The 57,671-nt window shown below is 70.7% G+C and carries 43 protein-coding genes and 2 pseudogenes (2 of these 45 only partly in view); 17 read left to right on the top strand and 28 right to left on the bottom strand.

All coding sequences use genetic code 11. The features are described from left to right. Positions 1-727, top strand: the 3' portion of a protein-coding gene (locus tag ABTZ58_RS09475; protein WP_351352623.1) for a fatty acid desaturase family protein. Its footprint begins 404 nt before the window's first position; only the last 727 of its 1,131 coding nucleotides appear in the window; the start codon falls outside the window, past its left edge; it ends in the stop codon at positions 725-727. A 192-nt stretch (positions 728-919) separates the two neighbouring features. Here ABTZ58_RS09475 and ABTZ58_RS09470 read toward each other — a convergent pair whose 3' ends face one another. The 5 genes from ABTZ58_RS09470 to ABTZ58_RS09450 form a co-directional block, all read right to left on the bottom strand. Further along, on the bottom strand, positions 920-2,722 hold the full coding sequence (locus tag ABTZ58_RS09470; protein WP_351352620.1) for a carbamoyltransferase family protein: 1,803 nt from the start codon (positions 2,720-2,722) through the stop codon (positions 920-922). Then, positions 2,719-3,672, bottom strand: coding sequence for a TauD/TfdA family dioxygenase (locus ABTZ58_RS09465; RefSeq protein WP_351352617.1), 954 nt, complete (start codon positions 3,670-3,672; stop codon positions 2,719-2,721). The genes ABTZ58_RS09470 and ABTZ58_RS09465 overlap by 4 nt, the downstream gene beginning before the upstream one ends. Before the next feature lie 95 nt (positions 3,673-3,767). Then, positions 3,768-5,114 (bottom strand): KamA family radical SAM protein, encoded by a 1,347-nt coding sequence (locus ABTZ58_RS09460; protein WP_351352614.1) that lies wholly within the window; start codon positions 5,112-5,114, stop codon positions 3,768-3,770. After that, positions 5,111-10,912 (bottom strand): non-ribosomal peptide synthetase, encoded by a 5,802-nt coding sequence (locus ABTZ58_RS09455; RefSeq protein ID WP_351352611.1) that lies wholly within the window; start codon positions 10,910-10,912, stop codon positions 5,111-5,113. The genes ABTZ58_RS09460 and ABTZ58_RS09455 overlap by 4 nt, the downstream gene beginning before the upstream one ends. A 46-nt stretch (positions 10,913-10,958) precedes the next feature. Continuing rightward, positions 10,959-13,997 carry a non-ribosomal peptide synthetase gene (locus tag ABTZ58_RS09450; RefSeq protein ID WP_351352609.1) on the bottom strand — a complete coding sequence of 1,013 codons (3,039 nt, stop codon included), beginning with the start codon at positions 13,995-13,997 and terminating at the stop codon, positions 10,959-10,961. A gap of 273 nt (positions 13,998-14,270) precedes the next feature. On the opposite strand from ABTZ58_RS09450, the gene asnB reads away from it, so the two are divergent. The 7 genes from asnB to ABTZ58_RS09415 all read left to right on the top strand — a co-directional run bounded on the left by asnB (position 14,271) and on the right by ABTZ58_RS09415 (position 23,521). Then, the gene (gene asnB / locus ABTZ58_RS09445; protein WP_351352606.1) at positions 14,271-16,151 is read left to right on the top strand and encodes an asparagine synthase (glutamine-hydrolyzing); all 1,881 of its coding nucleotides are present in this window, start codon (positions 14,271-14,273) and stop codon (positions 16,149-16,151) included. A gap of 61 nt (positions 16,152-16,212) precedes the next feature. After that, positions 16,213-18,228, top strand: a complete 2,016-nt coding sequence (locus ABTZ58_RS09440; RefSeq protein WP_351352603.1) for a hypothetical protein — start codon at positions 16,213-16,215, stop codon at positions 18,226-18,228. Positions 18,229-18,258: 30 nt separating this feature from the next. Beyond that, positions 18,259-19,344: a MupA/Atu3671 family FMN-dependent luciferase-like monooxygenase gene (locus ABTZ58_RS09435; protein ID WP_351352600.1), complete on the top strand. Its 1,086-nt coding sequence runs from the start codon at positions 18,259-18,261 to the stop codon at positions 19,342-19,344. Continuing rightward, positions 19,334-20,593: an MFS transporter gene (locus ABTZ58_RS09430; RefSeq protein WP_351352598.1), complete on the top strand. Its 1,260-nt coding sequence runs from the start codon at positions 19,334-19,336 to the stop codon at positions 20,591-20,593. Before ABTZ58_RS09435 ends, ABTZ58_RS09430 begins: the two co-directional genes overlap by 11 nt. Then, positions 20,590-21,369, top strand: coding sequence for a cysteate racemase (gene cuyB / locus ABTZ58_RS09425; RefSeq protein WP_351352595.1), 780 nt, complete (start codon positions 20,590-20,592; stop codon positions 21,367-21,369). Before ABTZ58_RS09430 ends, cuyB begins: the two co-directional genes overlap by 4 nt. Continuing rightward, entirely contained in the window at positions 21,366-22,658 is a 1,293-nt protein-coding gene (locus ABTZ58_RS09420) for an ATP-grasp domain-containing protein (RefSeq protein WP_351352592.1), read from the top strand. The genes cuyB and ABTZ58_RS09420 overlap by 4 nt, the downstream gene beginning before the upstream one ends. Before the next feature lie 188 nt (positions 22,659-22,846). Beyond that, positions 22,847-23,521, top strand: a complete 675-nt coding sequence (locus ABTZ58_RS09415; RefSeq protein WP_502996035.1) for a lytic polysaccharide monooxygenase auxiliary activity family 9 protein — start codon at positions 22,847-22,849, stop codon at positions 23,519-23,521. Between the two features lie 215 nt (positions 23,522-23,736). On the opposite strand, the gene ABTZ58_RS09410 is transcribed toward ABTZ58_RS09415, so the two are convergent. The 5 genes and pseudogenes from ABTZ58_RS09410 to ABTZ58_RS40140 all read right to left on the bottom strand — a co-directional run. Beyond that, positions 23,737-24,942, bottom strand: coding sequence for a cytochrome P450 (locus tag ABTZ58_RS09410; RefSeq protein ID WP_351352586.1), 1,206 nt, complete (start codon positions 24,940-24,942; stop codon positions 23,737-23,739). Next, complete coding sequence (locus ABTZ58_RS09405) at positions 24,942-25,508, bottom strand: cupin domain-containing protein (protein WP_351352583.1); 567 nt, start codon at positions 25,506-25,508, stop codon at positions 24,942-24,944. The genes ABTZ58_RS09410 and ABTZ58_RS09405 overlap by 1 nt, the downstream gene beginning before the upstream one ends. Beyond that, on the bottom strand, positions 25,505-26,581 hold the full coding sequence (locus ABTZ58_RS09400; RefSeq protein ID WP_351352580.1) for a type III polyketide synthase: 1,077 nt from the start codon (positions 26,579-26,581) through the stop codon (positions 25,505-25,507). Before ABTZ58_RS09400 ends, ABTZ58_RS09405 begins: the two co-directional genes overlap by 4 nt. A gap of 367 nt (positions 26,582-26,948) precedes the next feature. After that, positions 26,949-27,509: a DM13 domain-containing protein gene (locus tag ABTZ58_RS09395; RefSeq protein WP_351352577.1), complete on the bottom strand. Its 561-nt coding sequence runs from the start codon at positions 27,507-27,509 to the stop codon at positions 26,949-26,951. A 181-nt stretch (positions 27,510-27,690) separates the two neighbouring features. Next, a pseudogene (locus tag ABTZ58_RS40140) lies at positions 27,691-27,817 on the bottom strand (IS30 family transposase); the annotation flags it as partial. A 266-nt stretch (positions 27,818-28,083) separates the two neighbouring features. Here ABTZ58_RS40140 and ABTZ58_RS09390 point away from each other — a divergent pair. Both ABTZ58_RS09390 and ulaA read left to right on the top strand, forming a co-directional pair. Then, positions 28,084-28,860, top strand: coding sequence for a PTS sugar transporter subunit IIAB (locus tag ABTZ58_RS09390; protein WP_351352574.1), 777 nt, complete (start codon positions 28,084-28,086; stop codon positions 28,858-28,860). A 20-nt stretch (positions 28,861-28,880) separates the two neighbouring features. After that, positions 28,881-30,461 carry a PTS ascorbate transporter subunit IIC gene (gene ulaA, locus ABTZ58_RS09385; protein WP_351352571.1) on the top strand — a complete coding sequence of 527 codons (1,581 nt, stop codon included), beginning with the start codon at positions 28,881-28,883 and terminating at the stop codon, positions 30,459-30,461. A gap of 163 nt (positions 30,462-30,624) precedes the next feature. On the opposite strand, the gene ABTZ58_RS09380 is transcribed toward ulaA, so the two are convergent. From ABTZ58_RS09380 to ABTZ58_RS09370, 3 genes are read right to left on the bottom strand one after another with little or no spacing between them, the layout of a single operon-like run. Beyond that, positions 30,625-31,053, bottom strand: a complete 429-nt coding sequence (locus tag ABTZ58_RS09380; protein ID WP_351352568.1) for a septal ring lytic transglycosylase RlpA family protein — start codon at positions 31,051-31,053, stop codon at positions 30,625-30,627. Positions 31,054-31,100: 47 nt separating this feature from the next. Further along, positions 31,101-31,970 (bottom strand): glycosyl hydrolase, encoded by an 870-nt coding sequence (locus tag ABTZ58_RS09375; RefSeq protein WP_351352565.1) that lies wholly within the window; start codon positions 31,968-31,970, stop codon positions 31,101-31,103. A 20-nt stretch (positions 31,971-31,990) separates the two neighbouring features. Next, positions 31,991-32,752: a thaumatin family protein gene (locus ABTZ58_RS09370; protein ID WP_351352562.1), complete on the bottom strand. Its 762-nt coding sequence runs from the start codon at positions 32,750-32,752 to the stop codon at positions 31,991-31,993. 226 nt (positions 32,753-32,978) lie between these two features. On the opposite strand from ABTZ58_RS09370, the gene ABTZ58_RS09365 reads away from it, so the two are divergent. Further along, a complete protein-coding gene (locus ABTZ58_RS09365; protein WP_351352559.1) occupies positions 32,979-33,467 on the top strand; it encodes a Rossmann-fold NAD(P)-binding domain-containing protein in 489 nt (162 codons plus the stop codon). 446 nt (positions 33,468-33,913) lie between these two features. Here the strand turns inward: ABTZ58_RS09365 and uppS are convergent, their stop codons facing one another. The 5 genes from uppS to ABTZ58_RS09340 form a co-directional block, all read right to left on the bottom strand. Further along, positions 33,914-35,806: a polyprenyl diphosphate synthase gene (uppS, locus tag ABTZ58_RS09360; protein ID WP_351352556.1), complete on the bottom strand. Its 1,893-nt coding sequence runs from the start codon at positions 35,804-35,806 to the stop codon at positions 33,914-33,916. 1 nt (position 35,807) lies between these two features. Continuing rightward, on the bottom strand, positions 35,808-36,212 hold the full coding sequence (locus ABTZ58_RS09355; RefSeq protein ID WP_351352553.1) for a DUF6114 domain-containing protein: 405 nt from the start codon (positions 36,210-36,212) through the stop codon (positions 35,808-35,810). Beyond that, on the bottom strand, positions 36,209-36,787 hold the full coding sequence (locus ABTZ58_RS09350) for a DUF6230 family protein (protein ID WP_351352550.1): 579 nt from the start codon (positions 36,785-36,787) through the stop codon (positions 36,209-36,211). Before ABTZ58_RS09350 ends, ABTZ58_RS09355 begins: the two co-directional genes overlap by 4 nt. A gap of 263 nt (positions 36,788-37,050) precedes the next feature. Beyond that, the gene (arsB, locus tag ABTZ58_RS09345) at positions 37,051-38,175 is read right to left on the bottom strand and encodes an ACR3 family arsenite efflux transporter (protein WP_351352547.1); all 1,125 of its coding nucleotides are present in this window, start codon (positions 38,173-38,175) and stop codon (positions 37,051-37,053) included. After that, positions 38,172-38,480, bottom strand: coding sequence for an ArsR/SmtB family transcription factor (locus ABTZ58_RS09340; protein WP_351352544.1), 309 nt, complete (start codon positions 38,478-38,480; stop codon positions 38,172-38,174). The genes arsB and ABTZ58_RS09340 overlap by 4 nt, the downstream gene beginning before the upstream one ends. A gap of 168 nt (positions 38,481-38,648) precedes the next feature. Between ABTZ58_RS09340 and ABTZ58_RS09335 the strand changes: the two genes are divergently transcribed. Next, positions 38,649-39,068, top strand: coding sequence for an arsenate reductase ArsC (locus ABTZ58_RS09335; RefSeq protein ID WP_351352541.1), 420 nt, complete (start codon positions 38,649-38,651; stop codon positions 39,066-39,068). A 108-nt stretch (positions 39,069-39,176) separates the two neighbouring features. After that, complete coding sequence (locus ABTZ58_RS09330; protein ID WP_351352538.1) at positions 39,177-40,196, top strand: LacI family DNA-binding transcriptional regulator; 1,020 nt, start codon at positions 39,177-39,179, stop codon at positions 40,194-40,196. A gap of 111 nt (positions 40,197-40,307) precedes the next feature. Here ABTZ58_RS09330 and ABTZ58_RS09325 read toward each other — a convergent pair whose 3' ends face one another. The 3 genes from ABTZ58_RS09325 to ABTZ58_RS09315 all read right to left on the bottom strand — a co-directional run bounded on the left by ABTZ58_RS09325 (position 40,308) and on the right by ABTZ58_RS09315 (position 45,956). Beyond that, the gene (locus ABTZ58_RS09325; RefSeq protein ID WP_351352535.1) at positions 40,308-41,387 is read right to left on the bottom strand and encodes a DUF1996 domain-containing protein; all 1,080 of its coding nucleotides are present in this window, start codon (positions 41,385-41,387) and stop codon (positions 40,308-40,310) included. Positions 41,388-41,459: 72 nt separating this feature from the next. After that, positions 41,460-43,628 carry a discoidin domain-containing protein gene (locus tag ABTZ58_RS09320; protein ID WP_351352532.1) on the bottom strand — a complete coding sequence of 723 codons (2,169 nt, stop codon included), beginning with the start codon at positions 43,626-43,628 and terminating at the stop codon, positions 41,460-41,462. Between the two features lie 132 nt (positions 43,629-43,760). Further along, a complete protein-coding gene (locus tag ABTZ58_RS09315; protein WP_351352529.1) occupies positions 43,761-45,956 on the bottom strand; it encodes a pectate lyase-like domain-containing protein in 2,196 nt (731 codons plus the stop codon). Positions 45,957-46,314: 358 nt separating this feature from the next. On the opposite strand from ABTZ58_RS09315, the gene ABTZ58_RS09310 reads away from it, so the two are divergent. Further along, entirely contained in the window at positions 46,315-46,824 is a 510-nt protein-coding gene (locus tag ABTZ58_RS09310) for a MarR family winged helix-turn-helix transcriptional regulator (RefSeq protein WP_351352526.1), read from the top strand. 99 nt (positions 46,825-46,923) lie between these two features. Here the strand turns inward: ABTZ58_RS09310 and ABTZ58_RS09305 are convergent, their stop codons facing one another. The 3 genes and pseudogenes from ABTZ58_RS09305 to ABTZ58_RS09295 all read right to left on the bottom strand — a co-directional run bounded on the left by ABTZ58_RS09305 (position 46,924) and on the right by ABTZ58_RS09295 (position 49,230). Further along, positions 46,924-48,177 (bottom strand): PP2C family protein-serine/threonine phosphatase, encoded by a 1,254-nt coding sequence (locus ABTZ58_RS09305; protein ID WP_351352739.1) that lies wholly within the window; start codon positions 48,175-48,177, stop codon positions 46,924-46,926. Between the two features lie 75 nt (positions 48,178-48,252). Next, positions 48,253-48,717: pseudogene (locus ABTZ58_RS09300) on the bottom strand (PP2C family protein-serine/threonine phosphatase); the annotation flags it as partial. Between the two features lie 165 nt (positions 48,718-48,882). After that, the gene (locus ABTZ58_RS09295) at positions 48,883-49,230 is read right to left on the bottom strand and encodes an STAS domain-containing protein (protein WP_351352523.1); all 348 of its coding nucleotides are present in this window, start codon (positions 49,228-49,230) and stop codon (positions 48,883-48,885) included. Between the two features lie 713 nt (positions 49,231-49,943). On the opposite strand from ABTZ58_RS09295, the gene ABTZ58_RS09290 reads away from it, so the two are divergent. Then, complete coding sequence (locus tag ABTZ58_RS09290) at positions 49,944-50,678, top strand: dienelactone hydrolase family protein (RefSeq protein ID WP_351352520.1); 735 nt, start codon at positions 49,944-49,946, stop codon at positions 50,676-50,678. Positions 50,679-51,623: 945 nt separating this feature from the next. Here ABTZ58_RS09290 and ABTZ58_RS09285 read toward each other — a convergent pair. Next, the gene (locus ABTZ58_RS09285; protein ID WP_351352517.1) at positions 51,624-52,523 is read right to left on the bottom strand and encodes a helix-turn-helix domain-containing protein; all 900 of its coding nucleotides are present in this window, start codon (positions 52,521-52,523) and stop codon (positions 51,624-51,626) included. A gap of 279 nt (positions 52,524-52,802) precedes the next feature. Here ABTZ58_RS09285 and ABTZ58_RS09280 point away from each other — a divergent pair, with 279 nt between their 5' ends. Further along, positions 52,803-53,525, top strand: coding sequence for an alpha/beta hydrolase (locus tag ABTZ58_RS09280; protein WP_351352514.1), 723 nt, complete (start codon positions 52,803-52,805; stop codon positions 53,523-53,525). A gap of 319 nt (positions 53,526-53,844) precedes the next feature. Here ABTZ58_RS09280 and ABTZ58_RS09275 read toward each other — a convergent pair whose 3' ends face one another. Then, positions 53,845-54,438, bottom strand: coding sequence for a dihydrofolate reductase family protein (locus ABTZ58_RS09275; RefSeq protein ID WP_351352511.1), 594 nt, complete (start codon positions 54,436-54,438; stop codon positions 53,845-53,847). Positions 54,439-54,503: 65 nt separating this feature from the next. Between ABTZ58_RS09275 and ABTZ58_RS09270 the strand changes: the two genes are divergently transcribed. Next, positions 54,504-55,082: a TetR/AcrR family transcriptional regulator gene (locus tag ABTZ58_RS09270; RefSeq protein ID WP_351352508.1), complete on the top strand. Its 579-nt coding sequence runs from the start codon at positions 54,504-54,506 to the stop codon at positions 55,080-55,082. Positions 55,083-55,255: 173 nt separating this feature from the next. Here ABTZ58_RS09270 and ABTZ58_RS09265 read toward each other — a convergent pair whose 3' ends face one another. Both ABTZ58_RS09265 and ABTZ58_RS09260 read right to left on the bottom strand, forming a co-directional pair. Next, positions 55,256-56,557, bottom strand: coding sequence for an RICIN domain-containing protein (locus tag ABTZ58_RS09265; RefSeq protein WP_351352736.1), 1,302 nt, complete (start codon positions 56,555-56,557; stop codon positions 55,256-55,258). Positions 56,558-56,656: 99 nt separating this feature from the next. Continuing rightward, positions 56,657-57,671: the 3' portion of an endo-1,4-beta-xylanase gene (locus ABTZ58_RS09260; RefSeq protein ID WP_351352505.1), read on the bottom strand. The gene runs 413 nt beyond the window's last position; 1,015 of the gene's 1,428 nt are visible here — the last part of the coding sequence; the start codon falls outside the window, past its right edge — the gene reads right to left on this strand; it ends in the stop codon at positions 56,657-56,659.

Raw genomic sequence — 57,671 nt, 5'->3', positions numbered from 1 at the left:
CAAGGACAACGACCTCGGCTACGGCATCATGCGCGTCGACGAGGACCAGAAGTGGCACCCGTTCCACCTCGGCCAGCCGCTGTGGAACTTCCTCAACGCCTGCTTCTTCGAGTACGGCATCGCCGCGTACGACCTGGAGCTCGGCAAGAACCTGCACAAGCGCCGCCGCAAGAACCCGGAGTTCCGCGCGCGGGCCAAGGCCGTCGGCCGCAAGATCCGCAAGCAGGTGCTCAAGGACTACGTGATCCACCCGCTGCTGTCGGGCCCGTCGTTCCTCCCCACGCTCGCCGCCACGTTCACCGCGAACCTGGTCCGCAACATCTGGTCCCACTCGGTGATCATGTGCGGGCACTTCCCCGAGGGCGTACAGGTCTTCGAGCGCCGGTCGATCAAGGGTGAGACGCGCGGCCAGTGGTACCTGCGCCAGATGATGGGCTCGGCGAACATCAGCGGCAGCAAGGCCATGCACTTCATGACCGGCAACCTCTCGCACCAGATCGAGCACCACCTGTTCCCGGACCTGCCGAGCAACCGGTACGCCGAGGTCGCGGTGAAGGTGCGCGCGCTGTTCGAGAAGTACGAGCTGGAGTACGTCACCGGGCCGCTGCCCAAGCAGGTGTTCTCCGCGTGGCACAAGGTCTTCCGGCTCTCGCTGCCGAACAAGAAGGCCGACAAGAAGGCCGAGGTCACGACGCCGGACCGTGAGCGGGAGCTCGTCGCGGCCTGATTCTCGCTATGGGCGGATCTCCCGCCCGTACCGCGGCACCGCCGGGTCCGGTGATACCCGGTTGCGGACGGTGGGTGATCGCCACGTCCGGCTGCGCTGCCTGGGCGTGCGCCGGACCCGGGGCCGTGACCTGACGGTGCCGACCCCGGGCTCGAGCTTCCCACCACTCGGGCAACGCGGTGCCCGTCACGGTCAGAGCAGGGTGTACACGCTGTCGCTCACCCGGCTCCGGCGTGGTGGCCGGGTTCCCTTGAACCATGTCACCCAGGACTGCGGGAGGGCGTCGCGGTCCAGGACGAAGTCGTCGAGCACCAGGCAGTCGATGTCCGACCTCAGGAAGCACAGCAGGGCGTCGACGGGGGTGTGGACGATCGGTTCTCCCCGGAGGTTGAACGACGTGTTCAACAGCAGCGGGCAACCCGTCCGGTCGGCGAACGTGCGGATGAGGCGGTAGAAGCGCCCGTTCGTCGCCTCGGTGACGGTCTGTACGCGGGCCGACTTGTCCACGTGGGTGATGGCCGGCAGCGCCAGCGGCGACACGACCTCGCAGGTCTCCAGCATGAACGGCGACTCGTGGTCGAGCCGGAAGTGCTCGTGCGCGTGCTCGGCCAGCACGGCGGGCGCGAACGGCCGGAACGCCTCGCGCATCTTGACCGAGGCGTTGATCCGGTCCCGTGTGTCGTCGCCCCGTGGGTCGGCCAGGATGGACCGTCCGCCGAGCGAGCGGGGCCCGAACTCCTCCCGGCCGTGGTACCAGCCGATCACCTTGCCCTCGGCCAGACGCCCCGCGACGGCATCGAGCAGTCCCGCCTCGTCCCCGCGGAAGTCGGCGAAGGGCCGGCCGGCGTACGCGCCGAGCAGCCGGGCGATACCGTCGGAGTCCGTGCCGGAGCCGAGGAGCACCGAGGTCAGCCGGTCCTGTCGGGGCCGCTCCCCGGTCAGGCGCTGGTGGGCCACCGCCGCGCACCCGAGACTGCCGCCCGCGTCGCCGGCGGCCGGCTGCACGAACACCCTGGCGAAGGGGCCCTCCTCGACGATGCGGCGCACGGCGACGACGTTGAGGGCCACGCCTCCGGCCATGCACAGGTTCTCGCTGCCCGACATGCGGTGGGCCTTGTCGACCATGCGCAGCAGGGTCTCCTCGGTCACCACCTGGATGCTGCGCGCGAGGTCGTGGTGGACCTTGTCGATCTCCGACTCCGGCACCCGCGGCTCCACGCCGATCAGGGACGTGAAGCGCTCACCGAGCATGCCGTCCGGGTTGGTGAAGTCGAAGTAGTCCAGATCGAGCCGGAACGACCCGTCCTCGGTGACATGGATGAGCCGGCCGATCTCGTCCCGGAACCGCGGTTCGCCGTAGGGTGCGAGCCCCATCACCTTGTACTCGCCCTCGTTCACCTCGAAGCCGAGGTAGCCGGTGACCGCGCTGTAGAGCAGGCCCAGGGAGTGCGGGAACTCGACCTGGTCGGTCAGTTCGAGCGACGCGCCCCGGCCGATCCCCCAGCTGGTGGTGGCCCACTCGCCGACGGCGTCGACCGTCAGCACGGCGCTGTCGTCGAATCCGGAGAAGTAGTAGGCGCTCGCGGCGTGGGAGAGGTGGTGGTCGACGAACTCGATCCGCCCCTGCCAGCCCAGCAGGTCCCGGATCTCCCGCAGCGGCCGGTCGGCGTCCAGGCGGTACAGGGCGCTCGTGCTGCTGTCGGGGAAGGCCGGCAGCCCGGTCCACAGCTGGCGGTGGAGCTTCTTCGCCGGGTCCTCGTAGTAGGCCACGCAGTCCACGTCGGTGATGCGCAGACCGGCTTGGTCCAGGCAGTCGCGCACGGCGTCGATGGGCAGGTCGGGATCCTGCTTGCGCCGGGTGTAGCGCTCCTCGTGGGAGGCGGCCACGAGCCGGCCGCCGACCAGCAGCGCCGCCGCCGAGTCGTGGAAGTGGGCCGAGATGCCGAGGACCACGGGTCCGGCGGGCTCCGGGGTACGCGGGTTCTGCACGCTCATCGCGGGTCTCCCTGTCCGGCGGTGTGCGGCTCCGCCATCGCGACCGCGATCTTCCGGTCGCCGGTGAAGGACTCCCGGCCGTGGCTGGACAGCATGTTGTCCACCACGAGGATGTCGTTCTGCTGCCAGTCGAAGCGGACCCGGCAGTCCGCGTAGCAGCCGCGCAGGTGGTCCATCACGTCGTCGGGGATGCGTCCGCCGTCGCCGTAGTACGTGTTCGTGGGGAGGCCGTCCTCGCCGAACAGGGCGAGCAGGCCCTCCTGGACGTCCTCCGGGAGCGTGGTCACGTGGAAGAAGGTGATGTGGTTGAACCACACGTCCTCGCCGGTGCGCGGGTGGCGGTGCAGCGCGTCCCGCACCACGCGGGTGCGCAGCCCGTCCTCACCGGTCCACTCGGGGATCAGGCCGTGCTCCTTGCAGTAGGCCTCCACCTCGGCCCGGCTGTCGGTGCCGAACACCTTGGGCCATGGGACGCCGAAGTTCGGGTGGTAGTTGCGCACCAGACTCCAGCGCCGGCGCGCGAACTCCTCCCGTACGGCGGGGTCGATCGCCGCGTACAGCCGCCGGGTGTCGGCCAGCGGCGTCGATCCCAGCGTCTGCGGCGCACGCAGGCAGTAGAAGTACAGCGTCATCGGCCAGGTGTCCTGGTAGGAGCACTCGTTGTGGAGGAAGATCTCCTCCTCGGCCGGGTGGTCGGTGGACGTGTACACGTTGCCCTGGATCGAGGTGCGCGGTGAGGAGGCCTCGGTGTAGGTGAGCGTCTCCCCCGACAGCGCGTTGACGGTCGACTGCAGTCCGTCGACGCCGGCGATGTCGAAGCCCCGGAAGAGGAGCGCTCCGTGGGTGTGGAGCGCCGAGCGGAGTTCGTCGCGATCGTGCTCGATGAGGTCTACGAGGTCGGTGGTGGAACCTGCTTCCACCACCAGCGGCAGCGCTGCCGACGCGGACATACGGTCTCTCCTGACATAGCGGTGTTGCGGGCGGGCAGGGGGTCGGACGGGCCGGTGCGGGACGTCCGGGGCGGTCACCGTCGCCCCGGTGGGCCTCAGGGTCCGTCCGTGATCCGGTCCGCCGGACGGGCTCCGGCCGTCTGGTCGAGGAAGGGCGCGTCCGAGGGTGACAGCGGCCGCAGGTCCGTCACCCAGGTGGCCTGCGGGTCGAACCGTGCGAAGAACGGCCGCCCGACCACTTCCGGGTCCCTGGCCTGCAGGTAGCGCAGTGCGAGCGCGGACTGTCCGGCGATCTGGGTCACTCCGTCGACGACGACTTTGCCTCGGGTGGCGGACATGGACGGGCCGCGCACCGTGCGCGCCAGCCCGGTCACGGACGACAGGGCCTCCCGGTAGATCTGCCAGGCGCGGACGAGCGGAACCTCGAAGTACTGGCGCGGGCCGGTGTCGCGCTCCACGAACATGTAGTAGGGGACGGCGTCGAGGGCGACGGCGCGTGTCCACATCTCCTGCCAGACGCCGGCGTCGTCGTTGATCGACCTGACCAGGGGCGCCTGGGTGCGGATCACGGCGCCCGTCGACCGGATCCGCTCGATCGCGCGCCGCACGGGCTCGGGGTGGAGCTCGCGGGGATGCGTCACGTGAGCCATCACCGCGAGGTGCCGGCCGCGGTCGCGGACCTCCTCGAACAGGCGCAGCAGGTCGTCGGCGTCCTCGTCGTCGGTGAACCGGTAGGGCCAGTAGGTCAGGGCCTTGGTGCCGATCCGGATGTTCCTGATGTGCTCCAGTCCCGGGGCGAGGAAGGGCTCGAGCGCGCGCCGCAGGTTGTCGGTGCGCATGATGAGCGGGTCGCCGCCGGTCACCAGGATGTCGGTGATCTCGGTGTGGTGCCGCAGATAGGCGGCGAGGGCGTCGGCGTCGTCCTTCTCCGCGGCCATCTTCAGCTCGGGCACGCCGACGAACTGTGCCCAGCGGAAGCAGTAGGTGCAGTACGCGTGGCAGGTCTGGCCCTGACGCGGGAAGTACAGCAGCGTCTCCTGGTACTTGTGCTGCACGCCCGAGAGCCGCTGCCCCTGCCAGAGGGGGACGTTCTGGTCGGTCTGGCCCGCCGGGTGCGCGTTCATCCCCGCGCGGATCTCCCGCACGGCGGGCGCGAGACGAGCGGGGCCCGCCTCCTCGCGCAGCAGGTCGGTCACGGTCTTCAGCTCGTCCGCTGCCAGCATGTCGGGCTGCGGGAAGACCAGCCGGAAGAGGGGGTCGTCGTGCACGTCGTCCCAGTCGATGAGCTCGTCGACCACATACTGGTTGGTCCGGAACGGCAGGACCGCGGCCACGGCCCGTATCTGGAGCCTCGTCTCGGCGTCCGCCCCGCACCGGTCCAGCAGCGCGTCCAGATCGCGTGCGGAGTACGCCCGGAAGCGCGGCGGGGTCACGTCGTTCATCCGCGCTCCTCGTCCTGGCCGGCGGTGCCCGGCGCGACCGCGCGGGCGATCTCCCCGGCCGTGACCGCGGCGTGGGAGGGCTGGACCAGGGTGAAGTGGTCGGCGCCGGGCACGGTCCGGGTCCGCACCGGCGTGCCCAGTGCCTCCTCCCAGCCGAGGGTCGGGGACGTCCCCTCCGGCCGCGTCTGGTCACCGGCGAGCAGCAGTGTGAGCCGGGTGTCCCTGAGGCGGGCGCGCCGCATCCGGTAGTCCACGAGCGCGGTGGCGTTGGCGTCGAACACCGTGAACCTGCGGCGCAGCGACTGCTGCTCCTCGCCGGCCGCCGGCCGGTCGCCGCTGAGCAGCGCGGTGTCGACCCTCTCGCCGGTCATGCGCTCCAGATCGCGGGCGAAGGACGCCGCCCGGTCGGCGTCGGGTCCGGCGAAGTGCTCGAAGGCCTTCGAGCCGGGCGCGTAGCTGTCGAGCAGCACCAGGGAGGCGGTGCGCACCCCCTCGAAGGAGAGCTGGCGTGCCATCTCGTAGGCGACGGCGCCTCCCATGGACCAGCCGGCGAAGTGGTACGGACCCTCGGGCTGCACCTTGAGCACCTCGTGGAGGTAGGCGGCCGCCATCTCCTGGACCGAGGTGAACACGGTGCCGCCGTCCAGGCCGGGCGAGCGGACCCCGATCACCGTGAACTCGGCGGGCAGCGCCGACGCCACCTCCCGGAAGCACAGCACGTCGCCGCCGATCGGGTGCACGAGGAACAACCGCGGTCCACCCGCGGCGCCCTGGCGCAGGGTCAGCAGCAGCTCGCTCCCCTGGTCGTCGGACTCCTTCCGCAATTCGCGCACGGATGCGGCCAGACGGTCGACGCGCGGGCCCTCCAGGAGCTTGCGCAGCGAAAGCGACAGGCCGGTCTTCTTGCGGATCCGGGTGAGCAGGATGGTGGCGAGCAGTGAGTGACCGCCGACGGCGAAGAAGTCGTCGGTGACACCGAAGTCGTCGTGGCCGAGGAGTTCGGACCACATGGACCGGATCAGGGTCTCGGTGTCGTCCCGGGGCGCGACACGCTCCTGCGCGGCCGGGGACGAGGCGCCCCGGAGGGAGGAGCGGTCCAGCTTGCCGTTGGGCAGCAGAGCGAACCGGTCGACGAAGAGGAACAGCGAGGGGACGACCGCCAGCGGCAGCCGCTCGCGCGCGTGGCGGCGCAGTTCCTCCGTGGTCAGGGCGGAGCCGGGCGAGCGCACGACGTAGGCGACGAGCGAGCCGTCCGCCTCCTTGTCCGCCTCCACGTGGACCTGGCGCACCTGCGGATGGGTGGTCAGCTCGGCCGCGACCTCCGCGGGATGCACCCGGACGCCGCGCACCTTGAGCAGGTCGTCGCTGCGCCCCTCGACGTGGATCTCGCCGAAGGCGCCGACCACCGCGAGGTCTCCCGTGTGGTAGACGAGGTCGTCCGGGTCGTCGGACAGCGGATTGGGGCGGAAGTTCGAGGCCGCGCGGGCGTCGTCGAGGTAGCCCAGGGTCCGGTACGGCGTCCGGATGACGATCTCGCCGCGTTCGCCGGGGCCGCGGACGGAGCCGTCCGCGCCCAGGACGACCGCCTGGGCGCCGGGCAGCGGGCGGCCGACGGGCACCGGTCCCGCGTGCTGCTCGGCCGTCACCCGGTGGAACGTCTTGATCATGGTCGTCTCGGTGGGCCCGTAGAAGTTGACGACTTCGGTGTCCGGGCCCAGCAGCCGCTCCCGCAGCTCCTGGACGAGCCGGCCGGTGAGGGGCTCGCCCGCGAGGCAGAGCAGCCGCAGGCCGGCGAGGGGCGCGGTGGTCCGGTCGGTGTCCCGCAGCCAGGACGCCACCACGCTGGGTGTGGTGTGGACGATGGTGACGCGCTCGCGCGCCAGCCAGTCCACCATCCGTGCCGTGTCGTCCAGGGCGCTCGCCGGCGGCAGGCACAAAGTGGCCCCCTGGGTGAGCGGCACGAAGACGTCGCGCAGGACCGCGTCGAAGGAGAGCGTGGTCAGCTGTGCCACGCGGTCCCCGGCGTGCACGCCGAACTCCTCGGTCTCCCAGTCGATGAAGTGGTCGAGTCCGCGGTGCGATCCGACGACCGCCTTGGCCTCGCCGGTCGTGCCGGACGTGAAGAAGACGTACGCCGCTTCCAGGGGCCGGGCGGGGACGGGACCGAGCGACTCGTCCGCGCTCTTGGCGAGCTCCTCGAAGGTCAGGCGCCGCACGGTGGCGTCGCCCGGTACCTGCGTCGCGGTGGACGGCTCGGTGAGCAGGATCTGCCGGACGCCGGCCTTGGCCACCATGGCGGCGCGCCGCGGCTGAGGCAGACCGTCGTCCAGGAGTACGGCGGTGGCGCCGGCGCCGAGCGCGGCGACGAGGGCAGCCACGGTGGCGGGCGACTTGCCGCCCAGCACACCGACGCGCTGCCCCGCCTGAAGCTGCTGCGCGGCGCCCGCCACCGCGGCGGCCAGCTGACGATAGGTCACCTCGCCTTCCGCCCAGGAGATGGCGACGGCGTCCGGGGTGGCTGCGGCCCGGCGCCGGAACCGCTCGGCGACGGGGACGAGGTCCCGGGCGGGAAGCGGTTCGGCGAAGGGGTGGCCCGCGCGGCCGGCGTCGGCCAGCGGACTCGTCGGCTGCTCGGCGGCGAAGCGGAGCAGACGCGTGAACCGCTCGCCGAGCGCGGCCGCGAACTCGGCCTGGACCGTGTCGGCGTCGTACTCGAAGTCCAGGACGGTGCCCGCCTCGGCGGGGCGCACCACCACGGTGAGGTCGAACTTGGCCGTCGGTGCCGTGCCGGAGCCGTCACCGGCGTCGGCGACCACATCGACGGGACGCAGCAGGGCGGCCTCGCGCGGCAGTTCCTCGCGCGGCGGCATCCTCAGCATCACGGAGAACAGCGGGCTGCGGTCCCCGTCCCGGGCGGCGGCGACGGCCTCCACGACCTGCGCGTACGACACGTCCCGGTGCCCCGACGCCTCGACGAGCGTCGACCTGACCCGGCCGAGTGCCTCCTCGAACGTCGGGGCGCCCGCCATGTCGAAGCGGAAGGCGTGCGTCCGGACGAAGAACCCGATGACGTCCTCGAACTCCTCCCGATCCCGGCCCACGCTGTCGCTGCCGATGACGACCCGGTCCTGCGCCGCCGCCCGGGACAGGGCGTAGGCGAGGACGGTCATCATCGCCATGTACTCGGTGGCCCCGGACTTCGCGCACAGCTCGGCGAGGCGGTCGGTCACCTCACGGGCGACCGGGACGCGCAGCACCCGCGCCTGGTGCGGCCGTTCGCCGGGCACGGGACGTCCCCACGGCACGTCCGGGGCTGGGGTGTCGGCGAGCAGGTCGCGCCAGTAGGCCAGGTCGGCCTCGGCGCGCTCGCCGGTCGTCCGGCGTGCGCGCCAGGCCGCGTAGTCGCCGAACTGGAGCCGGGACGTGGCGCCGTCCAGGTGCGTGTGCCGGTCGGTGCCGGCGAGCAGCTCGTCGACCTGCTGCGCGACGAGGCTCCACGACACCCCGTCGCAGCACAGGTGATGGACGGTCAGGCCGACGAGGAGCTCATCGTCCGCGACGCGGACCGTCCGGATCCGCACCAGCGGGCCGGCGACCAGGTCGAAGGCGTCGGCCGCCGCCTTGGACAGGGCGGCCAGGCCCGACGGCCGGTCGGTCACGGCCGGCAGGGCGGTGAAGTCGACGGCCGCCTCGCCCACGGACTGCACGGGGCGCCCGTCGACCTCGCGGAAGCGCAGTCGCAGCGCCTCGTGGCGGCGGCACACCGTGAGGAACGCCGTGCGTACGGCCTCCTCGTCGAAGCCGGCGGGCAGCCGGAACACGCCGGCCATGTTGTAGGCGGAGCTGTGTGGGTCCAGCTGCTGGAGGAACCACAAGCCCTCCTGCTCGGGGGAGAGCGGCTGGTCGGCCTCGCGCGGGACGGGCACGGGCGCCGGTTCCTCCTCGGCCTGGGCGCCCTCCCGCAGCGCGCCGTCCACGGCCTGAGCGAGTGTGGCGATCGTCGCCGACCGGTACAGGGTCGGCAGGTTCAGGTCGGCCTCGAACGTCCGGCGGATCCGGGCGAGGAGCCGGGCCAGCATCAGCGAATGGCCGCCGAGATCGAAGAAGTTGGCGTGCCGGGAGGTGATCTCCTTCTTGAACACCTCGGACCACAGCTCGGCGACGCGCCGCTCCGTCGCGGTCCACTCGCCCTCGTCCGCCGCCTCCTGCGGCAGTTGCCCGGCCGTGTCGTCGGGGTCGGGCAGCGCGGACCGGTCCAGCTTGCCGTGGCCGGTGAGCGGCAGCCGCTCCAGAAGGACCACCTGGGCCGGGACCATCGCGTTGGAGCCGGCCGCTGCCACGTGCCGCCGTACGGCGGAGGCGTCCACGCCCGCGCCCTGGGCCGGCACGACGTAGGCGACGAGGGCGGGACCGTCGTCCCCGGCGCGGACCACGACGGCCGCGTCCTCGACCTCCGGCATGCGGGTGATCACCGCGCCGACCTCGGCCGGGTGCACGCGGACGCCGAGGATCTTGACCTGGTCGTCCACCCGGCCGTGGATCTCCAGGTCGCCCTGGGGGCCGATGCGGCCCAGGTCGCCGGTCCGCTGCACGAGGTCGGTGGGGTCGTCGGGGTTGAGCGGGTTCACCTCGAAGAGCGGGGCCTGACCCGCGGCCGGGCGCCAGGTGCCCCGGGTGAGGTGCGGGGTGCGGATCAGCACGTGACCGGGTTCACCGACGCCGCACCGCCGGCCGCGGTTGTTGACCACGAGCAGTTCGGCGCCGTCGATGGCCTTGCCCACGGGCAGGATGCCCTCCGGGACCTCGCCGTCGGGAACGGGGTACCAGGACTTGAGGATGGTGGCCTCGGTCGTCCCGTAGAGGTTGACGAACCTCGTGCCGGCGTCACCGGTCGTCTTCCGCCAGCGGTTGACGAGGCTGCCGGCGAGCGGCTCACCGGAGAGGCAGATCAGACGCAGCGCTGGGAAGCCCGCACCGGCGGGCTGTTCGGCCAGCAACGCGGACAGCACGCTCGGCACCGTCTGCAGGATGGTCACCTCGTCCTCGCGCAGCCATGCGAGCACCCGCGCCACATCGACGAAGGGCCGGTCGGTCGGCGGGAGGCACACGGTGGCGCCTGCGATGAGCGCCGGGAACAGGTCCTTGAAGACCGCGTCGAAGGTCAGCGCGGCCGTCTGGGCGACGCGGTCGCCCGGGCCGATGGCGAGGGCCTGCTGTTCCCACGCGCAGAAGTGGACGAGCGCCCCGTGCCAGCCCAGGACACCGCGGGGCTCGCCGGTGGTGCCGGAGGTGAAGCACACGTACGCGTCCGCGGCGGCGGCCACGACGGGCAGCTCCACGTCCCCCGCCGTCGACCGCTCCAGCTCGGCGAGGCGGACCACCGGCGTGGAGCCGGTGCCCGCCGCCCACGTCTGGTCGGTCGTGTCGACGAGCAGCGACGGGCGCGCCCGTTCCAGCACGTCACGCACCCTGCCCTCCGGCTGGGTGACGTCGATCATCACCAGGACCGCACCGGCCCGCAGGACACCGAGCATGGCGACGACGGTCTCCGGCGACCGGCCACCCCGGACCGCCACCACGTCCCCCGGGGTCACTTCCCGTGTCCGCAACGCCCGAGCCGTCGCGCGGAACCGCTCCACGAGCTCCTGGTACGTGTGGGACCGCGCGCCTCGGACCAGTGCGACGGTCTGCGGAAGCCGGGAGGCCGTGGCCTCGATCAGGGCGGGGACGGTGGTGCTCTCGACCAGGTGCCGTGACGGCGTCGTCGACGCGGTGGGGTGGTCGTCGGCGTACGTCATCTGAGTGTGAGTCCAATCGTGTGGTCGGGATTGCACTGGGGGCCGGTCAGAGGGCTATCTCGTCGACGTATGCGTCGGGCTTGTCCACCGCGGCCTCGACGAACGAGGCGAGCTGGCGGGCCATGAGCGCGGCGCGCTCGGCCGAGATACGGCCCCGGGCGTACACGAGACGTGCCTCGTAGCCCTCGGTGAGCGGGAAGACCTCGAACTTGAGGTCGTAGTGCGTGTGCCGGGGCGGGAACTGGTGGACGCGCACGGTGACGCCGCCGGCCTGCCGTTGCCACGCCGGCATGTTCTGGAAGACGAACAGGTTCTGGAACAGGGGCAGCCGGTCGGCGCCGCGGGCCGCTCCGACCTCGGCGACGATGCGCTCGATGGGCACCACCGAGTGCCGCTGACCCGCCACGACGGAGGTGTGGGCGCGGTCCAGCACCTGGGCGAATGTCGCGTCCTCGTCGATCTCCAGACGCTGCGGGACGGTCGTGACGAAGTAGCCGGCCAACTCGGCGACCCAGGGCGGCGTCCGGTTCGCCATGGGAGTGCCGACGACCACCGTCTCCTGGCCGGAGAGCCGGGCCAGCCATGCCGTGTAGCCGGCGAGCAGGGCCATGAACTCGGTGATGCCGTGCTCGCGGCACAGGCTCTTCAGCCGGGCCGGGAAGTCCGGCGACCAGCGCAGCGCGACGCTGTCGGCGGGCACGCTGAGGGAGGGGCCGCGCGGCTCGTCCACCGGCAGGTCGAGTCCGTCCGGCGCGTTCGCCAGCACGGTGCGCCAGTGCCGCAGCGACTCCTCGACGGCCGTCCGGTGCTCCCGGCGGGCCTCGTGCGTACGCTGCCAGGCCGCGTGGTCGACGATCTCCAGCCGTGCGTCCTCGAACCCTCGGTCCGGCTCGGTCAGCAGCCGGCTCAGCTCATCGGTCAGCAGCGACCAGGTCCAGCCGTCCGCGATGATCTGGTGGGTGACCATCACGAGCAGGTGGTCGGCCGGGCCGAAACTCACCCCGTGGGCCCGCAGCGGTGGTCCGGCCGCGAGGTCGAACGGCTCGTACGCCGTCTGCGTCACCCATCGGCGCACGGCCGCGTGATCCGCGGACGCGCCCGACCCGTCCGTCCACTCCAGCGGCGGGAGCTGCGCGCCGACGACGGCCCGCGGCTCACCGTCCACGGAGCGGAACGTCGTCCGCAGCACCTCGTGCCGCCGCACCAGAGCGGCGAACGCCTTCGACACCCGCTCGGCGCTCACTCCGGTGATGCGGAACGCGGTGGGGGCGCTCATCGCGGTGCTCTCGGGCTCCAGTTCCTGCAGGAACCACAGGCGTTCCTGGTAGCGGTTGAGGGGCAGCTCACCATCGCGCGGTACCCGCGACGGCATCGTCGTGTCCGTGTCCGTGGCGGCGAGCAGGGCGCGCAGCCGGTCGAGGGTGGGTTCCGTGAAGAAGTCGGCCAGGGCGACCGTGCGGCCGAACTCCTCGGCTGTGTCGGCGAGCAGCCGCACCGCGTGCAGCGACGTGCCGCCCGCGTGCAGGAAGTGCGGCTCGGTGGTGCCGAGCACGCCGGCCCACAGGCGTTCCAGTGGGTCGGCGCCGGCGGCGGTCTGTCCGCTCCGGTCTGACTGCTCCGCCAGGATCGCGTGCAGTGCCGCCACGTCGGCCTTGCCGTGCGCGGTCTTCGGCATCGAGTCCATGGGTGTGAGGCCGGCCGGGATCGAGCCGGCCGGCAGGATGCGCAGCAGTTCGTCACGCCATCCGGACCACGGCACGCCGGGGACCAGGACGGCGAAGGCGTGCAGGCGTGCGACACCGGCTGCGTCGACACGCGTCACCACGACGCACTCCTCGACACAGGGCAGCGACTGCAGGGCGGCCTCCACCTCGCCCAGTTCGATGCGGACGCCGCCGATCTTCACCTGTCGGTCGTTGCGGCCGTGGTAGTCGTACGCCCCGTCCGGACGGCGACTGGCCAGGTCGCCTGTGCGGTACATGCGGCGGGTCGGGTCGGCCGGGTGGGGCACGAAGCGCTCGGCCGTGACCTCGGGCAGGCTGAGGTAGCCACGGGCCAGCCCCACGCCGGCGATGCACAGCTCACCGACCTCGCCCTCCGGTACCTGGGTGCCGTCCTCGCCGACGACGAGCAGTTCGATGCCGCTGATGGGGTGGCCGATGGGGACCGGTGCGGTGGGCGAGGCGTCCGCGGCGCACTGCCAGTGGGTGACGTCGACGGCGGCCTCGGTGGGGCCGTAGAGGTTGTGGAGTTCGGCGTGGGGCAGCCGCTCGAAGAACCGCCGGGCGAGGGACGGGCCGAGCGCCTCGCCGCTCACCATGACCGAGCGCAGCCGCGGGCAGTCCCCGGGCCGCACCTGGCGCAGGAACTCCGTGAGCATGCTCGGCACGAAGTGCGTGACGGTGACCTGGCGCTCCGTCAGGAACCGTGCCAGGTAGCCGGGGTCCCGGTGCCCGTCGGGAGCGGCGAAGGCCAGTTCCGCTCCGGTCATCAGGGGCCACATGAACTCCCACACCGAGACGTCGAAGGTGTACGGCGTCTTCTGGGCGACCACGTCCCCGGGCCCGATACGGAAACGATCCTGCATCCACCGCAGGCGGTTGACGATGGCGGCGTGCTCGATCATCACGCCCTTGGGGCGGCCCGTGGAGCCGGACGTGTAGATGACGTAGGCCAGGTGGTGCGGCTCGGCCGGGTCGATCGGCGGCCCCTGGCCGGGGGCGCGGTGTCCGCGGGGGGTCAGCCGCGGCACGCCGCCGTCGGCGAGGGACCACAGCCGGGACGACTCCTCGGCCACGACGGCCGCGGGCGCGGCGTCCCGCAGCAGACCGAGGATCCGCCGGTCCGGGTCGGTGGTGGACAGCGGCAGCCACGCCCCGCCCGCCCGCACGACCCCGACGATCGCCACGGCCAGGTCGACGGAGCGCTCCAGCTGGAGCGCCACGATCCGATCGGGCCCCACCCCTGCCGCCACGAGCGCCTCGGCCAGGGCGGCCGAGCGGGCGTCGAGTTCGCGGTACGTCAGGACCTGCCGGTCGTCGCAGACCGCTCGCGCGTCGGGTGTCCGGCGGAACTGCTCGACCAACGCCGCACCCAACGACTCCGGACCGGTACGACACACGGCTTTGCCCCCCTCGTGAATACCCTGCCGGCGGGCCGAACAAGATCGCCCCAGCGATGCACGAGACGGGACTGTGGCACATCGAACGCCTTTTAGGAAGATCCTCATTTGGTCAAGGAATCTTTTCTTGCGTTGATCAACTGGTGATGTAATCTGCCTCAGTCCCGGCCGCGGCAACCTGCCTCGCCAGGAAGAAAGTTGAAGTGTTGACGTAAAGCCGTACCGACTCTGGAAAGGGTGTTGACGGTGTGTGGACTCGCGGGCTTCGTCGGGCCACGACACGATCCCCGGGCGGCGCGAGAAACACTGCACGCCATGAGCGCGGCCATCCAGCACCGGGGACCGGATTCCACCGGATTCCACGTCGACGAGACGGTGGCGTTCGCGTTCACCCGGCTGGCGATCAACGACCTCGGGGCCGGCGACCAGCCGATGTACGACGAGAGCCGGCAGATCGTCGCCATGACGACCGGCGAGATCTACAACTACCGCGAACTGCGTGACCTGCTCGTCAGCCGGGGCCACACCCTGCGCACGCGCTGCGACACCGAGGTGATCCCGCACCTCTACGAGGAGTTCGGCCGCGACTTCGTCAGCCGACTCGACGGGCAGTTCGCGGTGGTGCTCTACGATCACCGCGAGCAGCTCTTCATCGGCGCCCGCGACCACTTCGGCGTCACGCCGTTGTTCTACGCCCACCAGGGCGGTGAGCTGGTCTTCGGCTCCGAGATCAAGGCCATGCTGGAGCACCCCGCGGTGCCGCGCCGCGTCGACCTCGTCGGCCTGGACCAGGTGTTCACCCTGCCCGGTCTGGTGAGCCCGCGGACGATGTTCGAGGGTGTCCACAGCGTGCCGCCCGGCACCGCCGTCGAGTTCCGCCCCGGTGACCGGCCCAAGGTCTGGACGTACTGGGACCTCGCATACCCGCGCACCGACGCGGACGTCGAACGCCACGACGAGTCCTACTACGTCCGTCAGGTCGAGGACCTGCTGGTCCGTTCCGTCGAGAAGCGTCTGCAGTCCGACGTGGAGGTCGGCCTGTACCTGAGCGGTGGCCTGGACTCCTCCCTGGTCGGCGCGATCATGCGGCATCTGATGCCGGACGCCGATATCCAGTCGTTCGCGGCGGCGTTCCCCGAGCGGGAGCTCTCCGAGAGCGACTACCAGCGGCTGATGAGCGGCGTCCTCGACACCCGCCACACCGAGCGCTTCGTGCACGGCGAGGAGATAGCCTCCCGGCTGCGCACGGTCGTACGGCACACCGAGTGCCCGCTGAAGGAGTCGTTCAACTCGGCCGCCCACGCGCTGTCCGAAGCCGTGCACCGCGCCGGGGTCAAGGTGGTGCTCACCGGGCAGGGCGCGGACGAACTGTTCGGCGGCTACATCGGCTACCGCTTCGACCAGGTCCGGCGCACCCAGGCCGCGGGCGGCGTCACCGACCTGCGGGAAGCCAGAATGCGCGAAAGCCTGTGGGGTGACGAGAATTTCTTCTACGAACGCAACGACGCCGGATTCGGGGCCACGAAGGCCCGGCTCTACTCGGCGCCGGTGCGTGAACGGCAGGCCGAGATCGACTGCCTCGGCCACCCGCTGGTCGATCGCGAGCGCCTGACCGGCCTGCACGATCTGCACCGCCGTTCCTACCTCGACCTCAAACTCCGGCTGGCGGACCATCTGCTCGGCGACCACGGCGACCGCATGGTGTTCGCCAACTCGGTGGAGTCCCGCCATCCGTTCCTCGACCGGGAACTCGTCGAGTTCCTCGCGACCGTGCCGCCCGAGCTGAAGCTGAAGGGCCTTGAGGAGAAATACCTCCTCAAGCAGGTCGCTCGGGAATGGATTCCACGCCGGATCGTGGACCGCGAGAAGTTCGGCTTCACCGCGCCGGGCAGCCCGCACCTGATCCGGCAGGACGACCCCGCCATCGAGGCCCTGCTGTCCCGCGAACGCATCGAAGCGGACGGCTACTTCGATCCGGACCGCGTGGAGCGGCTCGTCCGTGAGTACGCCACGCCCGGGTTCCGCATCAACGTTCCGTTCGAGACCGACCTGTTGATGACCGTACTCACCTTCAACCTGCTCCTCGACCTCTACGACCTGCCCGCATACTCCGCCTGACGGCAACTCAGGCGGGCGCCGGGCAGGCCTGCCCGGACCCACATCGCCAGGGGGACAACGGATGCCGCCGACCGATCCGACTCTCAGCATCACCGAGCGACTCAGCCGCTCCCTGTCCGGGCCGGAGGGAACCCTCGCCCTGGCCCGGATGCAGGTGCTGGGCCGGCCCGTCGAGCGCTCGACGGAGCTGACCGTGCCCACCCCGTCGGGAACCGGGGTGGGCGTGTGGCGCCTGACGGACGGGCAGTTGCGCCGGGACACCGGGCGCCGGGACGAATGGCGCTACTGGGCCGACCTGCCGGAGATACCCTTGCGCCCCGGTCACCGCCGTGTCGCAGTGCTCGGGGAGTCCGCGACCCGCGGCTACTTCTTCGACCCGGCGTACTCGCTGGCCGGCCTCGTCGACACCGCCTTCGACGGCACCGGCGTGGACGTCCTCGACCTCGCCCGCACCAACTGCTCCCTGGCGGACCTCCTCCAGACGGCCGCCGATGCCCTCGCCCTGGGCGCCGACGCACTCGTGGTGCACGCCGGGAACAACTGGAACAACGTCGACCCGACGCCCGGGGAGCGCCACGAACTGGCCCTGCTGCTCGAAGAGGGCGGCTTCCCGGCGGCCGCGGCGTCCTTCCGGGACCTCGTCACCGAGGTCGCCGCGAGCGCGCTGGACGTGCTGCGCGAACTGGCGGGCGAGGTCCCCGTCGTCCTGGTCGTCCCGGAGTTCAACCTGGCCGACTGGACGGACGAGCCGATCCTCGACTGCCCCGCCCTGCCCGCCGGACGGATGCGGCGCTGGCTGAGCGCCCGGGACGAGGCCGAGCGCGCCCTGCGGGACGGCGACCTCGCCGGCGCCCGCACACTCGTCGCCGAGATGACCGCCCTCGACGGCGGCTCCAGCCCCGTCTCCCACCGCCTGGCGGCACGCTGCGCGGCCTCGCCCGACGAGGAACTCACCGCGCTCCGGGCGGCCAAGGACGCGGTGGTCAGCCCCTTCGCCATCCACTCCCCGCGCACCCTGGCCTCCGTGCAGGAGGTGATGCGCCGCAAGGCCGGCGAGGCCGGGTTCCACCTGGTCGACCAGGCGGCCCTGTTCCAGGAGGGCGACGCCGGCGCACCCGGCCGCCGCTACTTCCTCGACTACTGCCATCTCAGCTTCGACGGCCTGCGCACCACGGCCCTGGCCGTGGCGGAAACCCTGGGTACGGCTCTGGAGCTGCCCGAGCGGCCGGGCACCGGCGGCGTACCGGTTAGGGCCGCCGCCGACCGGCTCGCCCTGGCCCATTTCCTCGCCGCCGTGCACAACGCCCACTACGGCCAGCCCGAGGACGTACTGCGCCACCACCTGACCCGGGCGCTCGACGCCGACGCCTCGGTCGCCGACCGCTTCGAGGACTACCTCGACTACCAGACGCGGATCGCCCCGAACTGGATGTGCTCCTCCTACGAGCGCTCCACCCAGGACCCGGCGTTCCGGCGCTACATGGTGGTCGGCGACGGCCGGCTCAACGGCAAGCTGGCGGACCACGGTCTGCGCGAGGTCATGCTCGACGTCCTCGAAAGCAGGGGCGTCGCGGCGCGCCGGCGCTATGAGGACCTGCTCGTCGCCGAACACTCCGGCAGCACCGACCTGCTGGCCGACGCGCACCTCGCCACCACGTTCAACGAGCGCCGTGAAGCCGGCGTCGGCCCGCGGGTGGCATACCTGCGGGCGAACTCCCCCCGAACCCGCTCCACCCTGGTCGTCGACGAACCGGCCCCGCTCGTCCTCGAAGTGACCTGGCGGCTGCCGTCCGAAGTACCGGTCCCGTCCGTGTCGGTCGCCGTGAACGGCCACCCGGTGGGCACGGCCGAGGTGGGCACGGCGTGGACGACCCGGGAGTTCACCGTGCCCCCGGACGTCCTGCGCCGCGGACGCAACACCGTCGAGATCCGCTGGCCGGAGGGGGGCGACGGCACCGACGCGCTCGTCGCCGGAGCCCCGGCCCGCCTGGAGTGCGGCGAGAACGTCACCAGTCACCCGGTCCACGGCCACATCCACGGCTGGTCCGCGACCCGCGTCGTGCCCGCCGCGGTCTGACCGCCCCCGCCGAAAGACAGGAGAGTCCCCTTGCGCTTCAGCGTCATGTTCTTCGCCTCCGGCGAGGCGGCCCCGCAGGAGACCTGCCGGACGGTGCTGGAGACCAGCCGTCTGGCCGACGCACACGGCCTGGACGCGGTGTGGACACCCGAGCGGCACTTCGACCAGTTCGGCAGCGTGTTCCCCAACCCGGCGCTCACCAGCGCCGCGCTGGCCACCGCGACCGAGCGCATCCAGCTGCGGGCCGGCAGCCTCATCTCGCCACTGCACCACACGGTGCGCATCGCCGAGGACTGGTCCGTCGTCGACAACTGGTCGTCCGGCCGTGCGGCGGTCTCCTTCGGCTCCGGCTGGAACGCCAACGACTTCGTGCTGGCCCCCGACGCCTACGAGTCGCGGCACCAGGTGATGCTGGAGCAGATCGACACGGTGCGCGCCCTGTGGCGGGGGGAGGACGTCGAGCTCCCCAACGGCACCGGGCAGCCCTTCGCGGCACGCCTGCACCCCCGGCCCGTCCAGCCGGAGCTGCCGATCTGGATCACCTCGTCGGGGAACCCGCGGACCTTCCAGGACGCCGGGGCCCGCGGCCTCAACGTGCTAACCCACCTGATCGGGCAGAACCTGGACCAGCTCGCCGAGAAGGTGGCCCTCTACCGCAAGGCCCGCGCGGACGCCGGCTTCGACCCGGCCACCGGCACGGTCTCCCTGATGCTGCACACCCACCTGGACGTCGACCCGGAGGCCGCCGAGGCCCGCAGCCGCGCCCCGTTCCGCGACTATCTGCGCTCCGCGGTGAAGCTGGAACTCCGGGCCGCCCAGGGCGGCGGCACCATCAGCGGCGGGCATGTCCTGCCCGACGACGAGATCCCCGAGGACCTCCTCGACGAGTTGCTGGACGCCACCTACGAGCGCTATCTGGAGGGTGGTTCCCTGATCGGCTCCCCGGACACCTGCCGGGGCATGGCCGACCGGGTGGCGGCGGCGGGTGTCGACGACATCGCCTGTCTTGTCGACTTCGGCGTACCCAGCGAGCGGATCCCCGCGGTGGTCCCGCTGATCGCCGCGCTCGCCGGCGACCGCGGCCCCGGACGTGAGGTCGTCGAGAGTGAGCACTGACCTCGCCCGGTGGGCGCGTCTGCGCGACGTGCTGATGCTGCAACGGCTTGAGACCAGACTGCTGCTGGCGAGTGTGACCGCCGACTCCTTCGGCACCGGCATCTTCACGGCGACTTCGGTCCTGTTCTTCACCACCGTCCGCGGGTTCAGCGTCTCCGCCGTCGGGCTGGCGATCTCCCTGGGCAGCCTCTGCGCGTTCTTCCTCGGGCCCCGCATCGGCGCCCTCGCGGACCGGGTCGGGCCGCAGAAGGGCCTCATCGTGCTGTTCGGCGTGCGGGCCGTGGGCTACGGCCTGTACCTGCTCGCCGAGCAGTACTGGCTGTTCGTGGTGCTCGCCTGCGTCGTGACCACGGCCGACCGGGCCAGTCCCGCCATCAACCAGGCCCTGATGGGCCGGCTGTTCGAGGCCAAGGACCGGGCGACGATCCTGGGCACCGTGTTCTCGGCACGCAACGGGGCGATCGTGCTCGGGTCGCTGGCCGCCACCCTGCCCGTCGTCACCGGCTCCAGCGCCCTGTACCTGGTGGGGATCGGGATCAACGCCGCGTCCTTCATCGTCGCCGCGCTCCTCGTGGCCCGGCTGCACGTCCCGAAGGCGGAACCCGCGCCGACCGGACGGGACAAGGAACGCCGCGGCGGGGCCTCCCCCTTGCGCGACCGCCGGTACCTGGCCATCACGATCGTCAATGGCGTGGCCCAGACGCACAACACGATCCTGTCGCTGGTGCTGCCCCTGTGGATCGTCCACGCCACCAGCTCTCCCAACTGGAGCCTCACCGCGCTGCTCGCCCTCAACGGCGCGCTGGCCATGGCGGCCCAGGTACCGGTGAACCGGATGTTCGCCGACTTCTCCGCCGCCCTGCGCGCGTCGGCGCTCGGCGGTGTCGCCGTCTGCGCCGCGTGTCTCGCCTACGCCGGGGCCGGGGCGGTGGGCGACGCCTGGGTGGCGCTCGCGGTCCTCGTGGTCGCCATGCTCGCCCACACGGCCGGCGAGAGCCTGTTCATCGCGAGTACACCGCTGTCCTTCGAGCTCGCCCCGAAGGAGTCGCTCGGACGGTACCTGTCCTTCTACAACCTGGGCCGGGTGGGCCAGGACCTCGTCGGGCCGCTGCTGATCGTGGGACCGCTCGTCGACCGGGGCACCCCCGTGTGGCTGCTGGTCGGCGTGGTCGTGCTGCTCGGCGGCCTGGTGCCCTGGGCCCTCCTCAAGGACGACGCGCTCGCCGTGAACGGGCGGTCGGCGCGGTGAGCGCGGTCACCTCCGGATACCGGACCGCGACGCCGGCACCCGATCCGGCGGCCTCCGGCATCGTCGGCGTGCTCGGCGGCATGGGGCCGGCCGCCACGGCGGACTTCTTCGCCAAGCTGGTACGGGAGACACCCGCCGCCAGTGACCAGGAACATCTGCGGACGCTGGTGTGGTCCGACGCCACGGTGCCGGACCGCACCGACGCCATCCTGTCGGCTGGGCCCAGCCCGCTCCCCCGCCTGCTCGAAGGGGTGCGCCTGCTCCAGTCGGCGGGGGCCGCGATCATCGCCATGCCCTGCAGCACCGCGCACGCCTTCCTCCCGGAACTGCGGCAAGCCTCGGCGGTCCCCATCCTCAGCATGATCGACGCCAGTGTGCTCCGGCTGCGCGCGGCCGCGCCGTCGGTCTCCCGGGTGGGGCTCCTCGCCACCACCGGCACGCTGGTGACGGGCCTGTACCAGGAGGGTCTGCGCGAGCAGGGCATCGACGCCGTCGTCCCCCCGCCGCTGCTGCAGCAGCGGTCCGTGATGCGGGCCGTACGGCTGATCAAGGCCGGCAAGCTGGAGGTCGCCGCGCAGGCACTGGCCCCAGCGGTCAGAAGCGTCGCCGGGGCCGGAGCGGGCATGATCGTCGCAGCATGCACCGAACTCCCCCTGGTGCTCGGTCACCAGGCCGAGAACCTCCCCGTCTTCGACACGACCACAGCACTGGCCCAGGACGCCGTGGCCCTCGCCCGGCGTCTGTCGCGCCCCGATCACCCGAAGGAACGACCATGAACACGCGTGTCTGTCTCGTCTCGCCCAAACCACCGATGCTCCAGCGGGCCAGGCGGCTGAAGCTGGACGTGGTCTGCGTGTACACCCCCGAGGAGTTCCGCAAGCTCCCCGTCGACGCCGTGCAGGACGAGACCTGCCTGGTGCTCCGGCACCAGGCAGATCCGCGGGAACTGGTCGACTGCGTCCGCGCGTTGCACGACCGTAGGCCGTTCGCGGCCGTGCTGACCGTTCAGGAGGAGGGCGTCATCACCGCCGCCCTGCTCAACGACGCGCTCGGCCTGGACGGTGTCTCCTCCGAGACCGTGGCGCTGCTGACCGACAAGTGGCGCATGCGCCGGCACACCGCGGAGCGCGGCGTCAGCACCGTGCGGGCGGCCGTCGCGTCGAGCCTTGAGGACATCAGGGAGTTCGGCGCGGCCCATGGCTACCCGTTGATCGCCAAACCACTGGGCGGCTCCGCGAGCATCGGCATCCACCGGATCGACAGCGCCGAGGCGGCCGAGTCCGCGTACGCCGCGCTGAGCGGACTCGACCTGAAGCAGTTCCTGCTGGAGGAGTACCTCGAAGGCCCGGAGATCAGCGTGGACGCTCTCTCCTTCGACGGCCGTCACGTGCCGATCGCCATCGCGGACAAGATCACCGGAACGGGATTCGTCGAGTTCGGACACGCCATTCCCGCCCAGCTGGACCCCTCCCTGGAGGAGGAGGTGTGCCGCACGGTGTCCGACTTCCTGGACGCGGTCGGTCTGCGCAACGGTCTGTCGCACACCGAGCTGAAGCTCACGCCCGCCGGGCCCCGCGTGGTCGAGAGCCACAACCGGCGCGGCGGCGACCGGATCAACACCATGACGCACGCCGTCCACGGCATAGACCTGGAGGAGGCCGGCCTCGCCTGGGCCACCGGTCTGCTCCAGCCGCTCACCGAGCGTCCCGCGGCGAACGGCGGTGCGGCCGTCGTCTTCTTCGAGGCCGAGCCCGGCCGCCTGGTCGCCATCGAGGGCGCCGACGAGGCGCGCGCCCACGCCGGTGTCGTCGAATTCCACCTCAACTTCGAGGTGGGCCAGCTCATCCCCCGGGTCCGCTGGTCGCTGGACCGGGCCGGGTATGTGGTGGTGACGGCCGAGACGGCCCAGGCCGCGCGGGAGCTGGCCCGGTCGCTGGCCTCCCGGGTGCGGTTCGTGACCGAGCCCGATCCGGCGGCCGGGGAGGACGGCGCCCAAGGGCTTCGCCGCTACCGCGACCTCGTGGCAGAGCTCAATCAGGTCCCCCACGTCGGTGCCCTGACGTAGGGAGACGACTGTTTCGAGGCGGGCTCCCTCGTACGGGGAGTCGTGAACCGGCCGCCGCAGCATCAGAGGTTCCGGCTCCCCACCCACCCCCGTAATCAACTTTGTTTGTTGCATTGACATTTCACTCAGCAGTCGTACTGTTGGGAGCGCTCCCATGACAGCCCTTCAACTGGAAGGAGTCCCCCCACATGCGCAAAGAGAGTCCATTAACCGGGCGTTCGCGGTCGTTCCTCCGCCGGCCTCTTCAGGCGCTCGTCATGGTGTTCGCCGTGGTGGTCGGCGCGTTGGCCTGGTCGACCCCCGCCCAGGCGCACGGCACCATCGTCAACCCCGCCACCCGGGCGTACCAGTGCTGGAAGACGTGGGGCAGCAACCACACGAGCCCGGCGATGCAGACCGAAGACCCCATGTGTTACCAGGCGTTCCAGGCCAACCCCGACACCATGTGGAACTGGATGAGCGCCCTGCGCGACGGCCTCGGCGGCCAGTTCCAGGCCCGGACGCCCGACGGGACGCTCTGCAGCAACAACCTCTCCAGGAACGCCAGCCTGGACAAGCCCGGACCGTGGAAGACGACCAACGTCAGCAACAACTTCACGGTCCAGCTGCACGACCAGGCATCCCACGGTGCCGACTACTTCCGGGTCTACGTGAGCAAGCAGGGCTTCAACCCCAAGACCCAGACCCTGGGCTGGGGCAACCTCGACTTCATCACGCAGACCGGCCGCTTCGCCCCGGCACAGGACATCAGGTTCAACGTCAACACCTCCGGCTACACCGGACACCACATCCTGTTCGTGATCTGGCAGGCCTCGCACCTCGACCAGGCCTACATGTGGTGCAGCGACGTCAACTTCGGGTGAGCCGGAGAGTGCCGCACACGGCACCGGCCCCGGCCGGGCGTCGGTGATCCGCCGCCCGGCCGACCGAACTCCGTCGGGGCAGGGGACCCATGGGGACACCCTGCCCCGACAGGGCTCCCCGCTCCCCTGGTGTGAGCACAGCCGATCCGGAGGCTGTGCTCTTCTTCAGCGCCGGGCTCTGAAGACATCCCCACCCTGTGAGAGCCGCCGGTGTTCTACCAGGTGACCGGCAGGCTGAGTGGTCCTCGGATGAGTACGTCCTTCTGCCAGACCACGTCGTGGGGATCAGTGGCCAGTCGCAGGCCGGGAAGCCGTGTGATGAGGGTGGTGAGCAGCACTTCGGCTTCCAGCCGCGCCAGCAGTGGCGCCAGGCAGTGGTGAGGCCCGTACCCGAAGGCCAGGTTGGGTGGGCCGTCGCGGTCGACGTCGATCAGGTGCGGGTCGGGATAGACCCGCTCGTCCCAGTTCGCTGCCACATAGGAGACGTAGACGGCCTCCCCTTCGCGCACCAGGACGCCTCCCACCTCGACGTCCTCGGTGGCGATCCGTGCTTGTCCCACCCCGTGCTTGTGCGGGATCCAGCGCAGCAGTTCCTCCACGGCCGCCGGGACGGCGTGCGGGTCGTCCAGCAGCCGGCTCCTCAGGCTCTCGTCGGTCAGGAGGAGGTAGACCATGTTGGAGGTGTGGTTGCGTACGGCGTGCCAGCCGTTGAAGGCCATCAGCGTGACCAGGGCGAGGAGTTCCACTTCCTCGATCTTGCCGCTGCTGACCTCGGCGCCCATCTCGCTGATGAGGTCGTCCTGCGGATTCACCCGGCGCCGGCGGGCCAGGTCGGCGAAGAAGGCGCTGGCGTCTTCCTTGGCCTGCCGGGCCTTGGCGACCTCTGCTTCGTCCTTCGCCCGGGTCAGGACCGCGTTCGCCCAGGTGCACAACTGCGGACGGTCGGCTTCCGGCACCCCCAGCAGAGCCCCGGTGACATGCGAGGGGAAGGGGGAGGTCACGTGCTGCACCAGGTCGGCGGGCGGACCGGCCGCGATCATGGCGTCGATGTGTTCGTCGAGCACGGCCTGGACGCGCGGACGCAGAGCCGCGATAGCGGAACGGTTGAACGCCGAGGAGACCACCGAGCGGACCCGGGTGTGGTCGGGCGGGTCGACGAAACTGACCGCCCGGTCCAGCGGGATGAGGTGTTTGTTCATGGTGGGCAGCGGCCGGCCGACGATGTCCCGGCTGAACCGGGGATCGGAGGTGACGAACCGGACGGATTCGTACCGTGCCGCAAGCCAGCACTCCTGGGGAGCTCCGTGCGGCAGCCGGATACGGACAAGCGGTCCGGCCTGCAGCGCCTCGCGGAGGAAGGGGTCGAAGTCGAGGGCGGTCAGGTCCGAGACCTCGTACAAGGGGGCGGTTTCGTCCGGCATCACACGTTCCCGGTGGGCTGGTCATGGCGCAGCGGCGTGATCTGTTCGATGTCGTAGCGGCGGCGCAGGGCGGCGATGGCCTCGTGATCCACGGGGCCGTCGGCGGAGAGATGCTCCAGGAGTTCCTCGAAGTAGCGCTCGTGGTCGGGGGGCGGGGATGACTGGAAGAACATCCGGGCCGGATCGCCGGTGGGGTTGGCGAAAGCGTGCGGGCAGCCGGGTGGCACCAGAATGACGGTGCCGGGCGTGGCCCGGACCACACGCTCGCCCTTCGGTGACTGCCACCCCCGCCAGTCCTCCGCCGTACGTACGCGCGGCTCGAAGGCGAGGACGTCGAGTTCGCCTTCGAGGACGTAGAACAGTTCCTCGCTGCGCGCGTGGACATGCGCGCCGACGTCGAAGCCGGGGGGCACGAGCACCTCGAAGCTCGACGAGAAACGTGATCGCGCACCGGTCACCTTGAACGTCACGTGCTGGGCGGCGGCACGGAGAGTCCGGCCTTCCCCGGGCGGCACGATCAGGCCGCGTTCGGTGGGTGCTGCCGCCAAGGGGTGAACGGTGGTCATCGGGCCCCCTTCGAAGCGGGGCTGGGGTTACGGCTCCAGCGGCCGAGCGCCATCTCTGCGGTGATGCCGGGGCCGAAGCCGGCCAGCAGGCCGCGCGCCCGGTCGACCGCGCCGCCCTCGTCGAACAGGCGGCGCAGCGCGTCCAGTACGACGGCGCTGGCGATGTTCCCGTACTCGGTGAGCGTGGCCCGGCTGTGCTGGAAGGCGTCCGGCGGGACGTGCAGGAATCTGCTCAGGTCATCGAGGATCCGCGGCCCGCCCGCGTGCACGATGTAGAAGTCGAGATCCGAGGCGTCCCAGCCGTGCCCGTCGGCGAGGCCCCGCAGTACGGGGGCGAGCGGCTCCATGGTGCCCGGTACCCGCTTGTCCAGCAGGAAATGGAAGCCGGTTGCCCGTACGTCGTACGCGATCCAGTCTTCCGTGCCCGGGATGAGATAGGAGCCGTTGCGTTCCAGGCTGATGCCGTGGCCGCCCCTGCCACGGACGACGGCGGCGGCCACACCGTCACCGAACAGGCCGTTCGACAGCAGTGATCCGATACCGATGTCGGTGGGCTGGTAGCACAGCGAGCAGAACTCGCATGCCACGATGAGGGCGTTGGCCCCGGGATGGGCCGAGCAGAAGTCGTGCGCCCGGTTGATGGCGGCTCCGCCCGCCGCGCAGCCCAGCTGAGCGATGGGCAGCTGCCGGGTGTGCGAGGGAAAGCCCATCGTATTGATCAGCCAGGCCGTGAGCGAAGGCATCATGAAGCCGGTGCAGGACACGTAGATGATCATGTCGATGTCCGCGGCTCGCACCTCGCCGTCCTCCAGCGCGCGCTGGACGACCGGAGGCACACGGGACTTCGCCTCCCGCGCATAGAGCCGGTTGCGTTCCTCGAACCCCGGGTGGGTGAGGGTCCGGCTGACCGGCTGCACGAGATGACGAGTCCGCACCCCGGTGTTCTCGATCAGGCGCAGCGCGAGGCCCAGCTGGGGATGGTCCGCGTGCCGCACACGTGCGAGCTCGAGTGTCTCCTCCATGGTGATGACGTACTCCGGGACCGAGACCGCCGGTCGACACAGGACTGCCATGCGATATCCCTGCCCTTACCCGAATGCGATGGGACCGAGTTCCCATACTGGAAGGCGGCAGGGCCCCGTCCGGGCGCATGAGAGGCAAACCCCTCCTATCGGCGAAACGGCAGCACGTCCGCCGAGCCGGTACACACGGGAACGGCCTCCGGGGTGCGCGGGGCGCTCGTCTCCGCGATGGGCGAGCCGAGATCGTCACAGGCTTCACGCCGGCCGTTCTTTCCCCGCCTTCGCCACCGCTGTCCACCGCACTGTGCGCACCGCCCCCCCGCGCGCCCTCACCCGCAACCGCGGGGTCTCGACCCTGGGCCCGCACGGCTGCTGGACCGGCCCGCGGAGGACTTCGCACGCGCCTGCGCGTACGGGGTCAGGTGCGCGCCAGTTCGGCGGCGCCGAACGACACGTCGAAGCGGTCGCACCAGATGCTCACGCTGGTGTACCGGGACGGGTCGACGTCGGCCGGCACGGCGTAGTTCTGACTCCCCTTGTTGCCCTTGAGCTTGCCGAGGCTGACATACGCGCCGTCGTCGAAGACGTGCCACCCGGCCCGCCCCTCCTTCACCGGCGCGTCGGTCAGCCACACCCGCAGATCCGGGCCGTTGCTGGTGTCGAGGTCCTCCAGCCGAACGACATGGGAGCCGTCGGCGAGCCGTACGAGCTTCACCCTGCCCGAGGTGGCGTGCTCGTGGCTGATCAAGGCGCCGCCCGCCAGCGTCCTGGGCCGGGGAGCCGGATCAGCCGACGCGGAGGGCGCTCCGGCCGGAGGTGACGTCGGTGCGACCGCGCTGGGCAGAGCCTCCTGCACGGTTTCGTCCTGCCAGAGCTTCCATGGCTGGAACCAGTACAGCCCGAGACCGGCGCCCATGACCGCTGTCGTCAACGCGCCGATGACCAGCGGCCTGCCCAGCACCGTCCGTATACGTGCCATGCCCTGCCTCATTTCCTGAGAGCTTCTGTAACTCCCCATCTAACGAGCCAGGAAGGCGTCATGACCACCACGAGAGATGACGGAACTCTTACGCCGCTGCCGTGACCCACGTGGATGCCGGCACGGTCGGCCTCGGAAACATGCAGCGCGTCAACCGGGCGCGGGACCGCGCTCCGGCTGGCGCCGACGAGCCTGGCCGCCTCCGTGTAACTCACGCCCTGCTGCACGAGCCGGAAGTGTTCCTCCCGCTCACGGGTCAGCTTCCTGCGGCCCTGGGCCACCGTCCGTGTCCTGCGGATCCCGAACATCGCACCCCTTGAGCTGGGGTGTTGCGACGACCGCCAGAACTCAAGGGCCCGCAGCGGAGGCCTCGATGACCGAGTCGGGTCCGAAATCGATCGAGGCCCACGCAGCAGCACTGTCTCCGCTTCCACCGGGGAACGAGTGTGATCATGACGAAGCTCGCCAGACAGCCGGCCCGCCCCGATACGGCCGCGGTCATTCCGTGTCCCGCGTCGCCCACCGCCTCGGGCACCCACTCCACCACCCCCGCTCACCACGGAGTCGCCGCGTCATGACCGCGCTCACCACGCTGCTGTCCCCCGCCGCCGTGCGACTCGGCGTCCACTCCCCCGACTGGCGCGCGGCGATCCGCGCCGCAGGGCAGGCCCTGGTCGACGACGGCGTCAGCACCGCCGACTACACCACCCAGATGATCACCAACGTGGAGGAGAACGGCCCCTACATCGTCATCGCTCCCGGCGTGGCCTTCGCGCACGCCCGGCCGTCCCCGGCCGTGCTCAGAACCGGCATGGCATGGATACGTCTGCACGAGCCGGTCCGCTTCGGCCATGACACCAACGATCCCGTCTCACTGGTCGTGGCGCTGGCCGCCACCGACCCATCAGCTCACACCGAGGCGATGGCAGCCCTTGCCCGTTCCCTGTCGGACCCCGCCACGACCACCGCTCTGGATCAGGCCCGCAGCGCCTCGGAAGTTCTCGCCCTCCTGGACGCCGAAGCGGCACCGGCAGTCCGAACCACGCCGGCCGCCGAGGCGGCGTCCCACCACAAGATCCTCACCGTGTGCGGCAACGGCGTGGGCACGAGCCTGTTCCTGAAGAACACCCTCGAGCAGGTCCTCGACCGCTGGGGCTGGTCCCGGTACGTCAGCGTGGAGGCCACCGACACCATCTCCGCCAAGGGCAAGGCCTCCGAGGCGGTCGCCATCCTCACCTCCCGCGAGATCGCCCGCACGCTCGGCGATGTCGGGGTGCCCGTGAAGATCGTGCAGGACTTCACCAGCACCGCCGAGGTCGACACCGTCCTGCGCGACACCTACAGCGTCTGACCGCGAAAGGAGGCCCTCTCATGGACTGGCTCATCGCCCCCGCCACGTTCCTCGTCAACGAGATCCTCAGCCAACCCGCCTACCTCATCGGCCTCATCACCGCCGTCGGCCTGATCGCCCTGAAGAAGAGCGCCGGGCAGATCGCCGGCGGGGCCATCAAAGCCACCCTCGGACTCCTCCTCGTCGGCGCCGGAGCCGGGCTGGTCACCGCCGCCCTCGACCCCCTGGGCAAGATGATCCAGGGCAGCACCGGAACGCACGGAGTCATTCCCACCAACGAGGCCATCGCGGGCATCGCACAGGACGAGTTCGGAGCCCGCGTCGCCTGGCTGATGATCACCGGGTTCCTCGTCAGCCTCCTGCTGGCCCGCTTCACGCCCCTGCGCTACGTCTTCCTCACGGGCCACCACATGCTGTTCATGGCCACCATGCTCACCATCGTCATGGCCACCGCCGGGCAGCCCTCCCTCGCGGTGGTCCTCGGCGGAGGCGTACTGCTGGGCATCCTTCTGGTCTCCCTGCCCGCGCTCGCCCACCCGTGGACCAAGAAGGTGACCGGAGACGACAGCGTGGCCATCGGCCACTTCGGCACCGCCGGCTACATCACCGCGGGCGCCACCGGCCAGTTGGTCAACAAGATCGGCAGGCCCAGCCGCAGCACCGAGGACATGCGCCTGCCCGAAGGACTGCGCTTCCTGCGCGACTCCATGGTCGCCACCGCCCTGTCCATGGTGCTCGTCTATTTGGTGATGAGCCTGCTCTTCCTCGCCAAAGCCGGGCGCGCCACCGCCTTCAAGGCCTTCGGCACCACCGCCACGGGACTCGGCGACTACCTCATGCAGTCCCTCATGCAGGGCCTGCAGTTCGGCATCGCCGTCGCCGTCATCCTCTTCGGCGTCCGCACCATCCTCGGCGAACTCGTCCCCGCCTTCCAGGGCATCGCCGAGCGCGTCGTCCCCGGCGCCAAGCCGGCACTCGACGCGCCCATCGTCTTCCCCTACGCCCAGAACGCCGTACTCGTCGGCTTCATCTCCAGCTTCCTCGGCGGCCTCACCGCCCTGGCCGCCCTCATCTGGATCCTCAACCCCGCTTTCGGTCTCGCCCTCGTCCTGCCCGGACTGGTCCCCCACTTCTTCACCGGCGGAGCAGCCGGCGTCTACGGCAACGCCACCGGCGGCCGCCGCGGCGCCGTCGCGGGGGCCTTCCTCAACGGCGTCCTGATCACCTTCCTGCCCGCCCTGCTGTTGCGCGTCCTGGGCGACTTCGGTGACGCCAACACCACCTTCGGCGACGCCGACTTCGGATGGTTCGGAGCCTTGCTCGGCAATGTCGCCGAACTCGACGGCACCGCCGGCCTCCTCGGCATGCTCGCCCTCGGAGTCGTACTCCTGGCCGGCGCATGGCTCATGCAGGTCCGCGTCGTCGACCGGGGCTGGATCCCGGGCGGCACCACCACAGCCGGCACCACCGCGGCCGATCGGCAGACCACCACGGCCGGCACCGGGGAGGGCACCGCCGCCACCGGGTACGCCAAGATAGCCCCGCCCGCGGGCGCACCCACTCCCCCGCCGCCCCCACAGCAGACAGGGCGGGCACGCTGACGCCGACCCGCCGTTCACGAACCGGCCGTCGGGCAGGTGCCGGGGGAACGCGAACACGCAGCCGGCCCTGCAGGGCGTCGCCGCCCTGCAGGGCCGTGGTCACCCCGGCGGGTCGGACCCCGCCGGGCCTGGGCCCGGCGGTCGGCCGAGCGGGCCGCTCACCTCACGGCAGCACCTCCTGCGTGACCACGATGTGCCCCTGGTCGGGGTTGATGATCCCGCCGAGCCGCTGGAAGGCGCCGTCGGTCAGGTCGAGGCACTTGGGCTCCTGCGGGGTCTGCTGGAAGGTGCCGCGATCGTTGATGCGGACGACCAGGGACGCGCCGTTCGCGACGTTCGTGACCCGCACCCGGGTGCCGAACGGCAGCTGCGGGTTGCGGGTCAGCGAAGTCGCCGCGGTGTCCGCGTTGTTGTCGAAGATCTCACCGCTGGCGGTGTAGGCGCCCGCCGGTATGGGGCCGTAGTGCGTGGCCCAGCAGGTGTCGGCCTGCGCAGTGGCGGGGGCGGCGGTGCTGCTGGGTGCCGCGACGAGCACGGTGGGCAGCGCGGCGATGCTGACGGCGAGGCGAGCGAGGGTGAGCGCGCGCATCATCAGGGCCTTTCCGAGGTTCGGGTGGGGGGTGTGTGACAGGGTGCGGCTCAGCCGGCGGACCGGTAGGCGGCACCCACCTGCGTGGCGGTCGTGCCGTCGTACAGGCCGGTGCCGTCGCCGCGGCTGGTGGAGAGCGTGAACCAGGCGTAGCGCTCGACGAACGGCAGGTTCTGGAGCATGGCCGTCGACTGCTGCACGAACGCCGCCTGCTGGGCCTGCGTCGGGTACCTCGCCGTACCGGACGACCAGTCGATCAGCGCGTACTCGGTGAGCCACAGCGGCTTCTTGTGCCGGTCGTAGGTGGCCTGGAGGTAACCACGCAACTGGGCGGTGGCGTTGGTGGCGTCGAAGTCGGCGCCGTACCAGTGCACGGGGATGAAGTCGACACGCAGACCCCGGGCGGCGGCACCTTGGAGGAAGGAGTCCAGCCAGCCGCCGGCGACGTTCGCTCCGGTGGCCACCCCGGGTGCGCCCAGGCGCAGGCCGGTCGACTGAAGCCGCGGCCACAGGTCGAGTGCCTGCGTCACGCTCATGGTCGCCTGCCCCGGGTGGTCGGGCTCGTTGAAGCCGAGCAGTGTGGTGCCCTGCTGCTTGGCCTGGTTCAGTTCGGCGTCGGTCACGGAGTTGGGGCCCCAGATCATGGGGACGAACTCGACGCCGGCCGGTACGGTGATGGCGCCCCGGCTCGAGGACCAGGTGTAGAACCACCCGGCCCGGGAGTCGGCGAGGCACTGGGTGACTCCGTTGAAGTCCCAGGCGCTGACGCCTTTCTTCTTCGTCTCGGCGGCGCCGGTCGTCGCGGCCGTGCCGGTCGTCGCGGCCGTGCCGGTCGCCGGTGCGGCTGTGGCGGTGCGGCCGATGGCCGAGAGGGCGATCGGCGCCGTCATCAGTGCGGTCAGTACGTTCCTTCTGCGCATGCTGTCCGTTGTCCGTCCCTTCAGGCGCCGCGGTGGAAGGTGACGGTGAAGCCGGTGCACCGGCTGCACTGCTGCATCACCTGATTGCCGGGTTCCTGGTCCTGCTTCGACCAGCCGTACGCCTTGGGGCAGTTGGTGGCGATCATGTCGCTGTACGCGGTCTTGGCGTCACGGTTCGGGTTGGTGCAGAGCATCGGGGTGCCGTCGGCCCAGCGCGTCAGGTTCGCGGCCGGGCACTTGGGCAGCAGGTTGTCGGCGCAGCCCATGGTGGCGCAGCCGCCGCCGGTGCCGGTCACACCTGTGGGAGTGATGGTGATCGGGACCGAGAAGGCGTTGACGTAACTGACGTTGTACCAGGGGGCGAGACCGTCCGCGCTGTCGAAGTTGAACTCCGCCAGACTGACCGGCTGTTCGCTCGTGTTCGGCGCGCAGTGATCGTCGTACACGCCGCAGTCGCCGAGTTGGCAGTGGAAGGTGCTGCCGGGGACACCGGTGCACCCCATGCGCGCGAAGAACTTGCCGCGCCAGTGGCCGGGTTCGGACGTCTCCGGGATGGTGATCGTCGCCGACTGACCCGCCTCAAGGATCGGCAGGGAACCGAAGTTCTTCGACCCGTCGGCGTTGACCTGACTGCCGACCCAGATCTTCCGGCCGGTGTTGTTGACGAACGTGACCGTGTGATTGACGGCTGAGGCGGCCGCCGGGACGGTGTCGTCGAGCGTGCCGCCGCTGGTAGCGGTGGCCGCGTTCGGTGTGACGATGAACAAGAGGGTGGCGGCCATGGCCGTCAGGAGTAGCAGAACTCTGCGCACAACTCCTCCGTCGTACGAACGGTGGGGGTGAGGGGTTGAGGTGAAGAGGAGAGAAGGGAAGGGTGAGGAAGGGGCTATGACAGCCCCATATGACAGCGACCCTCCCCCGGCCCTGTCAATGGCCTGTACCAATACCCCTTCGCGATGCCGCGCTTTTCGGTCAGCGCGGATCGGCAGGCGGAAGCTCCTTGTTGGGGTGAGCACCCCCCGCGTCAAGCCGCCCCCCGGCAAGGCAGCCGGCTATGACCGGACAGCCGGCCGCCGCCGGTTACCGGGCCTGCAGAACGACGCCGTCGTCGGCGCCGCGGGCGAGGGCCGGATCAGCGCCGCGTCCCGCGCCGACCACGTCGAGGCCGCAGCCGTCGTCCTCACCGCCGATGGGCACGCCGGCGCCGTGTACGAGCTCGGCGGTGACGAGTCCTTCACCCTCACCGAGCTCGCCGCAGCGATCTCCGCTGCGGCCGGAAAGCCGGTTGCCTGCTCTGACTTCCCAGTGGCCGACTCCGCCCAGCTACTGGCCGCCGCGGGCCTCCCCGGCGAACTGGCGGAGGTCCGCGCTGACGCCGACCGCGGCATGAGCCGCGGCGAAATGTACACCGACTCGGGCGACTTGCGCCGCCTGATCGGCCGCCCGCCCGTGACCCTGGCCGAGGCACTCGCGGTCGCCCTGCGTTTCTCGGGCTGAGCGGCGGGGCAGCGGCGGGTGACGATGTGACCGGCGTCCTCGACGGCGGCGTTCCATGCGTCGCGGCCGGACCACTCGGGAATGTCCGGCTGCGTCTCGGCGACCGTGTCGTCGTCGGTGGACCGGAACGGCGGGCCGGGCCCGGTCCGTGCGGCTCTGGTGCGTGCGCGTGACGCGCTGACCGGCCCGGTGTCTCCACCTCACGCCCCGCCCTGACCCGCCTGCCTCCGGCCTGGCGTCGCCTCGACGCCTACATCGCCGGCCGTACGAGCGTGGCAGGGATCATGGCCACGCCACTGGTACGTAGCGCCGCCCCCCCTGGCCACCCGGCTCCCCCGGCCCCGCTCGAGCACTCACTGTGACGTCCGGTGAACCGAGGTCCACCAACCCCGGAGAAGTCAGACGGGGAAGGGCAGTCACGGAAGCTGAGCGTGATCACCCGGAGGTCAGCGCAGGCCGGTCGAGGTGGTGGGCTGGGCGGGGATGCGGGGGACCGAGCCGTAGCGGCGGGTGCGGCGGGCGTACTGTTCCATGGCGTGCCACAGGTCGCGGCGGTCCACGTCGGGCCAGGGGGTGTCGAGGAACAGCAACTCGGCGTAGGTGGCTTGCCAGGGAAGGAAGTTCGAGGTGCGCTGGTCGCCTCCGGTGCGCAGCAGCAGGTCGACGTCGGGCAGTTCCGGGACGTGCAGGTAGCGAGCGAAGGCGTGCTCGGAGACCGAGCCCGGGTCGATCCGCCCGGCGACCGCATCCCGGGCGAGTTTCGCTGCGGCTGTCGCGATCTCGGCGCGACCGCCGTAGTTGACGCACAGGGTCAGGGTCAGCCCGGTGTGATCGCGGGTGGCGCGCTCGGCGTCGGCGAGCGCCTCGATGGCATCGGCCGGCAGACGCCCGCGCACTCCTGCCCAGCGCACGCGGACGTCCAGTGGCTCGGTCTCGTTCGCCAGACGGCGCAGGCCCTCGGGGATCTCGTCCATCAAGGCGTGCAGTTCGTCGGCCGGGCGTTTCCAGTTCTCGGTGGAGAAGGCGTACACCGTCAGGTGAGTCAGGCCGATCTCCAGGGCACCGTGGACCACGTCGACCAGTGCCGCGCCACCCGCCCGATGGCCGTCGCTGCGCGGCAGGCGCCGGCTGGTGGCCCAGCGGCCGTTGCCGTCCATGATGATCGCAACGTGACGCGGCATGGCCTCGGGGGGCAGCTTGGGCGGGCGGGCGCCGGACGTATGGGGTGTCGGAGGGACGATCGGGCTCCGCTGGGCGGCGAGCCGGCGGACTTCCCCGGCCAGGCCGAGCTGTTCAGGCGCGCCGACCGGTACGGGGTCCGGCAGCGGCCCCGGCTGGATGGGGAAGGGGAACAGGCCCCAGGCCAGCGCCGCCTTCGCGCGGGCGGGCAGCAGCAGGCGCAGCCGGGCGCCGCGTGGCAGCGCCGGGCGGCGGTGCAGCAGTGCGGCAGGGGCATCGGCCGCCGCCTTCAGACGCAGCCGGTACAGGTCGGTGTAGGTGTCGAACGCGATGCTGACCGCCGGGTGCAGCACGCGTGGCAGCGGGGTCCGGTCCAGCCATGTACGGGCCCGGCCGGCCAAGCGGCGCACCATGTCCTCGAACGCAGGGGTGGCACGCCGGGAAAGGAGGTCCACGCGGCGCACTCCGGCCTCGTCCAAAGCTTCCTGTGGCAGCGGTACGTGGTCGCGGCCCAGGTCCTCGGAGAGATCGACGAGGCTGTCGGTGAGATAGACGGCGTCGGCGGCGGTCTGCCACGCCACCACCGCTTCCGGCACGCCCGCGGCGATCGCCTCGGGCTCGCCGGACAGGCCCGCGGCCCGCAGCAGCAGCGAGGCCGCTCGCAGCGCGAACGGGACGACGACCAGTCTGCTGTTGCGTCGCCACTCCTTCCAGGTCGCGAACTGCTTGCCCTGGACGTCCTGGCGCAGTTCCTCGAACTGCGTGTGCAGGAAACCCGGCGGCAGGTTCCAGGTCAGCATGGTGTGGATCAGCGCCTGCCGCACCGGGTCGGTGCCGCGGCCGTCGCGCAGGTCCGCCTCGAACGCCGAGATCCATGCCTCCAGCCGCTCGGCCCGCCCTGGGCCCGGACCGCCGGTGGATCCGGCCTCCCCGCCGGGAGCGTCGGCCGCGTCGACGAGGTGGTCCACGCAGTATCCGGCTCCGAGCAGCGCCCATGTGGCGATCCGCAGTGGTGGCGGCATCAGCAGAGAGACGGCGTATTCGATCTCGCCCGCGGTGCGTGTTGCGCGGCGGCACGCCTCATAGCCGCGGCGCAGGTCCGCATCGCGGATGCCGCAGCGCTGGTAGAACCGGGTGGTGGGCACAGCCGGATGCCTCACGTCACGCCTCCTCTTCCGGGGTGTCTTCCGGTGCCGTGGCTGCTTGCTGAGGGATCCAGGCCAGGGCCAGGGCGCTGCCGACGGCGGTGAGCAGGAAGCCCAGCAACAGCCCGCCGAGGTTGGCGGCGACCAGACTGACCAGGGACAGCACTGCGGCCAGGACACCGGAGAAACAACGCAGTGCCGGGTTGCGCCACGTCGTCACACCGGCAACGACGAACAGGGCACCCAGGGCCCACGAGGCGGCGCCCGCCGTGCCGGTGAACCGCAGGAAGCCCAGCCCCGCCCACGACACGCAGATCAGCTCCAGGCCGCCGAGCCACAACAGCAACCCCGCCGCGAACGGCCGTCCCCGGCGCCACCCCTGCCATCGGGACCACCGGCCGGACGGCACGGTCGCACTCACCGGGCCGCCTTCCGCTCGCAGCCGCCCGCGCCCTGACGCAGATCGACGGTGACGCCCTGGGCCGTGATCGTCCCGGCGGTGAAGGCATGCGGCTGGGTGGCCACCGTGCGGCCGCTGACCTCTTGAGCACCGACGGTGAACAGGCCCGTGGGCTCCTGGAGGGACACCCTCGGCGTGGTGAACTTCGCTGCGGAAAGCTTCACCGACCGGGCCGTGGTCTTGCCCGCCTCCACCGTCAGACCGGTGGCGGAGGCGCGCTCGATGCGTACGACCGCCGTCACCGCGCCGACGACCGGCAGGCGGGCCGTCGAGGTCACGCAGGCGTCCTCCACTGTGGCCCGCTCCGCTCGCGTGGCCAGCGCGGGCAGCAGTCCGCCACGGCCCGCGGCCGCCGGGGAGGCCGACACCCCCGAGGCGGACACTCGCGCGGCATGGACCGTGACCGGAACCTCCCCGGCGAAGGCCATCGCGACGGCTCCCGTCGCGCTCCCGGCCAGCAGAGCGCCGGCACCCACGAGCAGGGGAGCCAGCGCCAGAGCGAATCGTCGACAACTCGTGTGCCCGCTGTCTGTCACGGGGAGGCTGTTGTTGATCACGGCTGGCTCAACGACCGCCGCGGGCTGAAGTACCGCCCAACGCACGATCGGCTGATACGACTTGCGCGCCGGTTGCCGAGCGGTGTCGAGGCTCAGCCGACGGTCGACCTGGTCGGCTTCGACGAGGTCCTCGCCCGTCGAGGAGGGTCGTACTGCCCACACCGGGGGGCTGCGGACAACGGGCGGCGTACACCTGATGAGCCGCCGCACACGCACCCCAGCGCGCACGCCGCGCCGGCGGGTCAGCTCTCCGGCGCAACGGCCGTGAGCTGCTGACCGGCGGTGAACCTCCTTCGCCAGGCGAGCGCGACGTAGACCAGACCGATCAGCACCGGCACCTCGATGAGCGGTCCGACGACACCGGACAGCGCCTGGCCGGAGGTGACGCCGAAGGTGGCGATGGCGACGGCGATGGCCAGCTCGAAGTTGTTGCCCGCCGCGGTGAACGCCAGGGTGGCGGTGCGGTCGTAGGCCAGGCCCAGACCCTTGCCGAGCAGGAAGGTGCCGAAGAACATGACCGCGAAGTAGACCAGCAGTGGCAGCGCGATCCGGGCGACGTCCAGCGGCTGGGAGGTGATGGTCCTGCCCTGCAGGGCGAAGAGCACGACGATCGTGAACAGCAGCCCGTACAGCGCCCACGGGCCGATCTTCGGCAGGAACTTCGCCTCGTAGGCGGTACGGCCGAGCTTCCGCTCGCCGATGCGTCGGGTGAGGAAGCCGGCCAGCAGCGGGATGCCGAGGAAGACGATGACGTTCAGGGCGATGTGCCAGACGGACACGTCCAGGCCCTGGCCGTCACCGAGGTTCATCCAGCGCGGCAGCAGGTCGAGGTAGACCCAGCCCAGCAGGCCGAACGCGAGGACCTGGAACACCGAGTTCAGCGCGACCAGGACGGCGGCGGCCTCGCGGTCGCCGCAGGCGAGGTCGTTCCAGATGATGACCATCGCGATGCAGCGGGCCAGGCCGACGATGATCAGGCCGGTGCGGTACTCGGGCAGGTCCGGCAGGAAGATCCACGCCAGCGCGAACATCACCGCGGGCCCGACGATCCAGTTGATGACCAGTGAGGAGACCAGCAGCTTCCTGTCGCCGGTCACGCGATCGAGCCTGTCGTAGCGGACCTTGGCCAGGACCGGGTACATCATGACCAGCAGGCCGAGCGCGATCGGCAGGGAGATCCCGCCGACCTCGATCTTCGCGAGCGCGTCGTTCATCCCCGGGATGATCCGGCCCAGGCCGAGACCGACGGCCATGGCCAGCAGGATCCACACCGCGAGGTAGCGGTCGAGAGTGGAGAGCCTGCTGACGATCGAGTCGTCCCCGGCTCCGGCCGGAGCGGAGGCGGTGGTGGGCTCGGTGGAGGTCACGGGCAGGCCCTCTTGTTGTCGGCGGCGGTACGGGCTTGTTCGGCGAGGCCGGTCAACTGCACGGCCAGGTGGGCGATGACGTCCGCACGGAGCTTGTAGTAGGTGAAGCGTCCGCACGGCTCGGTCTCGACGACACCGGCCTCGCGCAGCACTTTCAGGTGGTTGGAAAGGTTGGTCTGCTTCGCACCGGTCTCCTCCACCAGGTGGGTGGTACACAGCGTCTCGCGGGCGAGCAGGGTCACGATCCGGAGCCTGAGCGGGTCGGCCAGCACCCGGATCAGGTCAGTGTCGACTGACGTCATCATGGGCTGATACTGTCACATCATCCGAAGCTGATGTCAGCCAGCACTGAATCGTGGTCCGCCGAGAGCGGTCTGCCCATGTCCGCCGCATCACCGACCTGCGCGCCGGCCTGCCAGGCACCTGAAGAACCCCTGCATCACCCCACGACTCACCTTGTGAAGGAAGAACGCATGTCCTCCACCCCGCTCGCCTCCGTGCTGTTCGTCTGCGTCCACAACGCCGGCCGCTCGCAGATGGCCGCCGGCTTCCTCAACCACCTCGCGGGCGACCGCGTCGAGGTCCGCTCCGCCGGATCCGTCCCCGGCGACCAGGTGAACCCCGCGGCCGTCGAGGCGATGGCCGAGGTCGGCATCGACATCTCCGCCGCCCAGCCGAAGATCCTCACCACCGAGGCCGTCCGGGCGTCCGACTACGTCATCACCATGGGCTGCGGCGACGCCTGCCCGGTCTTCCCCGGCAAGAAGTACCTCGACTGGGCCCTGGAGGACCCGGCCGGCAAGGGTGTCGACACCGTCCGCCCCATCCGCGACGAGATCAGGACCCGCATCGAAGCCCTCATCGCCGAGATCGACGCCAAGCACGAGGCGTGACCCTCAGGACACAGCCGGCCGGGCGCGCGAGTCAGAGCACGGGGGCGGAAACCGGACGACGATCTGACGTCCTGTGCCCACGCAAGTGCCCGGAGTTAGAGTTCCCCCATGAACAGGCAGGCCCCGACGCTGGAGGATGTCGCCCGGGAGGCGGGGGTCTCCCGGGCCACCGTGTCGCGGGTCGTGAACGGCGTACGCAACGTCGATCCCAGCATCCAGAACCTGGTCCGCAGCGCGATCGAACGGACGGGCTACACGCCGAACCGCGCGGCAAGGGCGCTGGTCACCCGGCGCACCGGAACCGTGGCCCTCATCATCTCGGGCGCGGGCGACGCCTTCGCCGGCCGCGTGTTCGCCGACCCGTTCTTCGGCCGCGTCGTCAACGGCGTCGTGGGGTATCTGCGGGCACGCGCGATGCAGCCGGTGCTGCTGTTCACCGAGTCGGAGGCGGCCAGGACTCAGGTGGTCGACTACCTGAGGCAGGGCAGTGCGGACGGAGCCCTGGTGGTCTCCGTGCAACCGGACGACCCTCTGCCGGGCATGCTCCTGTCCGCCCAGGTCCCCACGGTGCTGTTCGCGCGTCCCGCTCGGGCCGCACCGGTCAGTTGCGTCGACCTGGACCACTACGCGGGGGGACGCCTGGCCGCGCAGCGTCTGCTGGCGCGCGGCTGCCGTCGTGTGGCGGCGCTCAGCGCTCCTCAGGAGCTCAGGGCCGGCCGGGACCGCCTCGCCGGATTCCGCGACGCCCTGGACCGCGCCGGGCACGGGAGCATCCCGACGGCCGAGGGCACCTTCACGCTGGACAGCGGGGCGGCGGCGATGGCCGCGCTGCTGCGCGACCACCCCGCGGTGGACGGCGTGTTCGCGGCCAACGATCTGATGGCCCAGGGCGCCTGCCAGGTCCTGCGGGAGCTGGGCAGGCGTATACCGCAGGACGTCGCCGTCGTCGGATTCGACGACTCGACCGTCGCCGTGAGCTGCCGGCCGCCGCTGACCACCGTGCGCCAGCCGGTGGAGGACATGGCGGCGGCGATGGCCAGGATGCTGGACGAGCAGGTCCAGGGCATCCGTACCGAACCTCGCATCCGGGTCTTCGCGCCGGAACTGGTCGTACGCGAGTCCGCCTGACCCGGCGCGCCTTCCGTGACGGCCCCGCACGGCGGGAGGCGTGCGGGCGGCGGGAAGGGCCCGGCTGCACCCTGTTTCGCGGGTGGCCGGGCCCGTGTGGCTCCGGCCGGGTCAAGGCAGCCGGTGGTCCGCGTTCAGCACCGCGCCGCGCTCCGGGTGGTTCTGGTCGTAGCCGCGCGTGTCGCACTGGAGGCCGCCCACGATGCAGTGGTCGACCAGTGCCTTGAGGGTCCGCTCCTCCCAGGCGTTGAAGAAGTCGTAGTGGAAGGAATATCCGCGGCCGCTGGCCAGGCGGACCTGGCTCATGTCACCGTTGACCGGGAAGGCCATCTTGAACTCGATCATCGGCAGGGCGACGGGGTGGGAGGCCGGGCACATGTTGTCGTTCGTGCCGGGCTTGACGACCGGGTAGGCCATGTGGCTCTTGTGGTCGGGAGTGTCGAGGTACTTGCCGTCCCAGCAGCTGGGCGCCTGGAAACGGATGTTGAGCTGCACGTCGGGGCGGCTGGGACAGCTGGCCGGAATGTCGACGTTGAAGAAGCTGTCACCGCATTCCCAGCCCTCGACGAAGCCCTTGTGACCGCGGAACTCCTGGGCGCTCTGCAAGGGGTCTCCGACGACGAACCGCAGCCCCTTGGGGAACGGGCGCACGCTCGTGTAGTCGGTGACGCCGGCCTTGTAGTAGATGACCTGCGGACCGACCGGCAGGATCTTCTTGTCGCCCCTGTACAGGGAGGGCATCCAGTACGCGGAGGCGTCGGCCGGTGCCAGGCAGGTGGTGGCGCCTCCGTAGAGGCTCGCGGTCGTGCTGCCGGCGTGCGTCGACGTGTTGCCCATGAAGGTGTGGTCGTGGGACCTGCCGGGCTGCCCCGGGTACACGATCGGGTCGTCCGGCGCGGTGTGCGTGACGGCGCAGTTGGCCTGGAACTCCTTGTGGTAGCGCGGCGGCGGGGTGGCGTCGGACGGGGCCACCCCGGTGACGGGGGGTACGGCCGGGATGTAGCCGTCGCCGTCGGGGTCGTCGGCGGAGGCCCGGGTCGACACCGCCATGGTGTGCCCTGCGTGACCAGCGGCCGGGGTGACCGTGGTGTCGCCGGGGCCGGCGGCCGTGGCGACCGTGCCGACGCCGAGCGCGCCGGCGAGGAGCGCGCTGCCGAGTAACAGCGCGGGGAGTTTCGAACGTGGTCTCATGGGGCCTCCTTGCCCACTGGAGTGACACGTGCAGGTGGTGCGACGGGCGACGCCGGACGCCCTTCACCGTCGTCAGCTGTAGATGCCGAACTCGTGCAGCGAGTAGCCCCAGCCGGTGCCACGCGCCGTCAGGTGCAGTCGTACGTGCCGGGCGGTCGCCGCGACGTCGATGGTGTCGACGTCGCCGTTGCCGGTGGTCGTGGTGTGGAGCGTGCGCCAGGCGGTGCCGTTGTCCGACACCTGGACCTCGTAGGCCCTGGCGTAGGCGGGGTCCCACACGAGCTGGAGCTTGCGGAGGGGGGTGGCGGTGCCGAGGTCGACCTGGATCCACTGCGGGTCGCTCCAGTCGCTGGCCCACCGCGTGTCGGTCCTGCCGTCCGTCGCCTTGGCGGGCTCGCACGGGCAGTCGCCGTACGAGGGCTGGAAGGAGGAGGCGGTGGTGGGCTTGTTCAGCGCGACGTTCGTGCCGGTGACCGGCGGGGCGACGACCCTGACCGACTTCGTCTCGATGCCGGCGTTGCCGCGGCCGTCCTCGGCCTGGAGGTACACCTTCCACACACCGAGCTTCTCGGGGGCGGTCACGGCGAAGGTCCCGTCGCCGGTGGCGCGCCACCTGGCCTCCACCAGGCGCTTGTCACCGCTCGCGTAGTTGCCGCTGAGGAAGACCTTGTACGTGACCGGGTCGCCGTCGGGGTCGCGGACGCCCGCGCGGACGGTGAACTCGCCTCCCGCCGGGGCGGACGAGGCGGGACTGACGGTCATGTCGCTGATGACCGGCGGGGTGTTGTCGCCGCCGGAGTTTGCGGTGTAGGCCTTCTTGACCGCGTAGTAGGAGAGTCGCTTCAGTCCGTCGGGCACGAGGTTGAACCAGATGCCGCCGAAGTCGTGCTCGACGCCGTAGTGGAAGAGCGTGGCGCCCAGGGCGACGCCCCGGTGGCCGGTGACGCAGTCCCAGGCCTTGGTGTAGCCCTCGGCCTTCTGCACGTCGGTCGGCTCGTCGGGGACGCCGTTGGCGTCGTCGGGCACCTCCCACTCCCCGGCCGGTCCGCCCTCCGTGATGAGGTACGGCTTGGTGTAGCCGCCCTGCTCCCAGTCCTCCCGGACGCCGCAGATGTCGCCGTAGGAGTTCATCGAGTACAGGTCGAGATCGGGTGCGTTGCGCTTGTAGTAGGGCCATGCCCCGGTCCAGGCGTCGGTCGAGGTGACCGGGTGGTCGGGGTCGATGCTGTGGATCTTCTTGGCGACATCGTTGACGAAGGCGGTGTAGGCGTTGCGCTGCGCTTCCAGTGCGGCGCCGCTGTAGCAGTTCTGCAGGCCGAGGACCGACTCGTTGCCGACGTTCCACATGAGCGTCGCCGGGTGGCTCCGGTACGTCTCCACCCACTTGGCGAACTCGGTGAGCATGGTGTTCTTGTACGTCGTGTCGGTGACGTAGTCGACGCAGCCGCCGGAGCCGGGGCCGCCGCCGGGCTGCAGCCAGAAGCCGTTGACGACGCGGATGCCGTGCGCGGCGGCGGAGTCGAGCAGCGGCTTGGTACCGCCGTCGGTGCCCCAGGTACGGATCGTGTTGACGCCCATGGACTTCACGTCCGGCATGTACTTCGGGGCATCGGCGATCGCGGGACCCCAGGTGAGGCCCTTGACGGTGTACGGCTGGCCGCCGACGGTCAGCTGCCAGTTCCCTTGCGAGCCGGCCACCTTGACCGCCCCTCCCCCGCCGGGCGGGGTGCCGTCCGTGGTCCCGTACACCTGGAACTCCCACAGGGAGTAGCCGTAGCCGCCGGAACGCTCGGTGCCCAGCATGCGCACGTAGCGGCCGGAGCCGGAGACGGCGACCTCGTCCGTGCCGCCGTCGCCGCCGGTCACGGTCTTCAGGGTCCGCCAGTCCGTGCCGTTGTCGGACGCCTGGATCTGGTAACTCCTGCCGTACGCGCCCTCCCAGGTCAGGACGGTGCGGCTCAGGTCGGCCCGTTGTCCGAGGTCGACCTGGAACCACTGCGGGTCGCTCCACCGGCTGGCCCAGCGGGTGCCGGTGAGGTCGCCGTCGACGGCTGCCGAGGGCGCGTAGGCGTCGCCCTCCTGGGAGGAGGCCGTGGCGGGCCTGCCCTGGGAGAGCAGGGTCTCCGCCGCATGGGCGGGCGGGGCGGTGAGGGCGAGGGGGGACGCCACGAGTGCGGCGAGGGCGAGCAGGGGGATAGCGCGTCGCGCTGCTGGTCTGCGGTACGAAGGCAGGGGGGACACTTCTGCTCCTGGCGGTGTGGGGAGTGCCAACGGCGACGCGGGGTCGGGAGCACCGCGTGAGGGGCCCCTCCGGGCCGGGTCGCGGGGATGTCATCCGGCCCGGAGGGGAGTTGTGGCCGGCGGGCGGCCTGATCAGGGGTAGGACACGACGGTGGACGGAACGGTCGAGGTGCCGGCCGGGACCGTGGAGGCGCCGGTGTCGTTGATGACGTGGTTGTAGTGGCCCATGCCGCCGAGGGAGACCACCAGGAGGCTGTGGAACCTCACTCCCGGTTTCACGGGGGTCTTGAAGCCGTGGTCCTGGCGGATGTTCGGGTCGACGTTGTAGTTGCAGTAACTGCCCAGGCCCCATGCCTCGTGGGTGTCGACCGAGTCGTCGACCCGGTACGCGGCGTACCCCTTCGTCGTGCCGTTCTGGATGGCGGCCTGGTTCGGGGCGTCGTACGCCTTCTCGTTCTGGTAGAAGATCGTCCGTCCTCGCTCGCCGTACCACTCGACGTCGTACTTGTTGAAGTGCTCCACGAACAGGCCGGTGGCCAGGACGTCGTCGCCGTTGACGCGGACGCCGTAGTCGGCCCGGTTGGTCTCCCAGCCGACGCCCTCGCCGTGGTCGGCCCGCCACACCCAGGTGTGGTCGATGATCGCGTCGTGGCTGTTGACCACCATGCTGGTGGTGGCCTTGCCCGCGCCCGCGCCGCCGATGCGGATGTACACGTCCTGCACGGTGGTGGGGTCGGCCGCGTGGTCGGCGGAGGCGCCCTGCGGGCCGATCTCCAGCAGGGTCGGCGAGTTGACCGGTCCGGCGTCGATGAGGAAGCCGGCGAGCCGCACGCCGTCGACGTCGGCGACCTTCATGGCGGTCACGCCGTTGTCCGGGATGATCGTGGCGAGGCCGAGTCCCAGCACGATGGTGCCGGCCCGGTTGACGTTGATCGTCCGGTCGACGTGGTAGACGCCCGGGGTGAACAGCAGGTGCAGGCCCTGGTCCAGCGCGGCGTTGATGGTGGCGGCCGTGGCGCCGGGCTTGACGACGTAGAACCTGCTCAGCGGGATCGACGCGCCCTGCGGGGTGCCACCGGCCCAGGTGGTGCCGCGTGCGTTGGTCCGCTTGGCCGGGGCGAAGACCTTGTACTCACTGCCGTCCAGGTAGAGGAAGGGCTTCTCGCGGGAGATCGGTGTCGTGTCGAGCGTGGTGTAGCGGGGCTCGGGGAAGCTGGTGGCGGGAGCGCCCTCGACTCCGGAGAAGACCTGGTTCCAGACGCTGTTGGACCAGCCGCCGATGGAGCTGTCGCGGGTGTACCACTGCTGCTGCGAGTAGTTGCCGATCTGCCCGTCGATCCTGCTGTCGGCGATGTAACCGCCGCTGGCCCAGCCGTAGCCGTTGGGGGCGAGGTTGAGGCCGCCCTTGACGTGCATCCGGCGGAACGAGGCGGCCTGCGAAACCGCCCACCGGTTGGTGCCGTTGACCGGCTTCACGGCGAGGTTCTCCGCGCCGCGCCAGAAGTTCTGGGTGGCGTTGCCGTTGAACCAGCCGGCGTCGACGGTGATGTCACCGTTGATCGTCGTGTCGTCGGGGCTCAGGCCGAGGCCGGCGATCTGGGTGTAGAAGCCGATCTGGGCGTTGAGGCCGTTGTAGGTGCCCGGCTTGAAGAGGAAGGCGTGCCGGCCGGAGCCGAACTGCGCCGACTCCTGCTCCTCGAAGACCTGGTCCAGCTTGGCCTGGATGCCGGGCGTGGACGGGTCGAAGACGTGCACGTTCGGGCCGAGGTCGCCGCCGCCCGGTATCTGCGGGCCGGGGTCGTCGCCGGGAGTGCCGTACACCTTGAACTCCCAGAGGGAGTAGCCGTATTGGGTGGCGCGGACGGTACCGAGCATGCGGACGTAGCGGGCGGTGCCGGTGACGTTCACGGTTTCCGTACCGCCGGTGCCGGCGGTCGTGGAGTAGGCCGTCGACCAGTCCGTGCCGTTCTGGGACGTCTCGATCCGGTAGGACTTGGCGTAGGCGGTCTCCCAGCGCAGCTCGACCTGGCTGAGCGAGGCGGGGGCGCCGAGGTCGACGCGGATCCACTGGGGGTCGGACGCCGCGCTCGACCAGCGGGTGCCGTTGTCGCCGTCGACGGCCGCGGTCGCCGGGGTGCCGTGGTGCTCCTGGCTGGAGGCGGTGACCGGTTTGCCCTGGGACAGCAGTACGGGGGCGGCCTGGGCCTGCTCGGCGGGGACGACGGCGAGGAGGGCGGCGGCGAGGGCGGTGACCAGAGCGCCGATGATGCCGCGACGACCGGGTCTGTGGGGCACCGGCGCAGCCGGGGGTATGCCGACAGCGGGCATGGGGAGGCTCCTTGGGAACAGGGGGATTGGGAGAGCGCTCTCCCGACGATGCCCGTCAGGTGACGGGTGGTCAAGGTTCCGGTCCGTCTTTTCTTTTGGCTTGCATTAAGGTCGATCACGAGGGGCGGTGCGGCGTGGGGTTGTGTTGCGGGAAGCAGGGTGCCACTGGAGCGTGCCTTCGGGCCGAGGGTGGTCTCCGGGCGGTCTGCCGCGTACGCGGACAGGAGAGGCGACGGGCCCGCCGGTCTGCCGGCGCACCCTTGGCCCTGGTCCGACTGCTTGCTGTGCGACTCTCCGGGTACAGCGATTAGATGAGCGGGATCTCCGCTGTGCGGCAGTTACCGAAAGAGACACTCTTGTGACCCATCCCGCTGGCCCCGGCGATGATGACGCGGGACCTCGTGGCGGCCCCGAGGCCGTCGCACGGGAGATCGCTGAGGCCATCGAGAGCCTGACGAGTCTGTGGTCACTGGCCGCTCAGGACGCAACGGTGCGTTTGTCGTCGCACCAGTTGCGGGCGTTGCGGGCGCTGCAGACAGCGCCGGAGCTGAATCTCACCGCCCTGGCCGAGCGTCTGGACATAGGGCTGCCCACCGCCAGCCGTCTCTGCGACCGGCTGGAGGCCGCGGGACTGCTGGAACGAGCCCCGCACCCTCACAATCGGCGAGAGGTACGGCTGACGCTGACCGCGCAGGGTCGGCACGTCCTCGCCGATGTGGCGGCGCGGCGCGTACAGGTACTTGCGGCGGCTCTGGCCGCCATGGATCCCCGCGACCTCATGCTGCTCAGGCACGGCATGCGGGGTTTCCTCGCCGGTCAGGCCTCTGCGCCAGGAAACGGCTCCGGACCCGAACCGCCACCGGCATGAGCCGGAGCATCCTCTTCACTCCGCCGGCGCGACCCGCCCAGCACGCTCAGCGGTCAGCGGTCAGCACCGGGGCCGGCGACAACGCCTCGGAGGCACTGCTCACGGCCCCACCTGCCGAGAGCCGACCTCGCCTGCCCCGGATGTCCATGCCTCGACACGGGCATGTCCCGCCGCCCCGAGGTCGCGGCCCTTCCAGTCCAGACAGACGACCGCGGCGTCGGCCGCGAGGTCCTTGCTGCCGAAGTGCGTGATCAGCCCCGAGACCACGGAACGTGCGGCCTCGTGCGGAGGTGCCGGCCGGGTGGCGCTGAGGGTCTGCCGCAGCGCGCGTTCACCGAAGAGGCCCCCGTCCGCGGCGCGTGCGCCGTGCACGCCGGTGCTGACCACGATGAGACGGTCGCCCGGCTCGACCTCGAACGTCTGCTCCTCGTAAAGAGTCTCTTCGAACATGCCGAGCGGCATTTGAGCTTCCAGTTCGACCTGCTCGATGTCGGCGCCGCGCTGACGGTACAGCTGGGGGGATCCGGCGTCGACGGCATGGACGATGCCCGTGTCCAGGGCGAAGTGCAGGAGCAGGGTGGAGGCGTAGACCTTGCCGCCGTACTGGGCGTAGATGGCCTGGTCGGCCAGGCAGGCCTGATCGGCCAGGCCTATTCCGGCGCGGCGGGCGTTGCGCATCGCTCCGACGGCGAGGCTGGTCAGCAGCGACGCGTCGATGCCTTGTCCCATGCCGTCGGTGACGGTGATCGTCAGGTGATCGGCGCCGGTGGACCAGTCGAAGTTGTCCCCGCCGATGGCGTAGGCGGGTTCGAGGTGGGCTCCGACGACGTACTCCTCGCGGGCGCAACCACGGCCCGGGAGCAGTTGCCACTGCATCTCGGCGGCGAGGGTCAGTCGCCGGGTGCGGCGGGCCTGCAGGTAGAGGTCGGTGTCGCGGCCGGCGGTGGTGACCTCGTGGGCGAGCGCTGTCGCGAAGTCGCCGAGCCGGAGCACCATCGTCGGATCCACGGCGTCGGCAGGCATCCGGACGCTGAGCACGCCCAGCCGGTCACCCCGCACGGTGAGGGGCAGGTGCACCACCTCACCGGCCGGATCAGGGGTGACCTCGACCACCGGCATCTGACTGACGAAAGCCCGGCCCGCGGGGCCGTCCTGGGCGGGCACCGGCTCGCCGGTGTTGGGCAGGTGGGTGACCGGCTGCAGGACCGTCAGCCCGTAGTCGGCCAGCAGCAGCGTCACTCCCTGCGCCCCCGCACGCTCGGCCAGCAGGCGGCCGGCCGTGGCGACCAGGAGGTGGGGCGGAGCGGCGCGCAGCAGGCTTTCCGCGGACGCGACCGGTTCAGGGGTGCTCATGATGTTTGCCTCTCCGCTGGTGATTTCCACGCTATCGCGGTTCTCCGCGCAGGTGTCGGGTCGGCCGCACAGCAGCAGGCAGACGTCGTCGTCGCGCTCGGAGTCGTCGAGCAGCGATTTCGGCAGGTATTCGGCGGCTGCGTTCACATCCCGGTCCAGTTCGGCGGTGCTCAGCGCTGCCAGGGCCCGGCCGAGCCGGTGGATGCCGGGGTCGACGCCCTGGGAGCGGCGTTCGACCAGCCCGTCGGTGTACAGGGCGAGCGTCGATCCGGGTGGGAGCGTGAGGGTGTGGTCCTGGTACCGGTGGGGCATGGGAACGCCCAGCGTGATCCCGGGCTTGTCGTCCAGGATCCGGACGGTGCCCCCGGGCTCGCGCACGAGGGCGGGGGGGTGTCCGGCGGCGGCCCACAGGACGGTGGGATCGCCGGGGCGGAAGCAGGCGATCACGGCGGTCGCGTACAGCTCACGACGACGCCGACGAAACCGGCAGCCGGACCGCTTGATCGGCGCGGCGCGACGCCGACCAGCACAGATACCCATTCCTGCCACCAGCGCGCGAAGCGGACTCCGTACACGCCGCCGCCCTTCCCGCGCACGTCCGACCCGGCCACTTTGTTGCCTCGTGGCCATAGTTGTCAATGACAACTGTTGGACGGGTGTGTGACGTGTGATGCCCCGTAAGCGTCCCTCGGGGATCGTTTCTGGTCAGGCAGTCGCAGGCCGGCACCCCGGCGGGGCGATGTCGGGCAGCAGGCGGGAGAGGTCGAACACGGCCGGGGCCGCGTCGGCCGCCGTGAGGAGCAGCCACAGCGGCTGAGAACCCAGCCCGGTCACCGTCGTCCGGCAGTCCGGACTGCTCGCGGCCGGATCGAACAGCAGGTGCAGGCCGGCGATGTCCATGAAGGGCGTACCGGTCAGGTCCCACTGCAGATCGGTCACCTGCGAGGGCAACGCGGCAACCGCGGCGCGCAGCGGGGGCAGCGTGTCGAAGTCGATCTCCCCCCGCGCAGCGATGCGTGCGCGGGTGCCGTCGATGGTGGTGATGATGTTCATGCGGGCACGGGCCCCCTTCCGGGGTTGTGAGCCCAAAGACGAAACCCCTCCCGGGGTACGACGATGGCGAGGGCCGGGTGCCCGGGATGGGGGCGACGCCCGAACGTCCCCGAAGACCGGAAACCCTGGGGGCGCCGGCCGGTCTCGTTGTCTTCCCACGGTCGCACGGCGGCATCCATGGCCACGATCGACCCCGAGGGGATGTTCTGTGAAGTCTGTGACCATTCTGCTGCCCTTCCCTTCGGCGGGACCTCGGCCGCTGCGGACAGACCCACGGTGGAAGTACTGCGAAGACAAGGGATGGGAGCCCGGCTGTCGTCGGGCCTTGGCAGACGCTCGCACGCCAAGGGCGCTGTCCACCGGGCCCGTGAGGGCGTCGACGCCGTCGCCCCGAGCGTGCCCGCACACGTCCGTCCCCCTGGCGTCGACGACGAGAGCGGGCCCTGGCTGTGCGGCGAGGCGTTGGCCGAGATCGCTCTCACGGGCTGTACTGTGGACTGAGGGTGCTGGCGTCGGTTTTGTTCCGTGGACTAGGTTGTGGGGGTGACTACCGGGACGGCATCACGCCACACACGGATCGGTGACCCGGTGCTCTTCTGAGCGCCGTACGGGCCAGTGCGAGCCCGCTGTTCGGTCGAGGATCTTGCGCTGCCGCGCGGGCTCCTCCCCCGTCGTGTTGATCACAGGACACATCAACCACGACAGGAGAGTTCATGCCCACCAGGATGCTGCAGATTCCCACCGCGGACGGCCAGGCCGATGCTGTCGCCGCCTTCCCCGACGACGGCAGACGGCACCCGGGGGTGCTGCTGTATACAGACGGTTTCGGTATCCGGCCCGTGCTGCGGAAGATGGCCCGCGAACTGGCCGACCACGGGTACTACGTGCTCGTCCCCAACTTCCTCTACCGGCACGGCCCGGCACCTGTGGTCGAGCTACCCGAGCACATCGGAGAAGCGGCCCGGATCGCGATCATGGGTCGGCTGATGCCCCTGATTGAGGCGCACACCATCGAACAGACCCTGCGCGACGCCGATGCCTACCTCAGCTTCCTCACCACCCAGGCCGAGGTCGGCTCCGGACCCGTCGCGGTGACCGGCTACTGCATAGGCGGCCTCCTGGCGGTGCGCACCGCTGCGGCCTACCCCGGCGAGGTGGCTGCCCTCGCCGGATTCCATGCTCCCGTGGGCGCCGCCGGGCCCGACAGCCTGCGCCGCCTCACCGCCCAGGTCCACTTCGGCCACGCCGAAACGGACTTGACGCCCGAGGCCCTCGGCAAGCTCAACCAGTCCCTGGATGCCGCGGGTGCCGACTACACCTCTGAGATCTACCCCGACACCGTCCACGGCTTCACCATGGCCGACACCGACGCTTTCAGCCCCGCCGCACTACAGCTTCACTGGGAACGCCTGCTTTCCCTCCTCGACCGCGCTCTGGCCAACTGTTGAGGCGCGGCCCGCGGTCCGAACCTCAAGTGCACGGCTCCGCGGTCCTCCTGGGGCGTCCTGAACAGTGCTGGCAACAGCGGTCCGCACTCCACCGGTTGGCGCGGACCGCGCCCGGCCGGGTGCACGGCCGTCCCGACCCGAACCGGGTCACGCGGATACGGCCGAGGAGGACCTGGGACTGCGGGGGTCTCCATCCTGCCCGGCTGTGATCACCTGTGATCACCAGCGACATCGGTCTCTGGGCCCGCTCGACCGCCAGGTGCAGTGTGGTGGCCGGCTCGCCCCGCGAGCGCCCGAGCCCTCGTGCGGCCTTGACGCCCTGCCGGCGCCCTACGTCCCGTTCGGCCTCCTGATCGTCCGCCAGCGTGGTGCCTCGTCATCCGGGACGTCCGGAGAAGCGAAGTGAAAGGGCACGCCAAGGTGGGCGGCCAGCGCCCGGCCTGCCTTGACGGCGGCAGTGCCCGGCGGCGAGCCGCCAGGACGCTGGTAGATGGTCGCCGAGTGGCTCTCGCCGTCTGGCGAGGGACCTGGTATCGCGCGTGGACCACCCTCTGGGCCTCGTGTAGACCTACCCCCAGCGGTTGCAATGCCTCCCAGACGGACTTGACCGCCAACAGCCGGCGACCGCGCAGCACGTCCGCGTCTACCTCCCGGCGGGTCCGTTCATCCAAGTAGGCCCACCCAAGGGGCGACCGTCATCAGCTGTCCGCGCGTTGTAGTCAGCCAGCATGGCCAGCGCGCTGCCGACTTCGAGCTGGGACATGCTGCCCGACAGAGCCGTGAACTGGTACGGAGGCAGGTCGGCCACCGGCCAGACAGGCAAGTCAAGGGTGTCCGGGGTCTCCAGGACGGTATCCACGATGAGCAAGGGGCCATTCTCACTTCGGGCGGTCCAGCCCGCACGGCATTTTCTTCCGGGATTCATCACGTCAGGGCATCGCGTGATCACAGTCGCGGTCCAGTTCGAGTTGCCGAGTCATCCTTGAGGGCACGGGTCCGGTGATGAGCTCCGGAAGGCCTGAACGGTGGTCTTGCCGAGAAGGCGAGCAGCGTCAGTCTGTCAGCGCTGTCCGTACCAGGGGTTGGGTGGTAGACGACGAGTGTCTGTCCCGCCGCGCCGTCGACGCTCAGCCGCTCCCGGTTCAACCACAGTTCACCGACCTGAGGATGGTCGATGCGCTTGGGTGAGCCTTCGCACGCCACCACGTCGTGGCGGGCCCAGAGTCGGCTGAAGAGGGGGCTGGCGAGCGAGAGTTCGCCGACCAGTTCGATACACCGGGGATCGTCCGTGTCGGCGCCGATGGACCGGCGGAAACCGGCGACCATGCCCGCGGCGGCCTGCTCCCAGCCCGGGTACAGGGCCTGCTCGGCGGGGTCGAGGAAGAGGCTGCGCAGACGGTTGGTGCCCGCTGTGAAGCGCGGTGACAGGGCCGCGGCCGGCCGGTTGGCGGTGAGGACGTCGAAATAGCGGCCCTCGACGAGTGCAGGGAGTGGAAGCGTGGCGACGAGTTGCGCGACGCCCTGCGGAACGGTCTCCTTCGCGGGCCGGCGCCGACGCCGTCGGGGACGATCCGCACCGAGAGCGAGCAGGTGCTCCGTCGCATCGTCGTCCAGGAGCAGCACACGGGCGAGGGACTCCAGCACCTGTACCGAGGGGTTGCGGTCGCGGCCCTGCTCCAGGCGCAGGTAGTAGTCGACGCTGATGCCGGCGAGCATGGCGACCTCCTCCCTGCGCAGGCCCGGCACCCGACGCACTCCCACGACGGGCACACCGGCCTGCTCGGGAGTGACGAGCTCACGGCGGGCTCGCACGTAGTCACCCAGGAGATTCGGTTCGCCGGTCATGACCCCACGGTAGTTCGGGCGGTCGCGCGTCCGGGTGGCCCTGTCACCCCCAGGATCGCCAAGGCCCTGGCTCTCCCGGTACCGCCACGGCAACGTTGCCGCCGGCCCACCCGGTCACTCCCTCCCGCGGCAGCGGGCGCGGTCCGGCCGGGCCGGACGACACACGTCTGGTCCGAAAGCCCCGACGGCTCTGCGCAGGGCTTCGGCCGGACCGGACGGTCGACCCTTCCCTTCACCCCTGCGGCCCCGACAGCGGGCCGGCGCAGCAAGGAGCACTCCATGTCGACGTTCCTCCTGGTCCACGGCGCCTGGCACAGTGGCAGGTGCTGGGAGCGGGTGGTTCCGCTGCTGACGGCGGCGGGCCACCGCGTGTTCACACCCTCGCTCACCGGCTACGGCGACACGGCGCATCCGGCCGGCCCCGACGTGGGGCTCGACACGCACGTCGAGGACGTCGTCGCGCTGATCATCGAGGAGGGCCTGACCGAGGTGATTCTCGTCGGGCACAGTTACGCCGGGCTGGTGATCTCGTCCGTGGCCAACGATGTCTCGGACCGGATCGCGCAGTTGGTCTACCTCGACGCGATGGTCCCCGAGGACGGCGAGACAGCGGTCGACGTCATGCCGGTCACCCAGCACCTGATCGACCTCGCCCTACGATCGGAGAGCGGCTGGCGGGTGCCGCCCCCGCCCGAGATGCCGCCGCCCGTCGGCCTGTTCGGCGTGACCGACCCGGACGATGTCGCGTGGCTGCGCACCATGCTGTCGGACCAGCCGGTGAACTGCCTGCGGCAACCGGTTCGGTTGAACGAGCCGGCCGCGAGAAGGATCCCGCGTACGCACATCCACTGCACCGTCCTGCCGGAGGGGTTCGTCCGGCGTCCCGTACCCGAGATCCAGCCCAACGGCACCCCGGCGCGGGTCTGGGAGCTGACGACCGGCCATGACTGCATGATCACCACACCGGCCGAACTAGCCGACCTTCTGCTCCGGCTGGCCTGATCCCCCGTGCGCCGTACGCCCCTCACCGGCTTGCGAGTCGACACGATGCCGTGCATGCGAGCACGGCACGGGTCGGCTCCAAGGGCGACCGAGTCCACTCCACCTCGATATTGTCTGACCTCGCGTCAGCGGACGGTTCCGCGTGCACCGACGAGCAAAGGACGCCTCCCTCAGCTTCCGTTCGCCGCCGAATGCTGCGGCTGCCGTGCCTGGTCGCGGAGCTATGCGGGCGACCACGTCGACGGTGGGTACGTCCCGGCGAGCCTTGGCCGAACAGGTCCGGCCATCGTCATCTGGTCAACCGAGGTGACGTCGCGGATCAGCGGCGGGTCAGGCGGGTGAGAGTGACCCCGTTGGGGAAGGCGGTGCGCTCGGCGGCTTCGAAGACGGTGGGGTCGAAGGCGCCGTCGACTACCGGGACGCCGGTACCGGCGACGACCGGATAGGTCTTGATCAGCAGCTCGTCGATCTCGGGCAGCAGCGCGCCCGCGAGTTGGCCGCCGCCGCAGAGCCAGATGTCCAGGCCGGTGCCCACCTCGCCCTTGAGTTCACGGACCAGGGCGAGTGGGTCGCTCGGCACGACGGCGACAGCCGGGTCGGTGTCCGGCTTGAGGGTGCTGGACACGACGTAATGGCGCAGGTGCGCGTAGGGGCTGGTGATTCCGTTGTCGAACGCGGGGCGGTAGGCGCCCAGGCCCATGACGACCGTGTCGAAACGCCGGTTGGGTGCGTCGGTGACGCCGGCAGCCCCGCGGTAAGCGGTCGGGACGGTCTCCGGGTACAGCGCGTTCATCCAGGTCAAGTAGGCGGCGGCCTGCTGCTCATCGCCCTGCGGAAAGAAGTCGAACTCTCCGCCGGGGCCGGCGATGCGGCCGTCGAGCGAGACGCCCACGTAGTACACGAGCTTTCGCATGGGGACCTCCAGTTGTACTCTGCTTGAAGTGGTTTGAACGTAGTACTACACCTGGAGTGGTGTCAATGGTGAGACGGAACGACCAGCGGCGCGCGGCACTCGTCGACGCGGCGATCGAGGTGCTGGCCCGGGAAGGCGCACGCGGCCTGACCTTCCGGGCCGTGGATGCCGAGGCCGGCGTTCCCGTCGGCACGGCGTCCAACTATTTCGCCAGCCGCGACGACCTGCTGACTCAGACCGGCGCCCGGGTCTACGAGCGACTCCAGCCCGATGAGGCCACGATCGCCCGCCAGCAGGCGGCCGACCGCGACCGGGAGACCTACGCTGTGCTGATGCGCGAACTCGTCGGCCGCATCGCCTCGTTCCGCACCGGTTACCTCGCGCTGCTGGAACTCCGCCTTGAGGCCACCCGCCGCCCCGAACTGCGCAAGGTCCTCACCGAGCGGGTCCGAGCCGACATCGACGCCAACGTCGCCTATCACGAGGCCTCGGGCCTCCCTGGCGACGCCATGGCCGTCAAACTGCTCATCCTGACGCTGAACTGGCTGATCGTCGAACAGCTCACGCTGCCGGACGTCTTCACCGAGGCAGAGCGTGAGCAACTGGTGAGGGCCGCTGTGGAGCGCATCGTGGCGGCGGAGTAGATGACTTGGGCCCAGAGGTGACGCTGCCACCTTCAAGGGCATCATCCCGGTGCTCTTCGGGCCGCGCCCGCGAGACTCGGGGATCGGATGAAGGTGGGGCGCCCTCGCGCGGAAGGACGCCCACGGAGTGGAGCCGGCTCGTCACCTGGCTCCACTCCGTAGTCGCGGGTGGGTCACTGGAACTGGGCGAAGAACCTCCAGATCTCTGCTTTGGTCCAGGTGGCGACGCCGCTCTCGCCGGAGGAGCCGTCGACCGGACCGGGGATGTGGTCTCCGTCGAACGCGGCCCACTGGACCGGGTATCCGGCGCGGCAGCCCGAGTAGATGGTGGTGATGTGCGTGCGGCTGCCCGGCGCGGGCTCGCGCGGGCTCTGGGCGGTGCAGCCGTTGTTGGCGACGAACCTGTCACGCAGGGACCGTCCCTGCGCTATGCCGAGGACGGAATCGCTGATGCCGTGGATCCCGAAGTAGGCGATGGGCTGGGTGCCGCCGCTGCACCCGCTGATCTGAGCGCCGGCGATGACGGCGACTGCCCTGAAGACGTTCGCCCGGCTGCACGCGAGTGCGTAACTCATGCCGCCGCCCCAGCTGAATCCCGTGGCGAAGCGCTGTGCCGGGTTGACACAGAGGCCGCCCTCGATGCGCCGGATCATGTCGTCGACGAAGGTGACGTCCTCACCGCCCTGGTTGGCCCAGCCGTTGCCGAGGCCCTGGGGGGCGACGAGGATCGCGCTGTTGTTCGCCTGTTCCTGTTGGCCGTAGTAGGACCAAGCGCTGCCGCTCGTGCCACCCGAGGCGACGTCGGCGGCGGTTCCGCCCCGCCAGTGGAAGGCGAAGATCAGCCGGTAGGGGTGGCGGTTGTCGTAGTTGGCGGGAACCCTGAGGATGAAGCTTCGGCTCTTGCCGCCGCTCTGCAAGGTGTGCGTACCGCTCGTCAGAGCCGGGGCGCTGCCGCAGCCGCCTGCTCCATCGGACGACAGTTTCACCAGCTGCCATTGCTGGTTGGCACCGCCCCAGTCGGAGTACTGGACGATGTTGCCGCCATCGGCGGTGGACGCGCCCTGCACCTCCACCGCCTTGCCACTGGTGCGGTTGATCAGCCGGACGTGACCCGCGTCGGAGTCGGCCAGGCGGAACTGCTGGTTGGCCCCGTTGTGATCGGCCCACTGCTGGATCGCCGCGCCGTCTGCGGTCGAGGCGCCGGCCACGTCGAGCACCTTGCCCGAGTGCCGGGCCTTGAGGCGGTAGAAGCCGCCGCCGGAGTCCACGAACCGCCACTGCTGGTGGGCTCCGTCGCCGCGCGTCCACTGACCGGCCCGCGCGCCGTCGGCGCTGGACGCGCCGGGGACCTCCAGCGCCTTGCCGCTGTTGCGGTTCACCAGGACGTACCAGGCGTCGGTTTCCACCGTCGCCGCCTCGGCGGGCGTCGGTTTCACCGCGGTGAGCATGCCGATCGCGAGGGTCGCCGCCACCACGGCGGCGACCCGGGACCACCAGCGATGCCTTCGCGGAGCGGCGAGCAAAGCCGCACCGGAGGCCGTCATCGATGCACCCTTCGTTCGTGGCCGGCCATGTCAGGTGCGGGTCCAGCGCTGGTTGCTGCCGTTGGAGCAGGAGTGAAGCTGGATCAGGGTGCCGTTGGCGGTGCCGCCCCCGGCGGCGTCGAGGCAGAGGCCCGACTGGACACCGACGATGGATCCGTCGGAGTTGAGGCGCCACTTCTGGTTGTCGCCACCCCAGCAGCTGTAGATCTGCACCTTGGTGCCGCTGGCGGTACCGGCGGCGTCCAGGCACTTGTTGCCGTAGACCTTGAACTCACCGGCGGACGTGTACGTCCACTGCTGATGGGTGCCGTTGTGGCAGTCCCACAGCTGGAGCTGGGTGCCGTCGGTGGTACTGCCGTTGGGCACGTCCAGGCAGCGGCCCGACCCGACGCCCTTGACCTGTCCGGCATCCGTGGGGGGCGTGGTGGTACCGCCGTTGAGTGCGTTGAGGACGGCGGTGTAGGCGGGCTTCTTGCTGCCGTCGCCGTTGAACAGCAGCGGCGTCTGCTCCGCTCGCCAGGAGTCGGTGTCGCGCACACCCCAGACGGTGATGCCGAGGCAACGCGGGACGGCCAGGCAGTCGTTGACCACGTTGGCGTAGGTCGAGGCGGGGGCGCCCTGGATGTCGAGTTCGGTGATGGCCACGTCGACGCCGAGAGCGGCGAAGTTCTGCAGAGTGGTACGGAAGTTGCTGTTGTAGGGGCTGCCGCTGTTGAAGTGCGACTGGAAGCCGACGCAGTCGATCGGCACCCCGCGCTGCTTGAAGTCCCGGACCATGGCGTACATGGCCTGGGTCTTGGCCCAGGTCCAGTTCTCGACGTTGTAGTCGTTGTAGCAGAGCTTGGCGGCCGGGTCGGCGGCGCGCGCGGTGCGGAAGGCGACCTCGATCCAGTCATTGCCGGTGCGCTGCAGGTTGGAGTCGCGGCGTGCTCCCGAACTGCCGTCGGCGAAGGCCTCGTTCACGACGTCCCACTGGGCGATCTTGCCTTTGTAGTGGGCCATCACGCCGTTGATGTGGCCGATCATCGCCTGGCGCAGATCACTG

The sequence above is a fragment of the Streptomyces sp. NPDC094143 genome (assembly GCF_040303825.1).
In the GTDB taxonomy this organism is placed as follows: domain Bacteria; phylum Actinomycetota; class Actinomycetes; order Streptomycetales; family Streptomycetaceae; genus Streptomyces.
Note: the sequence above shows the minus strand (reverse complement) of the source record. Positions and strands in the feature narration are given on the sequence as shown.

Coding starts and splice junctions, on each gene's coding strand:
- ABTZ58_RS09470 (WP_351352620.1), bottom strand. CDS start 2,722: ATGAGCGTGCAGAACCCGCGTACCCCGGAGCCCGCCGGACCCGTGGTC.
- ABTZ58_RS09465 (WP_351352617.1), bottom strand. CDS start 3,672: ATGTCCGCGTCGGCAGCGCTGCCGCTGGTGGTGGAAGCAGGTTCCACC.
- ABTZ58_RS09460 (WP_351352614.1), bottom strand. CDS start 5,114: ATGAACGACGTGACCCCGCCGCGCTTCCGGGCGTACTCCGCACGCGAT.
- ABTZ58_RS09455 (WP_351352611.1), bottom strand. CDS start 10,912: ATGACGTACGCCGACGACCACCCCACCGCGTCGACGACGCCGTCACGG.
- ABTZ58_RS09440 (WP_351352603.1), top strand. CDS start 16,213: ATGCCGCCGACCGATCCGACTCTCAGCATCACCGAGCGACTCAGCCGC.
- ABTZ58_RS09420 (WP_351352592.1), top strand. CDS start 21,366: ATGAACACGCGTGTCTGTCTCGTCTCGCCCAAACCACCGATGCTCCAG.
- ABTZ58_RS09415 (WP_502996035.1), top strand. CDS start 22,847: ATGCGCAAAGAGAGTCCATTAACCGGGCGTTCGCGGTCGTTCCTCCGC.
- ABTZ58_RS09410 (WP_351352586.1), bottom strand. CDS start 24,942: ATGCCGGACGAAACCGCCCCCTTGTACGAGGTCTCGGACCTGACCGCC.
- ABTZ58_RS09405 (WP_351352583.1), bottom strand. CDS start 25,508: ATGACCACCGTTCACCCCTTGGCGGCAGCACCCACCGAACGCGGCCTG.
- ABTZ58_RS09400 (WP_351352580.1), bottom strand. CDS start 26,581: ATGGCAGTCCTGTGTCGACCGGCGGTCTCGGTCCCGGAGTACGTCATC.
- ABTZ58_RS09395 (WP_351352577.1), bottom strand. CDS start 27,509: ATGGCACGTATACGGACGGTGCTGGGCAGGCCGCTGGTCATCGGCGCG.
- ABTZ58_RS09390 (WP_351352574.1), top strand. CDS start 28,084: ATGACCGCGCTCACCACGCTGCTGTCCCCCGCCGCCGTGCGACTCGGC.
- ulaA (WP_351352571.1), top strand. CDS start 28,881: ATGGACTGGCTCATCGCCCCCGCCACGTTCCTCGTCAACGAGATCCTC.
- ABTZ58_RS09380 (WP_351352568.1), bottom strand. CDS start 31,053: ATGATGCGCGCGCTCACCCTCGCTCGCCTCGCCGTCAGCATCGCCGCG.
- ABTZ58_RS09375 (WP_351352565.1), bottom strand. CDS start 31,970: ATGCGCAGAAGGAACGTACTGACCGCACTGATGACGGCGCCGATCGCC.
- ABTZ58_RS09370 (WP_351352562.1), bottom strand. CDS start 32,752: ATGGCCGCCACCCTCTTGTTCATCGTCACACCGAACGCGGCCACCGCT.
- ABTZ58_RS09340 (WP_351352544.1), bottom strand. CDS start 38,480: ATGATGACGTCAGTCGACACTGACCTGATCCGGGTGCTGGCCGACCCG.
- ABTZ58_RS09335 (WP_351352541.1), top strand. CDS start 38,649: ATGTCCTCCACCCCGCTCGCCTCCGTGCTGTTCGTCTGCGTCCACAAC.
- ABTZ58_RS09330 (WP_351352538.1), top strand. CDS start 39,177: ATGAACAGGCAGGCCCCGACGCTGGAGGATGTCGCCCGGGAGGCGGGG.
- ABTZ58_RS09325 (WP_351352535.1), bottom strand. CDS start 41,387: ATGAGACCACGTTCGAAACTCCCCGCGCTGTTACTCGGCAGCGCGCTC.
- ABTZ58_RS09315 (WP_351352529.1), bottom strand. CDS start 45,956: ATGCCCGCTGTCGGCATACCCCCGGCTGCGCCGGTGCCCCACAGACCC.
- ABTZ58_RS09305 (WP_351352739.1), bottom strand. CDS start 48,177: ATGAGCACCCCTGAACCGGTCGCGTCCGCGGAAAGCCTGCTGCGCGCC.
- ABTZ58_RS09295 (WP_351352523.1), bottom strand. CDS start 49,230: ATGAACATCATCACCACCATCGACGGCACCCGCGCACGCATCGCTGCG.
- ABTZ58_RS09290 (WP_351352520.1), top strand. CDS start 49,944: ATGCCCACCAGGATGCTGCAGATTCCCACCGCGGACGGCCAGGCCGAT.
- ABTZ58_RS09285 (WP_351352517.1), bottom strand. CDS start 52,523: ATGACCGGCGAACCGAATCTCCTGGGTGACTACGTGCGAGCCCGCCGT.
- ABTZ58_RS09280 (WP_351352514.1), top strand. CDS start 52,803: ATGTCGACGTTCCTCCTGGTCCACGGCGCCTGGCACAGTGGCAGGTGC.
- ABTZ58_RS09275 (WP_351352511.1), bottom strand. CDS start 54,438: ATGCGAAAGCTCGTGTACTACGTGGGCGTCTCGCTCGACGGCCGCATC.
- ABTZ58_RS09270 (WP_351352508.1), top strand. CDS start 54,504: ATGGTGAGACGGAACGACCAGCGGCGCGCGGCACTCGTCGACGCGGCG.